This is a genomic window from Tardiphaga sp. (assembly GCF_028290785.1).
Taxonomy (GTDB): Bacteria; Pseudomonadota; Alphaproteobacteria; order Rhizobiales; family Xanthobacteraceae; genus Tardiphaga.
The window spans coordinates 1-57418 of sequence record NZ_JAQGJD010000303.1 but is presented as its reverse complement, the minus strand read 5'-3'; the positions used below and the strand labels follow the sequence as shown (position 1 = coordinate 57418).

The 57418-nt window shown below is 62.3% G+C and carries 53 protein-coding genes; 39 read left to right on the top strand and 14 right to left on the bottom strand.

All coding sequences use genetic code 11. From position 1 onward, the window contains the following. Positions 1-110: 110 nt before the first annotated feature. On the bottom strand, positions 111-812 hold the full coding sequence (gene ctrA, locus JWR89_RS18620) for a response regulator transcription factor CtrA (protein ID WP_143572476.1): 702 nt from the start codon (positions 810-812) through the stop codon (positions 111-113). A 367-nt stretch (positions 813-1179) separates the two neighbouring features. Between ctrA and fliI the strand changes: the two genes are divergently transcribed. From fliI to JWR89_RS18600, 4 genes are all read left to right on the top strand, one after another. Then, a complete protein-coding gene (gene fliI, locus JWR89_RS18615) occupies positions 1180-2505 on the top strand; it encodes a flagellar protein export ATPase FliI (RefSeq protein ID WP_299718812.1) in 1326 nt (441 codons plus the stop codon). 109 nt (positions 2506-2614) lie between these two features. After that, on the top strand, positions 2615-3034 hold the full coding sequence (gene fliJ, locus JWR89_RS18610) for a flagellar export protein FliJ (RefSeq protein WP_299718811.1): 420 nt from the start codon (positions 2615-2617) through the stop codon (positions 3032-3034). A gap of 200 nt (positions 3035-3234) precedes the next feature. Continuing rightward, positions 3235-3783 (top strand): sigma-70 family RNA polymerase sigma factor, encoded by a 549-nt coding sequence (locus tag JWR89_RS18605; protein WP_299718810.1) that lies wholly within the window; start codon positions 3235-3237, stop codon positions 3781-3783. Continuing rightward, positions 3783-4667: an anti-sigma factor gene (locus JWR89_RS18600; RefSeq protein ID WP_299718842.1), complete on the top strand. Its 885-nt coding sequence runs from the start codon at positions 3783-3785 to the stop codon at positions 4665-4667. The genes JWR89_RS18605 and JWR89_RS18600 overlap by 1 nt, the downstream gene beginning before the upstream one ends. 187 nt (positions 4668-4854) lie before the next feature. Here JWR89_RS18600 and JWR89_RS18595 read toward each other — a convergent pair whose 3' ends face one another. Both JWR89_RS18595 and flhA read right to left on the bottom strand, forming a co-directional pair. Next, positions 4855-5055 (bottom strand): hypothetical protein, encoded by a 201-nt coding sequence (locus tag JWR89_RS18595; protein WP_299718808.1) that lies wholly within the window; start codon positions 5053-5055, stop codon positions 4855-4857. A gap of 312 nt (positions 5056-5367) precedes the next feature. Then, positions 5368-7599 (bottom strand): flagellar biosynthesis protein FlhA, encoded by a 2232-nt coding sequence (flhA, locus tag JWR89_RS18590; RefSeq protein ID WP_299718806.1) that lies wholly within the window; start codon positions 7597-7599, stop codon positions 5368-5370. 302 nt (positions 7600-7901) lie between these two features. Here flhA and JWR89_RS18585 point away from each other — a divergent pair, with 302 nt between their 5' ends. Then, positions 7902-9095: an MFS transporter gene (locus JWR89_RS18585; protein ID WP_299718804.1), complete on the top strand. Its 1194-nt coding sequence runs from the start codon at positions 7902-7904 to the stop codon at positions 9093-9095. Positions 9096-9112: 17 nt separating this feature from the next. Here JWR89_RS18585 and JWR89_RS18580 read toward each other — a convergent pair whose 3' ends face one another. The 3 genes from JWR89_RS18580 to JWR89_RS18570 form a co-directional block, all read right to left on the bottom strand. Next, positions 9113-9556 carry a hypothetical protein gene (locus JWR89_RS18580; RefSeq protein ID WP_299718803.1) on the bottom strand — a complete coding sequence of 148 codons (444 nt, stop codon included), beginning with the start codon at positions 9554-9556 and terminating at the stop codon, positions 9113-9115. Positions 9557-9642: 86 nt separating this feature from the next. Next, positions 9643-10794 carry an NAD(P)/FAD-dependent oxidoreductase gene (locus JWR89_RS18575; RefSeq protein WP_299718802.1) on the bottom strand — a complete coding sequence of 384 codons (1152 nt, stop codon included), beginning with the start codon at positions 10792-10794 and terminating at the stop codon, positions 9643-9645. A 294-nt stretch (positions 10795-11088) separates the two neighbouring features. Continuing rightward, a complete protein-coding gene (locus JWR89_RS18570; protein WP_299718800.1) occupies positions 11089-11808 on the bottom strand; it encodes a GntR family transcriptional regulator in 720 nt (239 codons plus the stop codon). A 118-nt stretch (positions 11809-11926) separates the two neighbouring features. On the opposite strand from JWR89_RS18570, the gene JWR89_RS18565 reads away from it, so the two are divergent. From JWR89_RS18565 to JWR89_RS18475, 19 genes are all read left to right on the top strand, one after another. After that, on the top strand, positions 11927-12928 hold the full coding sequence (locus JWR89_RS18565) for an ABC transporter substrate-binding protein (RefSeq protein ID WP_299718840.1): 1002 nt from the start codon (positions 11927-11929) through the stop codon (positions 12926-12928). Next, positions 12928-13692, top strand: coding sequence for an ABC transporter ATP-binding protein (locus JWR89_RS18560; RefSeq protein WP_299718797.1), 765 nt, complete (start codon positions 12928-12930; stop codon positions 13690-13692). Before JWR89_RS18565 ends, JWR89_RS18560 begins: the two co-directional genes overlap by 1 nt. Positions 13693-13702: 10 nt before the next feature. After that, positions 13703-14566 (top strand): ABC transporter permease, encoded by an 864-nt coding sequence (locus JWR89_RS18555; protein WP_299718795.1) that lies wholly within the window; start codon positions 13703-13705, stop codon positions 14564-14566. 121 nt (positions 14567-14687) lie between these two features. Continuing rightward, positions 14688-16427: an L-arabinonate dehydratase gene (gene araD / locus JWR89_RS18550; protein WP_299718793.1), complete on the top strand. Its 1740-nt coding sequence runs from the start codon at positions 14688-14690 to the stop codon at positions 16425-16427. Between the two features lie 154 nt (positions 16428-16581). Continuing rightward, positions 16582-17301, top strand: coding sequence for a ribonuclease activity regulator RraA (locus JWR89_RS18545; RefSeq protein WP_299718791.1), 720 nt, complete (start codon positions 16582-16584; stop codon positions 17299-17301). Between the two features lie 63 nt (positions 17302-17364). Beyond that, positions 17365-18807, top strand: a complete 1443-nt coding sequence (locus JWR89_RS18540) for an aldehyde dehydrogenase family protein (protein ID WP_299718789.1) — start codon at positions 17365-17367, stop codon at positions 18805-18807. 119 nt (positions 18808-18926) lie between these two features. Next, on the top strand, positions 18927-20018 hold the full coding sequence (locus JWR89_RS18535) for an SMP-30/gluconolactonase/LRE family protein (protein WP_299718787.1): 1092 nt from the start codon (positions 18927-18929) through the stop codon (positions 20016-20018). 875 nt (positions 20019-20893) lie between these two features. Then, positions 20894-22093: an ABC transporter substrate-binding protein gene (locus JWR89_RS18530; RefSeq protein ID WP_299718785.1), complete on the top strand. Its 1200-nt coding sequence runs from the start codon at positions 20894-20896 to the stop codon at positions 22091-22093. Positions 22094-22147: 54 nt separating this feature from the next. Next, positions 22148-23014 carry an AraC family transcriptional regulator gene (locus JWR89_RS18525; protein ID WP_299718782.1) on the top strand — a complete coding sequence of 289 codons (867 nt, stop codon included), beginning with the start codon at positions 22148-22150 and terminating at the stop codon, positions 23012-23014. Positions 23015-23278: 264 nt separating this feature from the next. After that, a complete protein-coding gene (locus JWR89_RS18520) occupies positions 23279-24397 on the top strand; it encodes an ABC transporter substrate-binding protein (protein ID WP_299718780.1) in 1119 nt (372 codons plus the stop codon). Positions 24398-24594: 197 nt separating this feature from the next. Continuing rightward, the gene (locus tag JWR89_RS18515; protein WP_299718778.1) at positions 24595-25791 is read left to right on the top strand and encodes an ABC transporter substrate-binding protein; all 1197 of its coding nucleotides are present in this window, start codon (positions 24595-24597) and stop codon (positions 25789-25791) included. Positions 25792-25836: 45 nt separating this feature from the next. Then, a complete protein-coding gene (locus JWR89_RS18510) occupies positions 25837-26715 on the top strand; it encodes a branched-chain amino acid ABC transporter permease (RefSeq protein ID WP_299718776.1) in 879 nt (292 codons plus the stop codon). After that, positions 26712-27713 carry a branched-chain amino acid ABC transporter permease gene (locus tag JWR89_RS18505; RefSeq protein WP_299718774.1) on the top strand — a complete coding sequence of 334 codons (1002 nt, stop codon included), beginning with the start codon at positions 26712-26714 and terminating at the stop codon, positions 27711-27713. The genes JWR89_RS18510 and JWR89_RS18505 overlap by 4 nt, the downstream gene beginning before the upstream one ends. Then, on the top strand, positions 27710-28456 hold the full coding sequence (locus JWR89_RS18500; protein WP_299718772.1) for an ABC transporter ATP-binding protein: 747 nt from the start codon (positions 27710-27712) through the stop codon (positions 28454-28456). The genes JWR89_RS18505 and JWR89_RS18500 overlap by 4 nt, the downstream gene beginning before the upstream one ends. Next, positions 28449-29150: an ABC transporter ATP-binding protein gene (locus JWR89_RS18495; protein ID WP_299718769.1), complete on the top strand. Its 702-nt coding sequence runs from the start codon at positions 28449-28451 to the stop codon at positions 29148-29150. Before JWR89_RS18500 ends, JWR89_RS18495 begins: the two co-directional genes overlap by 8 nt. Positions 29151-29204: 54 nt before the next feature. Beyond that, a complete protein-coding gene (locus JWR89_RS18490; protein ID WP_299718766.1) occupies positions 29205-30404 on the top strand; it encodes a CoA transferase in 1200 nt (399 codons plus the stop codon). A 29-nt stretch (positions 30405-30433) separates the two neighbouring features. Further along, the gene (locus tag JWR89_RS18485) at positions 30434-31177 is read left to right on the top strand and encodes an SDR family NAD(P)-dependent oxidoreductase (protein WP_299718764.1); all 744 of its coding nucleotides are present in this window, start codon (positions 30434-30436) and stop codon (positions 31175-31177) included. Beyond that, a complete protein-coding gene (locus tag JWR89_RS18480) occupies positions 31177-31839 on the top strand; it encodes a glutathione S-transferase family protein (protein WP_299718763.1) in 663 nt (220 codons plus the stop codon). Before JWR89_RS18485 ends, JWR89_RS18480 begins: the two co-directional genes overlap by 1 nt. Before the next feature lie 109 nt (positions 31840-31948). After that, on the top strand, positions 31949-33154 hold the full coding sequence (locus tag JWR89_RS18475) for an ABC transporter substrate-binding protein (protein ID WP_299718761.1): 1206 nt from the start codon (positions 31949-31951) through the stop codon (positions 33152-33154). Positions 33155-33231: 77 nt separating this feature from the next. Here the strand turns inward: JWR89_RS18475 and JWR89_RS18470 are convergent, their stop codons facing one another. After that, a complete protein-coding gene (locus JWR89_RS18470) occupies positions 33232-33741 on the bottom strand; it encodes a helix-turn-helix domain-containing protein (RefSeq protein ID WP_299718759.1) in 510 nt (169 codons plus the stop codon). Positions 33742-33962: 221 nt separating this feature from the next. Here JWR89_RS18470 and JWR89_RS18465 point away from each other — a divergent pair, with 221 nt between their 5' ends. The 7 genes from JWR89_RS18465 to JWR89_RS18435 all read left to right on the top strand — a co-directional run bounded on the left by JWR89_RS18465 (position 33963) and on the right by JWR89_RS18435 (position 41640). After that, complete coding sequence (locus tag JWR89_RS18465; protein WP_299718757.1) at positions 33963-34601, top strand: 2-hydroxychromene-2-carboxylate isomerase; 639 nt, start codon at positions 33963-33965, stop codon at positions 34599-34601. A gap of 69 nt (positions 34602-34670) precedes the next feature. Beyond that, the gene (locus JWR89_RS18460) at positions 34671-36227 is read left to right on the top strand and encodes an AMP-binding protein (protein WP_299718755.1); all 1557 of its coding nucleotides are present in this window, start codon (positions 34671-34673) and stop codon (positions 36225-36227) included. 39 nt (positions 36228-36266) lie between these two features. Beyond that, a complete protein-coding gene (locus JWR89_RS18455) occupies positions 36267-37010 on the top strand; it encodes an SDR family NAD(P)-dependent oxidoreductase (RefSeq protein WP_299718753.1) in 744 nt (247 codons plus the stop codon). Positions 37011-37020: 10 nt separating this feature from the next. Beyond that, positions 37021-38202, top strand: coding sequence for an acyl-CoA dehydrogenase family protein (locus JWR89_RS18450; RefSeq protein ID WP_299718751.1), 1182 nt, complete (start codon positions 37021-37023; stop codon positions 38200-38202). Positions 38203-38221: 19 nt separating this feature from the next. Next, entirely contained in the window at positions 38222-39352 is a 1131-nt protein-coding gene (locus JWR89_RS18445; RefSeq protein ID WP_299718749.1) for an acyl-CoA dehydrogenase family protein, read from the top strand. Positions 39353-39405: 53 nt separating this feature from the next. Further along, positions 39406-40593: an acetyl-CoA C-acyltransferase gene (locus JWR89_RS18440; RefSeq protein WP_299718747.1), complete on the top strand. Its 1188-nt coding sequence runs from the start codon at positions 39406-39408 to the stop codon at positions 40591-40593. 39 nt (positions 40594-40632) lie between these two features. Continuing rightward, a complete protein-coding gene (locus JWR89_RS18435; protein ID WP_299718745.1) occupies positions 40633-41640 on the top strand; it encodes a nitronate monooxygenase family protein in 1008 nt (335 codons plus the stop codon). Between the two features lie 39 nt (positions 41641-41679). Here JWR89_RS18435 and JWR89_RS18430 read toward each other — a convergent pair whose 3' ends face one another. Next, the gene (locus tag JWR89_RS18430) at positions 41680-42507 is read right to left on the bottom strand and encodes an enoyl-CoA hydratase-related protein (protein ID WP_299718838.1); all 828 of its coding nucleotides are present in this window, start codon (positions 42505-42507) and stop codon (positions 41680-41682) included. 108 nt (positions 42508-42615) lie between these two features. On the opposite strand from JWR89_RS18430, the gene JWR89_RS18425 reads away from it, so the two are divergent. Next, positions 42616-43383, top strand: a complete 768-nt coding sequence (locus tag JWR89_RS18425; protein WP_299718744.1) for an enoyl-CoA hydratase-related protein — start codon at positions 42616-42618, stop codon at positions 43381-43383. 72 nt (positions 43384-43455) lie between these two features. On the opposite strand, the gene JWR89_RS18420 is transcribed toward JWR89_RS18425, so the two are convergent. From JWR89_RS18420 to JWR89_RS18410, 3 genes are all read right to left on the bottom strand, one after another. Continuing rightward, positions 43456-44697 (bottom strand): MFS transporter, encoded by a 1242-nt coding sequence (locus JWR89_RS18420; RefSeq protein ID WP_299718742.1) that lies wholly within the window; start codon positions 44695-44697, stop codon positions 43456-43458. 92 nt (positions 44698-44789) lie between these two features. Further along, positions 44790-46145: an FAD-dependent oxidoreductase gene (locus tag JWR89_RS18415; protein ID WP_299718740.1), complete on the bottom strand. Its 1356-nt coding sequence runs from the start codon at positions 46143-46145 to the stop codon at positions 44790-44792. A 33-nt stretch (positions 46146-46178) separates the two neighbouring features. After that, a complete protein-coding gene (locus tag JWR89_RS18410; RefSeq protein ID WP_299718738.1) occupies positions 46179-47618 on the bottom strand; it encodes an FAD-dependent oxidoreductase in 1440 nt (479 codons plus the stop codon). A 223-nt stretch (positions 47619-47841) separates the two neighbouring features. Between JWR89_RS18410 and JWR89_RS18405 the strand changes: the two genes are divergently transcribed. Further along, positions 47842-48618, top strand: coding sequence for an IclR family transcriptional regulator C-terminal domain-containing protein (locus JWR89_RS18405; protein ID WP_299718736.1), 777 nt, complete (start codon positions 47842-47844; stop codon positions 48616-48618). Between the two features lie 159 nt (positions 48619-48777). Here the strand turns inward: JWR89_RS18405 and JWR89_RS18400 are convergent, their stop codons facing one another. Both JWR89_RS18400 and JWR89_RS18395 read right to left on the bottom strand, forming a co-directional pair. Next, the gene (locus JWR89_RS18400; RefSeq protein ID WP_299718733.1) at positions 48778-49212 is read right to left on the bottom strand and encodes a zinc-binding dehydrogenase; all 435 of its coding nucleotides are present in this window, start codon (positions 49210-49212) and stop codon (positions 48778-48780) included. Between the two features lie 233 nt (positions 49213-49445). Further along, entirely contained in the window at positions 49446-49667 is a 222-nt protein-coding gene (locus JWR89_RS18395; protein WP_299718731.1) for a hypothetical protein, read from the bottom strand. 802 nt (positions 49668-50469) lie between these two features. Between JWR89_RS18395 and JWR89_RS18390 the strand changes: the two genes are divergently transcribed. After that, positions 50470-50643, top strand: coding sequence for a hypothetical protein (locus tag JWR89_RS18390; RefSeq protein WP_299718729.1), 174 nt, complete (start codon positions 50470-50472; stop codon positions 50641-50643). A 431-nt stretch (positions 50644-51074) separates the two neighbouring features. On the opposite strand, the gene JWR89_RS18385 is transcribed toward JWR89_RS18390, so the two are convergent. After that, the gene (locus tag JWR89_RS18385) at positions 51075-51833 is read right to left on the bottom strand and encodes a GntR family transcriptional regulator (RefSeq protein ID WP_299718727.1); all 759 of its coding nucleotides are present in this window, start codon (positions 51831-51833) and stop codon (positions 51075-51077) included. Between the two features lie 149 nt (positions 51834-51982). Between JWR89_RS18385 and JWR89_RS18380 the strand changes: the two genes are divergently transcribed. From JWR89_RS18380 to JWR89_RS18360, 5 genes are read left to right on the top strand one after another with little or no spacing between them, the layout of a single operon-like run. Beyond that, the gene (locus JWR89_RS18380) at positions 51983-53542 is read left to right on the top strand and encodes an ABC transporter substrate-binding protein (protein ID WP_299718725.1); all 1560 of its coding nucleotides are present in this window, start codon (positions 51983-51985) and stop codon (positions 53540-53542) included. Between the two features lie 28 nt (positions 53543-53570). After that, the gene (locus JWR89_RS18375) at positions 53571-54488 is read left to right on the top strand and encodes an ABC transporter permease (RefSeq protein ID WP_299718723.1); all 918 of its coding nucleotides are present in this window, start codon (positions 53571-53573) and stop codon (positions 54486-54488) included. Beyond that, positions 54481-55377 (top strand): ABC transporter permease, encoded by an 897-nt coding sequence (locus JWR89_RS18370; RefSeq protein ID WP_299718721.1) that lies wholly within the window; start codon positions 54481-54483, stop codon positions 55375-55377. The genes JWR89_RS18375 and JWR89_RS18370 overlap by 8 nt, the downstream gene beginning before the upstream one ends. 1 nt (position 55378) lies before the next feature. After that, positions 55379-56386, top strand: a complete 1008-nt coding sequence (locus JWR89_RS18365) for an ABC transporter ATP-binding protein (RefSeq protein ID WP_299718719.1) — start codon at positions 55379-55381, stop codon at positions 56384-56386. Continuing rightward, positions 56383-57411, top strand: a complete 1029-nt coding sequence (locus tag JWR89_RS18360) for an oligopeptide/dipeptide ABC transporter ATP-binding protein (RefSeq protein ID WP_299718717.1) — start codon at positions 56383-56385, stop codon at positions 57409-57411. Before JWR89_RS18365 ends, JWR89_RS18360 begins: the two co-directional genes overlap by 4 nt. Positions 57412-57418: the final 7 nt, after the last annotated feature.

Here is a 57418-nt window from a genome sequence, read left to right as displayed (position 1 = left end):
GCAAGCAGCGACGGGGTTCACGTCGCAAACAAAAACCCCGCCGTTTCCGGCGGGGTTCAGTCGGGAGGCGCGAGCAACGGCTCGCCGAAATGATCAGGCCGGCCTGACACTCAGGCCGGGATGCGGATCTCTTCTTCGTGCGGCTCGCGCAGCACGTAGCCGCGGCCCCACACGGTTTCGATGAAGTTGCGGCCGTCCGATGCATTCGCCAGCTTCTTGCGCAGCTTGCAGATGAACACGTCGATGATCTTCAGTTCGGGCTCGTCCATGCCGCCGTAGAGATGGTTGAGGAACATTTCCTTGGTGAGGGTGGTGCCCTTGCGGAGCGAGAGCAGCTCCAGCATCTGGTATTCTTTGCCGGTCAGATGCACGCGCTGGCCGCCGACTTCCACCGTCTTGGTGTCGAGGTTGACGACGAGATCGCCGGTCTGGATCACCGACTGGGCATGGCCTTTGGAGCGGCGCACGATCGCATGAATGCGGGCGACCAGTTCGTCCTTGTGGAAAGGCTTGGTCATGTAGTCGTCAGCGCCGACGCCGAGACCCTTGACCTTGTCCTCGATGCCGGCGAGGCCGGAGAGGATTAGAATGGGTGTCTTGATCTTCGACACCCGCAGCTGCTTGAGCACATCATAGCCGGACATGTCCGGGAGATTGAGATCGAGCAGGATAATGTCGTAATCGTAGAGTTTGCCGAGATCGACGCCCTCTTCGCCGAGATCCGTCGTATAGACGTTAAAACTCTCGGATTTGAGCATCAGCTCAATCGACTGCGCGACCGCGCTATCATCTTCTATTAGCAAAACGCGCATGCCAGTCCCCTTTAGTCGCCGCTCCGGGCGTCAGGTCGGCCGCACTTGCGGCACCAAAAAACGCCTTTGAACAACTGATTCGGATCCTGACGACATATGGTTAACAAAACCTGATTCCCCTGTGCAAGCTCAAACCGTGCAATTTTTGTCGAATCGCCATAAGATATTGCAGCAAAGACGTTTTTTGTTCCCGCAGTCGTTCAAGTTCCACATTAAGAGCCGGCGGTAACCGACTCCATCGACTCGCCCTTCGTTCTGAAGAGCAAGTGCTCTCAGTCGCCTCAGACAATGACGTAATGATTAACGATGCGGGTAAACACGGAGTTAAGGGCCGGCCGGCAATGTTCGGAAACTTAAGGGTTTCGCAATGAAAGCGCTCGCGGAGCAGATTACCGACATCGACGGCGTCAATATATATGGCCGTGTTGTCGGCGTGCGCGGGCTGATGGTGGAAATCGCCGGGCCCATCCACGCCATGTCGGTCGGCGCCCGAATTGTGATCGAGACCGGCACCAACCGTTTCATCCCGGCCGAGGTGATCGGCTTCAGCGGTAATAATGCCGTGGTGATGCCGTTCGCCGGCCTCGAAGGCGTTCGCCGCGGCTGCCGTGCGGTGATCGCCAATGCCGCCAGTCAGGTGCGGCCGTCGGTGGCGTGGCTCGGCCGGGTCGTCAATGCCATGGGCGAGCCGATCGACGGCAAGGGCCCGCTGGTCCAGGGCCCGGCGCCGATGCCGTACCGCAACTCGCCGCCGCCGGCGCATTCGCGCAACCGCGTCGGCGCGCCGCTCGATCTCGGGGTGCGCTCCCTCAATACCTTCCTGACCTGCTGCCGCGGCCAGCGCATGGGCATCTTCGCCGGTTCCGGCGTCGGCAAGTCGGTGCTGCTGTCGATGCTGGCGCGCAATGTCGATGCCGACGTGTCGGTGATCGGCCTGATCGGCGAACGCGGCCGCGAGGTCCAAGAGTTCCTGCAGGAGGATCTCGGCGACGAAGGCCTGGCGCGGGCGGTGGTGGTAGTCGCGACCTCCGACGAGCCCGCGCTGATGCGGCGCCAGGCGGCGTACCTCACCCTCGCGATTTCGGAATTCTTCCGCGACGAGGGCAAGGACGTCATGTGCATGATGGACTCCGTGACCCGCTTCGCCATGGCGCAGCGCGAGATCGGCCTGTCGGTCGGCGAGCCGCCGACGGCCAAGGGCTATACGCCGACGGTATTCACGGAGCTGCCGAAGCTGCTGGAGCGCGCGGGGCCGGGCATCAATGCCGGTTCCATCACCGGCATCTTCACGGTGCTGGTGGATGGCGACGACCACAACGAACCGGTGGCCGATGCGGTGCGCGGCATCCTCGACGGCCATATCGTGATGCAGCGCGCCATTGCCGAGCGCGGCCGTTACCCCGCCATCAATATCCTGAAGTCGGTGTCCCGGACCATGCCGAAATCGGCCGACCCGGCGTACCTGCCCACCATCACCCGGGCCCGTCAGATCATGGCGACCTATGCGGATATGGAGGAACTGATCCGGCTCGGCGCCTATCGGGCGGGCTCCAGTCCGGAGGTCGACGAAGCGATCCGGTTGCACGAGCCGCTGGAGACGTTCCTGCGCCAGCGCAAGGAAGAAGTATGCGGTTTGGCGGAGGGTTACAGGCAACTCGAACAAATCATTGGTAGTTTGGAAACGGAACGCTAACTTTGTCAGGCCATCATCAACCTCAGAGAAGAGATTCTGCCGGTAGGCCCCTCGCGGGAGACCGGTCTTGTCCCGCGTTCAGATTGGGACTTCTGGGGAGTACGAGTCGATGAAGTCACGTGACACGCTGATCCGTCTGAAGAAGTTTCAGGTCGATGAGAAGCGCCGAAGGGTCAATCAGATCGAAGGCATGATCGCGGATTTCCAGCGCATGTCGGTGGACCTCGAGCGCGAAATCCAGACCGAGCAGGACCGCGCCGGGATCAACGATCCCACGCACTTTGCCTATCCGACCTACGCCAAGGCCGCGATCCAGCGTCGTGAAAACCTGACGCGCTCGGCCGACGAGCTGCGCATCCAGCTCGAAGACGCCAAGAGCCTGCTCACCGAGGCGTTCGAGGACCTCAAGAAGGTCGAACTGCTCGACGAGCGTGACCAGGCCCGCGAACGCGCCGAGGAAAGCGCCCGCGAGCAGGCCGACCTCGACAGCATTGGCCTGATGCGCGCCCGTATTGGCGCGGTCGCCTGAGGTTACGAATTCCAGCGTGCTATCTTGTGCAAAGGTAGTCAAACCCGGGCCGCGAGGTCCGGGTTTTTGCTTTTTATATGGCCCTGTCCACAACTGCTGGTGCAGCATGGCCGGTACGGTAAGAAGTATGGTACGACACGTCCGAGGTCGGGCAGATCCAGTCAATTTGCGGTGGGATATCTTGTGGTTGAGGACACTGAATGCTGACGCCGGCTGAGCTGGTCTGGCTGATCGCCGCAGTTGCAAAAGGCGATGAGGCCGCTTTCGAGCGCCTTTACGCGGCGACGCGTGCGAAACTCTTTGGCGTCGTGCTCCGTATCTTGCGCAGACAGGATCTCGCGGAGGAAGTCATCCAGGAGGCTTACGTCAAGATCTGGAACAGTGCGGGGCAGTTCAATCCCGGCCTGGCTTCGCCCATCACGTGGATGGTATCGATCGCGCGCAACCGGGCCATCGATGTGGTCCGCAAGAAGAGCGAAGTATCAATCGAGGAAGAGCCGGCCGCCATGGAAGTGGCCGCCGATACGCCCGACCCGCTGGCGCGTCGGGAAATGACCGAGGAATTGAAGCGTCTGCTGGAGTGCGTGGGCCGGCTTGAGCCGGACCGCCAGAAACTGGTGCTGCTCGCTTACTACAATGGATGGAGCCGCGATCAACTTGCGGCGAAGTTTGAAGCGCCGGTGAATACCGTGAAGACTTGGCTGCGCCGCAGCATGATGGACATCCGGGAGTGTCTGGGACTGACATGATGGCCTATAGCGAAGACCATATCGCGCTCGCCGCGGAATATGCGCTCGGCACCCTCGATGCCGATGAACGCGCGCAGGTCGAAGCCATGATGTCCGCTGACCACGGTTTCGTCGCGGTGGTCGAGGCTTGGGAACGCGCGCTCGGCGTTCTCAACCAGATGGTCGGCCTGGTCGAGCCGCGTCCCGAAGTGTGGGAGAAGATCAAAGCTTCGATCGGACATGGCGGAGCCCAGGAAGCGCTAGTGACGCCGACCTCGCCGGTGCTGGCTGCGACCGTTGCCAATGATCATGCAGATGCGCCGGCTGCGGATGCGTCGGTCGCCGACAAGAACAATGTCATTGCGTTCTCGTTGCAGGCCAGGCGCTGGCGCAACATCGCCACGGGCATGACGGCGGTTGCTGCGGCGCTGGTCGCCATGATCGCCGTGCAGGCCTATCGCCCCGAACTGCTCCCGGAGCGATTGCGTCCGAAGGCGACGCAGCAGGTGGCGCAGGTTCAACCGCCGGCGCCGACGCCTGCCGCCGCGCAGGCGCAATACGTCGCGTTGCTTCAGACCGATGGTACCTCACCCGCTTTCATCCTGACGGTGGATGCCGCCACCAAGAATTTCACCGTGCGCAAGGTCGGCGCATCGCAGCAGCCCGGCAAGAGCTATGAGCTATGGATCGTGTCGGACAAGCTGCAACGCCCGCGTTCGCTGGGCGTGATTGGCAGCGACGACTTCACGACACGCGCGGCGCTGGCTGCCTATGATCCGGACACGGTGAACCAGGCGACCTATGCCGTGACCGTCGAACCGGAAGGCGGTTCGCCGACGGGGGCTGCCACCGGCCCGATCGTGTTCACGGGCAAGCTGATCGAAACCGTGCCGCCAGCCCGGTAAAGGGACGACCCGCAAAGGCAGGCACAGGGCTTAGAGATTGGTGCGCCACGTGTGAACGCACACCGCCAAAAGAAAAACGCCCGTGGGGAGCGGGCGTTTTCCATTTGAAGTCCACTCGGGGGAAGTGGGATCTTCTATACTCACATGACGACCTTGGGGGACATCGCCGTGTGAATTCCTGAATTGATTAGCGAACCATATTGGCGTTCGCATTGCCGATCGCGACAGGCTTGCCGGCTTTCACGACCCGCGCCGTCTGCGTGTAACCTTCGTCAGAATTGACCCTGGCCGAAATACCGAACCCGGCCACAAAAATACCAGCGACGAGTGCCACGATTACCACCTTCAGGTGGGTCATGCGATCCGCGCTGTAGATTGAGTGGTTCATGGAACGCTCCTGCCGTGTACTGCCTACATCCGGTCTGTGTCGTGTCCCCGGCGGCAGGTTCAACATCTCATGGCAAGAAACGTGGTGACTCGGCATTCCGTTCCAAAGAGCTCATCACAAGGCAGTGAAAAGACGTGAAGCGGCGCGACTGGATGGCGCCAGCTCGCGTGGAAAATAAGATATTTTCTATATTTTACAATGCTTTGTGAAATGCATGCGAGGCCGCAACCGTCGTTTTGCAAGCTGCGGCATTCTGGCAAAACGCTTGTCTGTGACGAATATGCATCAGTTTTGAGCAGGCCGCTGGCCTGATCAGACGCTGCCGACTGTTTTCAGCCGGGCGCGGGGATGGATTTCTGCCTGCGACAGCACGGTGGTCTGGGCGCGGAAGCGTTCGACCAGCGAGCGCACGAACGGTCGGATCGAGGCCGACGTGACCAGCACCGGCGACTCGCCTTCGCGCGCCGCCTGTTCGAAGCGGTCACGCACCGTGGTCATGAATTCCGACAGTCGCGACGGCTGCATGGCGAGGCTGCGTTCCTCGCCGGTGCCGATGATCGACTCCGCAAAGGCCTGTTCCCACTTCGCCGACAGTGCGATCAGCGGCAAGTAGCCGTTGTAAGAGGTATTCTGCGCGCAGATTTGGCGGGCGAGGCGGGCGCGGACATGCTCGACCACCGTGGCCGGATTGCGCGAGAACGCGAGCGCGTCGGCGATGCCTTCGAGAATGGTCGAGAGGTCGCGGATCGAGATCCGTTCGGTCAGCAATAGCTGCAGCACGCGCTGGATGCCGGACACGGTGATCAGGCTCGGTACGATGTCCTTGACCAGTTCGCCCTGTTCCTTCGGCAGGTCCTTCAGCAGTTTCTGCACCTCGCCATAGGACAGCAGGTCCGACATGTTGCCCTTCAGCAGCTCGGTCAGATGGGTCGACAGCACCGTCGCGGCATCGACGACCGTGTAGCCCTTCATGGTGGCCTCTTCCTTCAGCGCGGCATCGACCCAGGTGGCCGGCAGTCCGAAGGTCGGCTCGGTGGTGTGGATACCGGGCACGTTCACCTGGGCGCCGCCGGGATCCATGACCATGTACTGCGCCGGCCAGATCCGGCCGGTGCCGGCGTCCACTTCCTTGATCTTGATGATGTAGGTGTTGGCCTCGAGCTGCACGTTGTCGAGGATGCGCACCGACGGCATCACGAAGCCCATTTCCACCGCCAGCGACTTGCGCAGCGCCTTGATCTGTTCGGTGAGGCGATCGGTGCCGTCCGGGCCGTTGACCAGCGGCAGCAGCGCGTAGCCGAGTTCGATCTTCAGGTCATCGATCCTGAGCGATGCCGAGATCGGCTCTTCGGCGGCTGCGGCTGCAGCGGCCGCCACGGCGGGTGCGGCGGCCTCCTTGGCCTCGGCTGCCTTGACGACCTTGTTGTTCTTGCTGGCCTTCCAGGCCAGCCAGCCGGCGCCGCCACCCAGCGCCAAGAACGGCAGCATCGGGATGCCGGGCAACATGGCCAGCATGAGCATGACGCCGGAGGACATGCCGAGTGCCTGCGGATAAAACGATAGCTGCTTCATCAGCGCCTTGTCGGCCGCGCCCGAAATGCCGGCCTTAGACACCAGCAGGCCGGCTGCGGTCGATACGATCAGTGCCGGGATCTGGGTGACCAGACCGTCGCCGACTGTCAGCAGCGTGTAGGTACGGCCGGCTTCGCCGAACGAGAGGCCCTGCTGGGCGACGCCGATGATGATGCCGCCGATGATGTTGATAAAGACGATCAGCAGGCCGGCGATGGCGTCACCGCGCACGAACTTGCTGGCGCCGTCCATGGCGCCGAAAAAGCCGCTTTCGTCCTCGAGGTCCTTGCGGCGCTTCTTGGCGGTGGCCTCGTCGATCAGGCCGGCGGACAGGTCGGCGTCGATCGCCATCTGCTTGCCGGGCATCGCGTCAAGGGTGAAACGTGCCGCGACTTCGGCGATGCGGCCCGAACCCTTGGTGATGACGACGAAGTTCACGATCACCAGGATCGCGAACACGATGATGCCGATGACGAAGTTGCCGCCCATCACGAAGTTGCCGAACGCCTCGATGACGTGGCCGGCGGCGGCGGTACCCTCGTGGCCATGCGACAGGATCAGTCGGGTCGAAGCCATGTTCAGCGACAGCCGCATCATGGTCGAGATCAGCAGCACGGTCGGGAAGGACGAGAATTCCAGCGGCGTCTGGATAAACAACGCGGTCATCAGGATCAGAATCGACATGGTGATCGAGATCGCCAGGAACAGGTCGAGCACGATCGACGGCAGCGGCATGATCAAAACGACGAGGATGATCAAAACGGCGAACGCCAGCGCCAGATCGCCCCGCAGCACCATCGTCCGCAGATCGGTGAAGGTGAAGCCCGCCTTGGGCGCTCCCAGACCTGAACCCGCTACCAAATCCGTCATCGTTGCCGCTTCCTCCCGCCAAGACCGCCTGCGGGCGCCGAACGTCTGCGCAGCGGCCGAAGGGCCGCCGGTTCGCAAGTGAGGCACCGCACTGGCATCCACGGGCATTCCCCCGATCGGCTGACGAGACGCGACTCCACTCGGCAATTTTTGCCGTGTGTATGGTTATCAAACGGTTAATTTTTGAGGTTTCGGGCTGCGACATATGTCTCGTGTCGGGGCACCGTAGTTATCCCGGCCGCAACGCAGTTCGCCCGCGCCACAGCTGGTGCACTGTCCGACAGGTCACGGTTGCAGTGCTTCTGCATGCCTAACCTTTCAGCAGCTCACTTGACCCCGCACCGGCTGCCGAGGATGTTGCCGCCGTGAAAACCCTGAACCCCCGACCAGATTCGCCATTCTTCATGCCTGACTCGCGTCAGGCATGGATCCGGCTTGGCCTTGCCTTGATCATTGGCGCGGTCGGCAGCGTCGGGATGTGGTCGGTAGTGGTGGCAATTCCGGCGGTGCAGGCCGAATTTGCCGCGAGCCGCGGCGCGGCGTCGCTGGCCTTTACCCTGGCGATGGCCGGTTTCGGGCTGGGCGGCGTCGTGATCGGCCGGTTCACGGACCGGTTCGGGATCGTCGCGGCGATCAGCCTTGCTGCCGTTGTGATGGGCGCGGGCTATCTGGCGGCGTCCCAGGCGGTTGCGATGTGGCAATACATCCTGGTGCACTTCTTCATCGGCGCAGGATCGTCGGCTACGTTCGGGCCGCTGATGGCCGAGGCCTCGCACTGGTTCGAGAAACGGCGCGGCATCGCGGTGAGCATCGCCGCCACCGGCAATTATCTCGGTGGCGTAATCTGGCCGCCGCTGGTTAGCTGGGGCATCAGCGCGTTCGGTTGGCAGACCGCGCATGCCTTGATCGGTGTGACCACCATATCGGCGATGCTGGTCATGCTGACGCTGCTGCGCCTGCAGATCGGCGCCGGAAGCAGGCGCAGCCATGTCGACGCGCCGCCGCCGAAGATCGACCTGCGAATGAGCAGCAACATGCTGACGACGGTGCTTTGCGTTGCCGGCATCGCCTGCTGTGTGGCGATGGCGATGCCACAGGTGCATATCGTGGCCTATTGCGGCGATCTCGGTTACGGCGTGGCGCGCGGTGCCGAAATGCTGTCGCTGATGCTGGCCTTCGGCATTGTCAGCCGGGTCGGTTCGGGGTTTCTCGCCGACCGCATCGGTGGCATTCGAACGCTACTGCTCGGCGCCATCGCGCAAGGTACGGCGCTGCTGTTCTATCTGTTCTTCGACAGCTTGATCTCGCTCTACGTGATCTCGGCGATGTTCGGCCTGTTCCAGGGCGGCATTGTGCCGAGCTACGCGATCATCGTCCGCGAAGCGATGCCGGCCTCCGAGGCTGCCACCCGCGTCGGCACCGTGATCTTCGGCACCATCGTCGGCATGTCGCTGGGCGGCTGGATCTCCGGCGTGATCTTCGACGCTACAGGCTCCTACGCCGCGGCCTTCATTAACGGGCTAGGCTGGAACGCGCTCAACATCACCATCGTGACCGCGCTGCTGCTCCGCGCTCGACAGCGGCTGGCGCTGGCGTAAAATCGGTCGGTTGTGTCCTACGGCGCGAAATCCTGCGTCGGCAGCATGCTGGGCAGGCCATCGACCGGAATCTTTTCGGTGGCCTTTTTGGCCTGGCCGTTTCCGAACATACATTCGATGGTCGGTTCGGCGATCGCTGTCATGGTGCGGCCGATCAAGGGCCTTTTTTCCGGCGGCAGCCAGGTGCGGTCGATCATCGGCACGCCGCGTTCGGTGACGCCGAACAGGAGAGCGTCGAGCACCTCACGGTCGCCGATCTCGCCGATCAGGGAGTTGCGGATGCAGTCGCAGGTCGCCTCGGGGTGGGCATAGCGCGACACCATGAACGGCGCGCAAAGACGGATGAACTCGCCGCGCGGATCCGGCATCTGCGACAACTGTCGTGGGTTGGACGCCGCGGGGCCGGCGGCCAGCCATCCGGCCAGCAGTAGTCCGATAGGAAAACTCCGGATCGGGCGCAACGGGTCACCTCAGCGGTCGATCGGCAATAGCGGTCACGAAAGCTGGATGATCGTACCTGACAAAACGGCATCTTGTTGTCAGCCAATCAGGCCGCGCGGTCCTGCCCGCTAAGCCGCCGCAAAACCCCTTGGCCGCGCCGGCCGAGGAAGCGCGCCCAGCGCCGCGCTTGCCAGGGCAGGCCGTCGTCGATGGAGACCGAGCGGAAGTGATAGGCCGTGGCGTCCGACCAGGCGTCGCAGGCCTGTTTGAGCGGATCGTCATAGAACGCCGCAATCTTGTCGGCGGCCATGCCCGGGGTAGCCAGCCAGTCCGGAATGTAGGCGTTGCACAGCCGCTCGACGTCGGTGAACACCTTGTTGGTGCCGGTGCCTGCCGCCGGGCAGGACGTCGCGAAGGCGTCGCCGACCAGTACCGCGCCGGCCTGGCGATGCCCGGCGCTCACATATAGGTCCGCCGGCCGGATTCGCATCTGCCCGGACACGTCAAACTCCCCGGTGAAGCTGCGCAGCTTGGGAAACAGCGCGTGTAGCGCCTCGGCAGGCGATGCGCGCATCTGGCGCAGCCACGGGTCGTCCATGTCGCGATAGACGAACAGGTTGGCGCGCATGGTGTCGCCGACCGGAAACAGCGTCAGATAGGCCGCACGGTCGCTGGGACGTTCCGAAAAATAGGTTAGCGCTGGAAAATCGAACGCCGCGCGTCCGACCGGGGTCGCGTCGAAGGCGATGGTGATACAGTGGCACTTGCTGGTGACCCGGCGTTCGATGCCAAGCTTGTGCAACAGTCCGATGTTCAGCCCGCTCGACAGCACCACCAGCCGCGCGGAAATTTCCTCGCCGGTAGACAGGGTAACGATCTGCCGGTCCGTGCTGGTGGCGATCGCCGTTGCCTTGGCGTGGATCTGCGGCACGCCGGCCGGAATTTCGTCGCGGATCGAATTGACCAGGGAGTGGTAGAGGATGCCGAACTGGTGGCTGGGTTTCTTGTCGATCAGATAGCCGAACCGCGCGGTCCAGATCTGGCGATCCCGGGTGCCGGCGCGGAACGTGGTGGCGGCGAGCCCGGTCTTGCGCAGCAACTCGATCTGGCTGGTGCTGATCTTTTCACAGCGCAGGTCGGGCGGGTATTTTTCGTGCGGGTCGATCAGGACCGCGGACACGCCGGCGCGCCCCAGCATCGCCGCCGCCGTCGAGCCGGCCAGCCCTCCCCCGACGACTGCAATGTCCGTGTGCCGCATGATCCCTGCCTTGCCCGAATGCGGCATGATGTACCGGGAATGGCAAAGAAAGATTGAACGGGGCGAAGGGCGAAATTGGCCAATTTTCGGCTCGCGGCCCGGTGGGGGACGGACCAGACGGCCCCGCCGTCGCCATGAGATGATTTGCTCGAACTGCGCCGCAACATGCCTGCGCATCTCTCGTCGGATGTGTCAGGCGCGGCCCGCTACTGCATTCGGGGCAACTGAGAGGTCTGACGGATGTATGCAGCTAATCGCGGCTACACGGTGCGAGACCGCCTCGCCTGACGTGTCTTAAGAGGTGAGGTATTCAGGATAACCAGTCCGGATCTGGTCGATATCCCTCAGCGTTCCGGACAGGTGGAGGCGGAGGCAATCCTGGGCTTCGCCCGGCCGGCCAGCCGCGATCGCCTTCGCTATCGCCTTGTGGTCGCGTATGATCGCCTGGGCCTTGCCGCCCGAAGGCAAATGCAGGCGGCGTAGCCGATCGATGTGTCCGCTTTGGCTGCGCACCAGCGTCCACAAGCCGACCTTGTTCGCGGCGGCATAAAGCGTCCGGTGGAACTCGGTGTCCGCCGTCATGAACTTTTCGAAATCGGCATCCCTCGCGAACCGCTGCTGACGCCCAATGATCAGGTTCAATTCCCGCGCCAGCGGCTCTGAACGGTCTTGCGCAAGGCCGCGGACAATCTCGAGCTCCAGGGCCTGCCGAAGGAAGTGAGCTTCCTGGGCCAGACCCACATCGATCTTGCTCACGACGGTAGCGAACTGCGGGAAGATCTGCACCAGCCCTTCCTTGTCCAGCCGCATCAAGGCGTCGCGGATGGGCGTCGAACTTACACCGAACTGCTGCGCTAACGCCGCTCGCGACAGCCCGGAGCCGGGCGGCAACGCCAGCGACAGGATCATTTCGCGCAAACGATCGAAAACCTGAGGCGCAGCCTGCCGATCGCGGTCGAGACGCTCGGTCGCGGGTTGCCGTGGACGGCGGATGGTGGCTGTGAGGGCAGGCATGTCATTCCCACTGTGTGTCTCAAACAATATCACGTCTTGACGGGCGATGCACTAATGTATTAGTGCCTTAGCCGAACGGCGCACGATAGGGCCATTATCAGGAGGAGCGATCATGGGCATGCAAAGCTGGGCGGTTGCTTTCGCGTTGATCAATGCGGTGACGGTGCTGCCGGCAGCCGCGCAGCAGAAGACCGAGATTTCGCTGTCGCGGCAGCCGGGCATTTTCTATATGCCGAGCCACATCATCGAAAAGCAGAAGCTGATCGAGAAGCACGCGGCGGCGCTGGGCTTGCCCGGCGTCACCACCAAATGGGTGACGTTCTCGGGCGGCGGCGCCCAGACCGATGCGCTGCTCGCCGGCGGCGTCGATATCCTCAACACCGGCACCGGCAATCTTCTGTTGCTGTGGGATCGCACCAAGGGCGGCGTCAAGGGCATCGTCGCCACCTCGGCGCAGCCGATGGCGTTGATCAGCCGCGACCCGCATATCAAGTCGATCAAGGACTTTACCGCGAACGACAAGATCGCGGTGCCCACTGTCAAGATTTCGACCCAAGCCATCGTGCTGCAGATCGCGGCAGCGGAGGCGTTTGGCGCCGACCAGTGGTCTAAGCTCGATTCCAACACCGTCCAGCTCGGCCATCCCGACGCCTATGCGGCGCTGTCGAATTCGCAGCATGAGGTGCGCAGCCACTTCTCGATCCCGCCCTTCACCTTCCTGGAGATGAAGAACGTGCCCGGTGCCCATGTGGTGCTGAATTCGCCCGACGTGATGGGCGGACCGCTGAGTCAGGCGCAGTTCTTCACCACCACCAAATTCGCCGATGCCAATCCGAAGATCATCCAGGCGGTGCGCGCCGCAACCAAGGAGGCGCAGGATCTGATCCGCTCCGATACCAAGACCTCGGTGGAGATTTACAAGGAGATCACCGGCGACAAGACCAGCGTCGAGGATCTGCTGGCGTGGCTCAAGGAGCCCGGCATGATGGAGTGGAACCTGGAGCCGCAAGGCACCATGAAATTCGCCGCCCATCTGTTCAAGACCGGCACCTTGAAGACCCAGCCGAAGGCCTGGACCGACTATTACCTGCCGTCCTCGGCCGATCTTAAGGGTAACTGATGTCCGCTTTGCTCGATGTTAGCGGCGTAACGCTGCGCTACAAGACCTCCAGCGTCGTCGTCACGGCGACGGAGAAAGTCAGCTTCAGCGTCGATCGCTCCGATCGCTTCGTGCTGCTGGGGCCGTCGGGCTGCGGCAAGTCCACGCTGCTCAAGGCGGTCGGCGGCTACATGACGCCCAGCGAAGGAAAGATGCGGATCAACGGCCGCGAGATCACCGAGCCCGGTGCCGACCGGATGATGATCTTCCAGGAGTTCGACCAGCTGCTGCCGTGGAAGACGGTGCTGGAAAACGTGATGTTCCCGCTGCTGATGACGCGGAAGCTCAACAAGAAGGACGCCGAGGTGCGCGCGCGTGCCTATATCGAGAAGGTCAGCCTGACACGCGTCGTCGATTCCTATCCGCACACGCTGTCCGGCGGCATGAAGCAGCGCGTCGCCATTGCCCGCGGCATGGCGATGGAGCCGGACATCTTGCTGATGGACGAGCCCTTCGCCGCGCTGGACGCGCTGACGCGGCGCACCTGCCAGGACGAGCTGCTGCAGCTCTGGGAAGAAACAAAATTCACCGTGATGTTCGTCACCCATTCGATTGCCGAGGCGATCAAGATCGGAAACCGCATCCTGCTGCTGTCGCCGCATCCCGGCCGGGTCAAGGCCGAGGTGATCGACGTCGATCGGGTCTCTGCCGAGGATGGCAGTGCAGCAAAACTGGAAAAGCAGATCCACGACCTGCTGTTCGCCGACACCGCAACTGCGCACTGAGGATCAAGCCATGGGCGAAGCCAGAATCTTGATGCGCAGCGACGCCGTCGCGGGCGCAGTCGATCCGTCCGAGGTCGAGCGCAAGCTTGGCGTCGTTGAGCTGCTGTGGAACGACGGCTTTGTCCGCAAGGCCGCAATTATCGTCTTCCTCGCCGCGGTGTGGGAGATCTACGGCACGCTGCTCGACAATTCGCTGCTGTTCCCGACTTTCCACGACACCGTCATCACCATGTTCGACAAGGTGAGGGACGGCACCATCCCGCTGCGGGCGTGGGCGTCGCTCAAGGTCCTGTTCATGGGCTACAGCGCCGGAATCGTGCTCGCCGCTTTGTTTACCGTGCTGGCGATCAGTACACGGATCGGCACCGACTTCTTGGAGACGATGACCGCGATGTTCAATCCGCTGCCGGCGATCGCGTTGCTACCGCTGGCGCTGATCTGGTTCGGCCTCGGCAATGGCAGCCTGGTCTTCGTGCTGATCCATTCGGTGCTGTGGCCGGTGGCCTTGAACACGCATTCGGGCTTCAAGAGCGTGTCCAACACGCTGCGCATGGTCGGCCGCAACTACGGCCTGCGCGGACTGCCTTATGTCGCGCGCATCCTGATCCCCGCCGCGTTCGGCTCGATCCTCACCGGCCTGAAGATCGGCTGGGCTTTCGCCTGGCGCACGCTGATCGCCGCCGAATTGGTGTTCGGCGTGTCGTCGGGGCAGGGCGGGCTCGGCTGGTTTATCTTTGAGAACCGCAACCTGCTCGATATCCCCGCCGTGTTCGCCGGACTGTTGACCGTTATCGTGATCGGCCTGATCGTGGAAAACCTGATTTTTCGAACCATCGAGCGCAACACTGTACAAAAATGGGGCCTGCAGACGTAAGGGTAGTAATCTGTAGGATGGGTTGAGCCCTTGCGAAACCCATCGTCACTTCACACGGCACTGATGGGTTTCGCTGCGCTCTACCCATCCTACGAATGCTAGCGCTTCGGCAGGTATAGACATGACCGACCACAAGAAGACTCCCGACCAGCTCCGCAGCGCACGCTGGTTCGCGCCGGACGACTTGCGCGCATTCGGCCATCGCTCCCGTGCGATGCAGCAGGGCTACGCACCCGAGGAGTGGCAAGGCCGGCCGGTCATTGCCATCCTCAACACCTGGTCGGATGCGCAGCCCTGCCACATGCACTTCAAGACCCGGGTCGATGACGTCAAGCGCGGCATCCTGATGGCCGGCGGTTTTCCGATGGAATTGCCGGCGCTGTCGCTATCGGAATCATTCCTGAAGCCGACCACCATGCTCTACCGCAACATGCTGGCGATGGACGCCGAGGAATTGCTGCGCGGCCATCCGGTCGATGGCGTGGTGCTGATGGGCGGCTGCGACAAGACCACGCCGGGCCTGCTGCTCGGCGCCACCAGCGCCGGCTATCCGGCGATCTATCTGCCGGCCGGTCCGATGCTGCGCGGCAACTGGAAGGGCAAGACGCTGGGCTCCGGCTCCGACGCCTGGAAATACTGGGACGAGCGTCGGGCCGGAAAGATCTCCGACAAGGAATGGGTCGAGGTCGAAGGCGGCATCGCGCGCAGCTACGGCACCTGCATGACCATGGGTACGGCTTCGACGATGACGGCGATCGCCGAGTCGATCGGCATGACGCTGCCCGGCGCGTCGTCGATCCCCGCTGCCGATGCCGGCCATATCCGCATGGCCAGTGAATGCGGCCGCCGCATCGTCGAGATGGTGTGGGAGGATCTCACCCCGGCGAAAATCCAGACGCGAAAAGCGTTCGAGAACGCGATCACCGTGGCGATGGCGATGGGCTGCTCGACCAATGCGATCATCCACCTGATCGCGCAGGCGCGCCGCGCCGGGCAGGACATCGGCCTCGACGATTTCGAGACCGCCAGCCGCAAGGTGCCGGTGATCGCCAACGTCCGGCCGTCCGGCGACAAATATCTGATGGAAGACTTCTTCTATGCCGGTGGCCTGCCGGGCCTGATGAGCCGCATCAAGCAGCACCTGCATCTCGACGTCATGACCGTCACGGGCAAGACGCTCGGCGAAAACATCGCCGATGCTGAAGTCTACAACGACGACGTGATCCGCACCGTCGATACCGCGATCTATGCCGAGGGTGCACTCGCCGTCCTGAAAGGCAACCTCGCGCCCGATGGCTGCGTCATCAAGCCTAGCGCTTGCGAGCCGCGCTTCCTCAAACACTCCGGCCCGGCGCTGGTGTTCGACGACTATCCCAGCATGAAGAAGGCGATCGACGACGAGAATCTCGACGTCACCGCCGACCACGTGCTGATCCTGCGCAATGCCGGGCCGCAGGGCGGCCCGGGCATGCCGGAATGGGGCATGCTGCCGATCCCCAAGAAACTGGTGAAGCAGGGCGTCCGCGACATGGTGCGGCTCTCCGACTCCCGCATGAGCGGCACCAGCTACGGCGCCTGCATCCTGCACGTTGCGCCGGAATCTTACATCGGCGGGCCACTGGCGCTGGTCGAGAATGGCGACATGATCTCGTTGGACGTCGATGCCCGCACCATTAACCTCGACATCTCAGATGAAGAGATGGCGAAGCGCCGAGCCGCCTGGAAAGCGCCGGAGCGCAACTACGAGCGCGGCTATGGCTGGATGTTCACGAAACATATCCAGCAAGCCAACGAAGGCTGCGATTTCGACTTCCTGAAGACGGACTTTGGCGCCCCGGTGAAGGAGCCGGTGATTTACTGACGCAAACTGTCATTCCGGGGCGCGAGCGGCGTCAGCCGCGCGTGAACCCGGAATCTCGAAATGGTTGAACACGTCTGGATTCAGGGTCCGCGCAAGGGCGTGTCCCGGAATGACGAGTGTGAACTCACGAATTCGGAATTGAAGGATAGACCCCATGACCAAACTCTCCGACGCCACCCGCGCCAAGCTCAAGACCATCTCCACCGCCACGGTGGCCACCGCATTGTTCAAGCGCGGCTTCCGCAGCCAGTGCATCCAGGATGTGCATCCGCTCGGTCCGGACCAGCCGACTTTGGTCGGCGAGGCCTTTACATTGCGCTACATGCCGGCGCGTGAGGACCTCAACAAGCTCGACGTGTTTCGCGACCGCGCCCATCCGCAGCGCAAGGCGGTCGAGGACTGCCCGCCCGATGCCGTGCTGGTGATGGACAGCCGCAAGGATGCCCGCGCCGCTTCCGCCGGCGCGATCCTGATCACGCGGCTGATGAAGCGCGGCGTCGCCGGCGTCATCACCGATGGCGGCTTTCGCGATTCAGCGGAGATCGCCAAGCTCGGCTTTCCCGCCTATCACCACCGCCCGAGCGCGCCGACCAACCTGACGCTGCATCAGGCCATCGAGATCAACGGGCCGATCGGCTGCGGCGATGCGCCGGTGTTTCCCGGCGACGTCATCCTTGGCGATAGCGACGGCGTCATCGTCATCCCCGCGCACCTCGCCGACGAAATTGCCAACGAGGCCTTCGAGATGACGGCCTTCGAGGATTTTGTTACCGACCAGGTGAATGCCGGAAAATCCATTCTCGGCCTCTATCCCGCCACGGACGACCAGACCCTGGTCGATTTCGCGGCGTGGCGGAAAACGAATAACCGCTAATCGGCCTTTCGCATTCGACCCCGTCCGCGCCAGCGCGCGACCTAACGACAGAGAGATCACCTCATGCTGATGTTCAACAATCTGATCGACGGCGAATGGCTGTCTGACGGCGCGCGTTCGCCCAATGTCAATCCGTCCGACACCAAGGACATCGTCGGCGAGGCTGTGCGCGGCACCCGAGCGCAGGCCGATGCCGCCGTCGCCGCGGCCAAGGCCGCCTTTCCGTCGTGGTCGCGCTCGACGCCGCAGGTTCGCTACGACATCCTCAAGAAGGCGTCCGATGAAATCCTTGCTCGCAAGGACGAGCTCGGCCGCCTGCTGTCGCGTGAGGAAGGCAAGACCCTGCCGGAGGGCGTCGGCGAAGCCGCGCGCGCCGGTCAGATATTTGCATTCTTTGCCGGCGAATGCCTGCGCATGGCCGGCGAGAAGCTGGCGTCGGTGCGGCCCGGCATCGACATCGAAGTGACCCGCGAGGCGGTCGGCGTGGTCGGCCTGATCACGCCGTGGAATTTCCCGATCGCGATTCCGGCCTGGAAGATCGCGCCGGCACTGGCCTATGGCAATACCGTGGTAATCAAGCCCGCCGATCTGGTGCCGGGCTCGACCTGGGCGCTGGTCGATATCCTGCATCGCGCCGGCCTGCCCAAGGGCGTGCTGAATCTGGTGATCGGCCGCGGCTCCGAAGTCGGTGCCGCGCTACTCGAACATCCCGATGTCGCCGCGATCAGCTTTACCGGTTCGGTGGCCACCGGCCAGAAGGTCGCCGCCGCCTGCATCGCCTCGCGGCCGATGAAGAAATTCCAGCTCGAAATGGGCGGCAAAAATCCGCTGGTGGTGCTCGACGACGCCGACCTCAAGGTCGCGGTCGAAGCCGCCGTCAACAGCGCGTTCTTTTCCACCGGCCAGCGCTGCACCGCGGCCTCGCGCCTGATCGTCACCAAAGGCATCCATGACAGGTTCGTCGCCGCGCTGACCGAACGGCTGGGCGGCCTCACAATAGACGATGCCGTGAAGGCGGGCACCGATATCGGCCCGGTGGTCGATCAAAGCCAGCTCGATCAGGACATGAAGTATGTCGCCATCGGTAAGGACGAGGGTGCAAAACTCGCTTTCGGTGGCGAGCTGCTGAAGCGCGATGCGCCCGGCTTCTATCTGCAGCCGGCACTGTTCACCGAGGTCACCAACACCATGCGCATCGCGCGCGAGGAAATCTTCGGGCCGGTCGCGGCGGTGATCCGCGTCAACGATTATGCCGAGGCGCTGGCGACCGCCAACGACACCGAATTCGGCCTCTCTGCCGGCATCTGCACCACCAGCCTGAAATACGCCAGCGACTTCAAGCGCAATTCGGAAGCCGGGATGGTGATGGTCAATCTGCCGATCGCCGGTGTCGACTATCACGTGCCGTTCGGCGGCCGCAAGGGTTCCAGCTTCGGCCCGCGCGAACAGGGCCGCTATGCCGCCGAGTTCTATACTGTCGTCAAAACCGCCTACACGCTGCCGTAACAACGGGGGCATCAATGTTGCGTCGGCGGTACGCCGCCGGCGCCTGACTGCACGACACCACAGACGAAGCAACTAGCAAAAGCTGGTGCTACATCAAAATGTTCAAGGGAGGACGATCGATGAGCTTTACACGACGCCATCTGCTGGGCGCTGCCGGCGCCACCGCCGCTTCGGCACTGTTCGCCCGTGCCGCCGGCGCGCAGTCATTCTCGTTTGCGCCGAACCAGCGCTACCCGGACCCTGCCGTGCAGATCTTGGATCCGAGCTTCGCAAAGTACCGGCTTTATTCCAGCACCATCGAGCAGGTTGCGACAGGCATGCGTTGGGCCGAGGGTCCGGCCTATTTTCCGGATGGCGGTTATCTGCTGTTCAGCGACATCCCCAACAACCGGATCATGAAGTTCGACGAGAAGACCGGCCAGACATCCGTGTTCCGCAGCAACGCCAACTATGCCAATGGCAACGCGCGCGATCGCCAGGGCCGCCTGGTCACGTGCGAACATTCGGTGACACGCCGCGTCACGCGTACCGAAAAGGACGGCAAGGTCACGGTGCTGGCGGACAAGTTCGAGGGCAAGCGTCTCAACGCGCCGAACGACATCGTGGTGAAGTCCGACGACAGCATCTGGTTCACCGATCCCTTGTTCGGCATCAACGGCGAATGGGAAGGCAAGAAGGAGAAGCCGGAACAGGCCACCACCAACGTCTACCGCATTGCCAAGGACGGCAAGCTGACTGCCGTCATCACCGATCTGGTCAATCCCAACGGCCTGGCGTTCTCGCCCGATGAAAAGAAGCTCTATGTCGTCGAGTGGAAGGGCACGCCCAACCGCAGCATCTGGAGCTATGCGGTCAATGCCGATGGCACGCTCGGCGGCAAGATCAGGATCGTTGACGCCGCGGACCAGGGCTCGCTGGACGGCTTCAGGGTGGATCGCGACGGCAACCTGTGGTGCGGCTGGGGCAGCAATGGCGCGCTGCAGTCAGAGGCGACCGACGTTGGTGGCCGCAAGGTGTTCCAGCTCAAGGCAAAGTCGGAAGATCTGGATGGCGTGATGGTGTTCAATCCGGAGGGCAAGGCCATCGGCTTCATCAGGCTGCCGGAGCGCTGCGCCAACCTGACGTTCGGCGGGCCGAAGAACAATCGGCTTTACATGGCAAGTAGCCACTCCGTTTATGCATTGTATGTGGAGGCCCATGGAGCCGTCTGATCCTGCCGCGCTGATCCGTCTCGCTAGAGCACGATCGGGGACGGATAGCGCACCTTGGCTATCTTGGTCGATCCTAACTTGGACCAAATAGTCATTGAAATCATTGGTGGGCCCGGGAGGAGTCGAATCTGCAACTAGACCGTTATGAGCGGCAGAATATTGATCATCTCGGTTGATTTTGCCGCGTTTTTAGAGATAGCCCCTTTGGATTCAAGGGAATGACGTCATCCGTCTCTGCACCAAGCGAATTCATCGAATTCGGAGGATTCCATGAGTTTGGATTATTGGCCCATGGCGTGCCTTCAGCCCAGGGAAACTGACCTGCCGCGAGACCGCTTAACCGATAGTTTTGCGTTTGAAGATAGTTGATGCAGGCTTGTAGAAAACTGGGGCGCCCGGGCCAAAGCGCACTGAAATTCTCGAGGCGGACGTCCCACTCTATCGCGTCCGCTAAAGTTTCCATCGGTAAGTGAGAGCTGGGATCTGTAAGGAATTTTGGTTGCTTGCTCGGAGGAGAGCCGCTCGGCCGCCTTCTGCTGTTGCGGGGTTGGCACTCCTGCCGCCGCGGGGCCGCTTGGGTCGTAAAACAGCGGCAGCTTCTGGTACAGAACCGGCTAGTTGCCGTCGGACGCAGTCACGTGTGCCTGCACCTTGCCTCCCGTGGTCCGGCCCTGTCGACCTGATCGGACAGAACCGAGCCGTATCCACAGGGCGTATCGACCGGCGGTGAACCGCGTGGCTTGCGCCAAATCAACTCACCCTTGACTAGTTCGAAAAAAGAACTGATAGCTTTAGGCTATGGACAGCGTTCGATCGCCTCAGCGCGGACGACTGTCGATAAGAGCGGACAAAGATCCGCTGCGCGGGAGAGGAACATGTTGCTACGCCATCTCACAGTGGCGCTTGGCCTGGTTGGCCTGTGCGCAACGCCAACGCTAGCCGCGGAAACGCCCGGCGTCACGGCCACGGAAATCAAGATCGGTTCGATCTTTCCTTTCAGCGGACCGGCGTCGTCGCTGGGCAACACGGGAAAAGGCCTGATCGCCTATGTAAAGTCGATCAACGATCGCGGCGGCATCAGCGGCCGCAAGATCGACTTTATCACGTACGACGATGCCTATAGCCCGCCGAAGGCCGTCGAACAGGCACGCAAGCTGGCCGAAAGCGACGAAGTTGCCTTCATGTTCGGCCAGCTCGGCACCCCTAGCAATGCGGCCACCATTAAATACCTGAATGGCAAGAAAATCCCCGACGCTTTCATTATGACCGGAGCCAACAAGTTCGCGAATTTCCAAGAGTATCCCTACACCACAACCGGGCTCCCCAGTTACGATACCGAAGCGCGGGTCTACGCAAGGTTCGCTGGCAAATCCTACCCGAACGGCAAGATTGCGATACTTTTCCAGAACGACGACTTGGGGAAGGATTTTGTGAATGCCTTCAAGGATGTTCTCAAAGACAAAGCCGCCGCGCAGCTCACCGCCATAGGCTATGAGATTACGGACCCCACGGTGGATTCCCAGATTGTAAATCTCAAAGCTTCTGGCGCGCAGTCTCTTCTCATCGCCGCAACGCCGAAATTCGCGGCGCAGGCGCTTCGCAAGCTGAACGACATCGGCTGGAAGCCGCTGACCATGATCAATATGGTCTCGAGCTCGGTCTCGGCGACGCTGCAGCCTGTCGGCCTCGACAAGGTAGAAGGCGTCGTGTCGGCAGCGTTCTTCAAAGATCCGAACGATCCCAAATGGGCCGACGACGCTGGCATGAAGGAATACCGTGCGTTTTTCGACAAGTACCTCGCGGGATCGGATTTCGCCGACCTGAACTACCTCACAGGTTTTCAGCAGGGGAAAATCTTGGAGCAATTGTTGAATCAGTGCGGCAACGATCTGACGCGCGACAATGTGGTCAAGCAGTCCAGAAGCATCAGGGGCCTGCAGCTTCCCACTGCGCTTCCAGGAATCGTGGTGAATACCGACTCCGGCAACAGCAAGGCCTGGACGCAACTGCAATTGCAGCGATGGAACGGCACGGTCTGGGAAGCATTCGGCGACGTATTGAGTGGCGCCGAGTAACACCAAGTTCAGTCGATCTGTGTGTAGAGACAGATAAAGAATCGGGAGCGATCTGTGGGCCAATCAAGCGGCTTTGTTCGATCCGTCGGCGGGGACCTCGTTTCGTCGACCGTCACCACGACGAGCAGCATCCGGATCGAAGTTCTTCGCCGGACGACTTCGGGCCGCATGCACTGGCATTTTCGCCAGCCCGAGCTTTCGCTGTTCATGTTTTCCAAAGGCGTGGTCAGTCTCGATGCGACCATTGATGGCCGGCAAACGAATCGTCCTTTCAACGGCAAGACCAGACTCGCCGTGTTTCCCGCTACGATGGAGATCGAAGGCGCGTGGAACGTCGGTCCCACGCTGGACTACACCGTGGTTTTTCTGAATCCGTCCCTGGTGGACGAGCGGTTGCGGGAGGCGATCTCGGCGCCGACCATCGGGTTCGAACATGACAGTCTCGCCCGCGGGCTGTCCGAGCTGTGCAGGGAAGCAACCGCACCGGACAATATGTTCGAGATGATGGCGGAAGGCTGGGCCATTCAGGCGTTGGCCCATATCAGCCGGATCAGCCGGTGCGAAGACATGCTGCGGATAACGGCGCGCGGGGGCCTGCCGGGTTGTTGCCTGCGGCGGCTGGAGGATTTCGTGCGCGCCAATCTGGCGGAAGCGGTCGGTCTCGACGAACTCGCTGGCATTGCGGGCTTGAGCAAGCGGCATTTCCTCCGCGCGTTTCAGGAAAGCGTCGGCGTGTCGCCGTACCAGTATGTGCTTGCGCTCCGCATCGAAGAGGCGAAGCACCGGCTGGCGCGGTCCGCCGAGAGCATGACCGAGATCGCACTCGCTACCGGTTTCGGGCATGCCCAACATTTCTCGACCAGCTTTCGAAAGGCGACCGGCGAGACACCGTCGTCGTTCCGCCAGCGCGCGCTGTCCTGAGCGGCGAGCGGATGGAGCGCGCAACGCGGTTTGCGTCGGGATTGCGTAGACGGCGGCGCTTTATTGCAAGCGCCGTCGGCCATGCCGGCGCTACGGTCGGCTCCGGACAATGCGTGCAGGTCATTTCAACGGCCGAGCACGCTTCGAGCGAAAAATCGTTCGGTCATCGGGGGGATGCATATGGCGCGGCTTTCAGTCTGGCGATGCCTGGTTCTGTGTGCCGGCACCTTTATCGCAGTCGTTCGGCCGGCAGCGGCGAACGACGTGTCTCCCGTCAAGATCGGCCTTCTGCTGCCGTACAAGGGCGTCTACGCGCCATTGTCCGACAGCATAGACCGCGGCTTTCAGGTCGCGCTGGCTGAGTATGGCGGCAAGATCGCCGGCCGGCCCGTCGAGATCATTCGCGCGGACGACGAGCTGACGCCGAGCGTCGGCGTGCAGAAGTTCAACAAGTTCGTGCAGCTCGACAAGGTCGACCTGGTCGCCGGGGTGGTGAGCTCCAGCGTGGCCATCGCGGTTTCCGAATTGGCGGACCGCGGCAAGGTGCCGATGATTTTCGCCAATGCCTTCGCCGACGAAATCACCGGGAAATTCTGCAGCCCTTATGTCGCGCGAACCTCGTTCAGTGCGAACGGCTTCCAGTACAATTCGGGTAAATACTGGGCGAGCAAGGGCATCAAGACGGCAGTCACGATGGGTCCTGACTATTCGGCGGGACGCGCCTTTCTCGGTGCGTTCCGGCGCGGCTTCGAGGAGGGCGGCGGCAAGGTGGTCCAGGAAATCTGGACGTCGTTCCAGAAGACCCGGGACTGGGGCGCCGCGCTCAGCCAGGCGAGCAATTCGGGCGCCCAGATCATCTACGCGTTCTATGGCGGCAGCGAAGCGGTCCAGGTGGTCAAGCAGCACGCCGACTTCGGTTTGCGAGAAAAGATGCCGCTGATCGGCGACCAATGGGTCTATGACGAGGCGCTGTGGCCGGCGCTGGGAGATCTGGCCGTGGGCGCCAAGCATATCACGGTGCACTATCCCGACATCGACAGCGATGCGAACCGCAAGTTCGTGGCGGCGTACCGGGAAATGTTCAAGGAAGAGCCCGATGTCAGCGCCGCGCTCGGCTACGACAACGGCAAGGCCATCCTGCTGACATTCGACAAGCTCGGCGGAAAAATGCCGGAAGACCGCAGCCGGTTCATTTCGACCATGCGCGGACTGAACTTCGACGCGCCGCGCGGCAAGATCCGCTTCAATGCGCAGAGCAGCGCGCTGCTCGAAAAGGTCTATCTGGTCGAGATCGTCAGGGGAGCCGACGGCAAGCTGAAGCGGAAATTCATCGACGAATTCGCCGGAGCCGACGATCTGCCCGGCTGCACCAAATCGTTCTGAACCGGCCCGGGTGCGATCTTGCACCGCACCGTACGGCCGGAAGCACAATGTGACGTTTTTCCGGAAGGCGCGGCGATTTCGCGGAAGCGATGCTGCGAGCGATTGCTTACTCAGAACACAATGACTGGCAGATCGCACTTGCGATCCGACCGGTCCGGCCGCCCGGATAACCGGCGCGGCGATGTCGGGAGGGTTTCATGACAAAAGCGGCAATCCGCGTCGTTCTCATCGCCTGTATATCCGCCGCGGCGCTTGCGCCGGTCCGCGCCCAGGACGTGACGCCGCTCAAGATCGGGCTCATCCTTCCCTACAAGGGCGTGTGGGCCGCCCCGGTAGAAAACATCGACCGCGGTTTTCGCGTCGCGCTCGCGGAGTTCGGCAACAAGACCGCCGGCCGGCCCGTCGAAGTGGTGCGGGCCGATGACGAACTGACGCCGAACGTCGCCGTGCAGAAATTCAACAAGCTGGTGCAGTTCGACAAGGTCGACGTGATCGGCGGGGGCGTCAGCTCTAACGTGGCGATCGCGCTTTCCGAACTGGCCGACCGCGCGAAGAAGCCGGTGGTGATGACCAACGCCCATGCGGACGAGATCACCGGAAAGCTTTGCAGTCCCTACGTGGCGAGAACCTCGTTCAGCGCCAACGCGTTCCAGTACGGCGCCGGCAAATACTGGGCGCAGAAGGGCGTAAAGAAGGTCGTCACCATGACGGCGGACTATTCCGCTGGCCACTCCTTCATGGATGCGTTCAAGCGCGGCTTCGAGGACGGCGGCGGTCAGGTCGTGCAGCAGATCTGGACGCCGTTCCAGAAGACGCGCGACTGGAGCGCGGCGCTCGGGCAGGCGGGGGCGTCGGGCGCCGAGTTCATCTACGCCTTCTATTCCGGCAGCGAGGCCGTGCAGGTCGTCAAGCAGCACGCCGATTTCGGCATGCGCGAGAAGGTGCCGCTGATCGGGGACCAATGGCTGTTCGACGAGGTCGGCTGGCCGGCGCTCGGCGACCTGGTGATCGGCGGAAAGTTCGTCGCGTCCTATCTGCCCGGCGCGCAGAACGAGGCCAACAGGAAATTCGTCGCGGCCTATCGCCAGATGTTCAACGAGGACCCCGACGTCAACGCCGCCCTCGGCTACGACAACGGCAAGACGATCATGCTGACGCTGGAAAAGCTTGGCGGCAAGATGCCAGACGACACCGCGGGCTTCATGACGGCGCTGCGCACCGTGAACTTCGACGCGCCGCGGGGGAAGATCCGCTTCAACGCCCAGAACAGCGCGCAGCTCGAGAAGGAATACCTCGTCGAGATCGTCAAGGGCGCCGACGGCAAGCCGGACCGCCGGCAGCTCGACGAGTTTTCCGGTGCGGAAGACCTGCCCGGCTGCACCAAGAGTTTTTGATCCGGAATTTTCCGACAACCTGTGACTCCCAGGCGGACCGCCTCCATGCAGATGTTTTTTCTCCAGTTTTTGAACGGTCTGCAGCTCAGCATGCTGATCTTCCTGCTGGCGGCCGGCCTGACGCTGATTTTCGGCCTGATGGATATCCTCAACCTCGCGCACGGCGCCTTCTTCACCATGGGCGCCTACGCGGGATGGCTGGTATCCAGGATGACAGGCTCCTATTGGGCGGCGCTGCTGATCGGCCCGCTGGTGCCGTTCGCCCTCGGCGCGCTGCTGCAGAGCGCGGTACTGCAGCCGCTCGTCAAGCGTGGGCGATCGACTCATCTCGATCTCGCGTTGCTGACCTTCGGGTTGCTGTTCGCCACCGCCGGCACGGTGGAATACTTCTTCGGCTCCAGCTTCTACAGCATCCCGACGCCCGCCATCCTGTCGGGCCGGATCGCCATGCTCGGTATCGATTATCCGGTCTACCGGCTGTTCGTGATCGGCGTCGGCCTCGGCGTCGCCCTGCTGTTGTCGCTGGTCATCGACCGCACCCTGATCGGCGCGACCCTGCGCGCCGGCGTGGACAACCGCGAGATGGTGACGGCGCTGGGGATCAACATCAACGTGGTGTTCGTCATCGTGTTCGGATGCGGCGCGGCGCTCGCCGGCTTTGCGGGCGTCATCGCCGCGCCGATCATGAGCGTCTATTCGCAGATGGGCATCGGCATCGTCGTCACCACCTTCGTGGTGGTGGTGGTTGGCGGGCTGGGTAACCTAAAGGGCTCGTTCTACGGCGCGCTGTTCGTCGGCATGACCGACACCATGGCGCAGGCCTACCTCCCTGAAGCCGAGCTGTTCGCCATCTACGTGCTGCTGGTCGGCATGATGATCTTCCGTCCCCAAGGACTGTTCGGTTCGACGGGACGGGTGGCATGACCCGGCACGTCACGATTGAGCCCGTTGCGGAGCAGGCCTGCGACAGCGAGCCGGCGCGCGGCATGGATGTTCAGCGCGTCCTGGTGCTCGCCACCTGCGCCCTCGCGCTGCTCCTGCTGCCCTTCATCTCCAGCGAATACGTGCTGACCCTGGCGGTCGAAGTCATGATTGCCGGCGTCTTCGCCTCCGGGCTGAACGTCTTGATCGGCTATACCGGCCTCGCATCGGCCGGGCATGCGATGTTCTTCGGCCTCGGCGGCTACGGTATCGGCATCGGCACGGCGATCTATGGTTGGCCGCTGTGGGCGTCGGTCCCGGTGACGCTGGTCTGCGTGGCGGCGATTTCGGCAGTGGTCGGCGCGATCTGCACGCGAACGCGCGGCGTCGAATTCCTGCTCATCACGCTGGCCTTCTGCCAGATGTTCTACGGGGCGGCGGTGAAACTGCGGCTGACCAACGGGACCGACGGCATGGCAGGCATTCCGCGGCCGGACCTGTCCTGGCTCGGACTCAGCGCCGACGGCTCCATCGTGTTCTATGGCTACGTCGCGCTGGTGGCCGTCGCTGCCTTGCTGCTCGTCGCGCGCATCGTGCATTCGCCGTTCGGCAGCGTGCTGATCGCCATTCGCGAAAACGAGCGCCGGGCGATGGCCATGGGCTACGCGGTTGGCGCCTACAAGATCGGCGCCTTCACCCTCTCCGGCGTGGTCTGCGCCTTGGCCGGCATCCTGCAGGCGCAATACACCTACTTCATCAACCCGGATTCCATGAGCTGGCAATCGAGCGGCGAGGGCATCCTAATGGTGATCATCGGCGGCGCGGACGCCGTGATGGGTCCGTTCATCGGCGCGGCCGTCTTCGTCCTGGTGAAGCAGGGCCTCAGCCTGATCACCGGCGAATACAACCTGTTCTTTGGCATCTTCTTCATGCTGGTCGTCGCGTTCTTTCGCGGCGGCGTGGTTGGTGCCTTCCGCACCCTGATCGGAAAATGGCGATGAGCGCGCTCGAGGTCCGCAATCTCAGGAAGGCGTTCGGCGGGCTCGAAGTCATCGCAAACCTGAACCTGTCCGTTCCCGCCGGCCAGCGCCGCGCCGTGATCGGCCCGAACGGCGCCGGCAAGACAACGCTGTTCAACCTGATCACCGGCTGGCAGCCCCCCACCAGCGGCGAGATCCTGCTGCACGGCGTGCCGCTGCGGTCGGGACGCCCCGACCTGGTGACGCGCGGCGGGCTGTCGCGCTCGTTCCAGAAGAACATGCTGCTGGACAGCGTGACCGTGCTGGAAAATTTGCGCGTCGCCTGCCAGGCCGCCGATCGTTCGCGGCACTCGTTCCTGCGCTCGCCCGCCAGCTTTCCCGACGTCCGGCGCAAGGCCCGCCGCGCCGCGGAAAAGATGCACCTGGACAATTGCCTCGACCGCACCGTGAACGAACTGTCCTACGGCCAGAAACGGCAATTGGAAGTCGCCGTCGCGCTGTGCGCTGAGCCGAAGATCCTGCTGATGGACGAACCCGCGGCCGGCACCTCGCCGGCCGAGCGCACCAATCTGATCCGGCTCATCAACGAATTGCCCGCGGATCTCACCATCGTGCTGGTCGAGCATGACATGGATGTCGTGTTCGCGATCTGCGACGTCGTCACTGTGCTGAGCTACGGCAAGGTGTTGGCGACCGGATCGAAGGACGAGATCCAGGGCAACCCCGAGGTCATCGAAGCCTATCTGGGGAAGCAGCATGCTTGAGGTCCAGGATCTCCATACGTTCTACGGCGAGAGCCATGTGCTGCAGGGCGTCAGCCTGTCGGTCGCGCCGTCCCAATGCGTGGCGCTGCTCGGCCGCAACGGCGCCGGCAAGACCACGACGCTGCGTTCCATCCTCGGCCTGACGCCAGCGCGACGCGGCGAGGTGACGTTCAAGGGCGAGGTCATCACGCGCAAGCCGACGCATCAGATCGTCCGGCTCGGCGTGTCCTATGTGCCTGAGGACCGCGGCATCTTTGCCACGGTCACGGTGGAGGAACATCTGGCGATGGCGCGGGGCGCCAGCCGTGGCCGGCCGGCCCGCAAGGACATCGGCTACGTCTTCGAGGTGTTTCCGCGGCTTGCCGAGCGACGCCATAGCCTCGGCGGACAGTTGTCGGGCGGCGAGCAGCAGATGCTGGCCATCGGCCGTGCACTGATCGCCGGGCCCGATCTGCTGGTGCTCGACGAGCCCAGCGAGGGCCTCGCGCCGGTGATCATCGAGAAGCTCGAGGAAGTCCTGCTGGCGGTGAAACGTATGGGCGTGCCGATCCTGATCGTCGAGCAGAACTATCACCTCGCCACGCGCCTCGCCGACTACGTCTACGTGCTGAGCCAGGGCTCGGTGAAATTTGCGGGGGCGACGGAAGCGCTCACCCGGGACGAGAACATTCGCCGCACCTATCTCAGCGTCTGAAGCCGAATTGAATCGGGGCGAAGCCCCACGACGACCAGGAAAAAGGATGATCAAATGTCAGGTCCACTCACAGGTGTCCGCGTGCTCGACCTCACGGCCGTGGTGTCGGGTCCGTTCGCAACCATGTTCCTGGCCGACCAGGGCGCCGACGTGATCAAGATCGAGCCGATCGGCGGAGACAGCGCCCGGCGCAGCCGCGCCGCGATCGACAAGGCTGGCGAATTCTCCGCGATGTTCATTTCCGCGAACCGCGGCAAGCGCTCGCTGTCGATCGACGTGAAGAGCGACGCCGGCCGCGAGGTGCTGGCCAAGCTGGTCGCGCAGTCCGATGTGCTGGTGCAGAATTTCCGGCCCGGCACCATGGAGCGGCTTGGGCTCGGCGCCGAGGAGCTGCGAAAGCGCCATCCGCGCCTGATCTACGTTTCGATCAGCGGCGTCGGCGATACCGGGCCTTACGTCAAGAAGCGCGTCTACGATCCCATCATCCAGGGACTGTCGGGCTTCGCCGACATCCAGTCGCAGCCGGTCACCAACCGCCCGCAGATGATCCGCACCATCGTCTGCGACAAGACCACCTCGGTCTACACCGCGCAGGCGGTCACCGCCGCGCTCTATGCGCGCGAGAAAACCGGGCAGGGCGATCACATCCAGGTGGCCATGCTCGACGTCATGATCTCCTATCTGTGGCCCGAGGGCATGATGCAGTACACGGTCGTCGGCGCCGAAGCCGCGGCGGCCGATCCGAATGATCGGCCCGATCTCGTGTTCAAGACCAGCGACGGCTACATCACCGCCGGCACCATCTCGGATTCCGAATGGCAGGGTTTCTGTCGCGCGTCCGGCGATCCCGAACTCGCCAAGGACACGCGCTTTGCGACGCCCGCGGCGCGTTCGGTGAACGCCACCGCGCGCATTCACAAGATGGCCGAGTACATCGTGCAGCACACCACAGCCGAGTGGCTGGAGCGGCTCGACGCGGCCGATGTGCCCTGTGCACCGATCCTGCGGCGCAGCGAGATCATCCACAACGAGCAGGTGGTCGCACGCGGCATCATTGCCGAATTCGATCAGCCGACGGTCGGGCGCGTGCGGCAGCCGAAGCCTGCCGCGCGTTTCGAGGTGAACGAGGCCTCCATCGGAGGACCCGCGCCGCGGGTCGGCCAGCACTCCAGGGATGTGCTCGCCGAGCTCGGTTATAGCGCCAGTGACATCGATAGCATGATCGGCAATCGCGCCGTCCGCGTCGCCGTTTGAATCAGGAAGATCGAGGAAAGGATCACTACATGACCGAAACAACCAAGGTAGCCCTGCTCGTCGGCGCCGGAGACGCGATCGGCGCCGCCGTGGCGCGACGTTTTGCGCAAGGCGGCTTCGCCGTCTGCATCGCGCGCCGCGACGCCGCAAAATCGCAAGCGCTGGTCGATGAGATCAACGCCGCCGGCGGCGTTGCGCGGGCGTTCTCTACCGATGCGCGCCAGGAGGACAGCGTGAGGGCACTGTTCGCCGAAGTCGAGAAGGACGTCGGGCCGATCGAGGTCTGCCTGTTCAACGCCGGATCGAATGTCAGCAAGCCGCTGCTGGAGACCAGCGAAAAGCTGTTCTTCAAGGCCTGGGAACTGGCTTGCTACGCCGGCTTCCTCGTGGGCCGCGAAGCGGCAAGCCACATGCTGAAGCGCGGCGGTGGCACCATGCTGTTCACCGGCGCCACCGCCAGCGTCAAGGGCCGCACCGGGTTCACCGCGTTCTCCTCCGCAAAATTCGCACTGCGCGCCGTGGCGCAGTCCATGGCCCGCGAACTCGGTCCGCGAAATATCCACGTCGTCCACCTGCTGATCGATGCCGGCGTGGACAGCGAGGCGATTCATCTGCGGATGAAGGCTGCCAAGGGCATCGATGCCAGCGAGATTCCGCCGGATAGCCTGACCAAGACCTCGTCGATCGCCGAGGCCTACTGGTTCGCGCACCATCAGAGCCGCGATGGCTGGACCCACGAACTCGATCTGCGGCCCTCAGTGGAGACATGGTGATGGACGAGCAACTTGTTCTCTGGGGTGTCGGCACCACGCGCACGATCCGCGCACACTGGGCGCTTCATGAGCTGGATCTGCCATACGAATGCCGGCCCATTCTCCCCCGCTCGGGGGAGACCAAGACGCCCGAATACACCGCGCTGAACGCGCGGCAGAAGGTCCCGCTGCTGGTCGATGGGGATTTCCGGATCGGCGAGAGCGCGGCGATTGTCGCCTATCTCTCGCAGACCTATTCGACGCCGGATCATGTCCTGATTCCCAGCGAGAAGTCGCTGCAGGCCAGGTGGCTGGAATGGTGCTTCTTCGTGGTCGCGGAACTGGACTCCACCAGCCTGTACGTGATGCGCCGTCACGGCACCAATAACGGCCTCGCCCATATCTATGGCGAGGCGCCTGTGGTCGTGACCAAGGCCGGCGAATATTTTCGCGATCAGTTGAAGCATGTGGACGTCGCGCTGTCCGACGGGCGGACCTTCCTGATGGGTGACCAGTTCACCACCGCCGACATTATCCTGACGACCTGCCTGACCTGGGCGATCGATTACGGCGTCGGGATCTGCGACAGCGCGATGCCCTATCTCGAACGCACCAAGGCGCGGCCGGCCTACCAGCGCGCGGCGCTGGCCAATAAGCCGGTGGTGGTATTGCCGACCTGTTGACAAGTTCTAAAAAAGAACTGAATAAATCATCGACGGCAAAAATGCCGCGATAACGACAATCAAGGATTGTCCGCGACTGCCTCCGGCAGTCGCCTCAGGGAGGATACCCATGCGCCCAGCATCCCGGTTGGTGTCTGCGATTTCGCTTTCCTGCCTGCTCGGGGGCCCCGCCATGGCGGCTGAAGCCCCCGGAGTGACCGCCACCGAGATCAAGATAGGCGGCATTTTTCCGTTCAGCGGGCCGGCCTCCTCGATCGGCCTCACCGGCCGCGGCATCGTGGCCTATATCCAGTCGATCAACGACCGCGGCGGCATCAACGGCCGCAAGATCGACTACATCGCCATGGACGACGCCTACAGCCCGCCCAAGGCGGTCGAGCAGGCGCGCAGGCTGGTGGAAAGCGACGAGGTCTCGTTCATCTTCGGCCAGCTCGGCACGCCGGGGAATACGGCCGTCGCCAAATACCTGAAGGCGAAGGGGGTGCCGAGCATCGCCATCGTCAGCGGCTCCAGCAAATTCACCGACGTGAAGGACTACCCGCTGACCACCACGGGTCTCGTCAGCTACGACACCGAGGGCAAGATCTACGCGAAATTCCTCAGCCGGGCGCTGCCGACGGCCAAGTACGCGATCCTCTACCAGAACGACGACCTCGGTAAGGACTACGTCAACGCGTTCCGGTCGTTTATGAAGGCCGACTTCGACAAACGGGTGGTCACGGCCGCCTACGAGGTTACCGAGCCGACCGTGGATTCACAGGTGGTCAGCCTGAAGAGCTCCGGTGCCGAAGCCCTGTTCATTGCTGGGACGCCGAAATGCGCTGCGCAGGCGATCCGGAAGGCCGCGGAAATCGGCTGGAAGCCGATCGTGGTCATCAACTTTCCATCCGGCTCAATCGGCGGGACGTTGCGGCCCGCCGGCCTCGACAAGTCCGTCGGCGTGGTGGTCGGTACCATCAACAAGGATCCGACCGATTCAAAATGGGAGAACGACGCCGGCATCAACGCATATCGGGCATTTTTCGAAAAATACCTGCCCGGCGCGGACTTCCAGAATACCAGTTACCTGACGGGCTACATGCACGGCATGATCCTTGAGCAGATCCTGAAGCAGTGCGGCGATGACCTATCGCGAAAGAACATCGTCGCGCAGTCGAAATCGCTCAAGGACCTGGTCCTTCCGGTTGCAGCCACCGGCATCAAGATCAATACAACCGATTCGAGCAACATGATCTGGACCCAACTGCAGTTGCAGCGCTGGAGCGGCACGAACTGGGAGCCGTTCGGCGACATCCTCGACGCGAACTCCGAGTGAGGCGCGGCATGGTCGTCCAGCAACAAGAAAAGGACGGCATCGCTGGCTCTCCGGTTCGGCCCGCCGCAAGCCGCGAATCAGACCGCGGTGCGGCTGGCTTTAGGCTTGGCAGGCGCCTTCGCCGGCAAGGTCTCCTGACGCGCGCCGGGGCCTGGATGCGTGTGCACCTGCTTGGCGTTCAGCGGCTCGCCGCATTCCGAGCAGATCATCAGCGGATCGAACATCTTGCCGCAGCTCTTGTGCTCATGGAGCAGCGGCTTGCCGCGGGAATCCACCATGTGCACGTTGCCCCAATGCACGATCGACATGATTATTGGATATAGGTCGAGGCCCTTCTGGGTCAGGATATATTCGTAGCGCTTCGGCGATTCCATATAGGGGATGCGGCGCAGCACCCCGAAACGCACGAGCTTCTTGAGCCGTTCCGCGAGCAGATGCCGCGTGATGCCGAGCGAGGACTGAAATGCCTCGAACCGCCGCTTGCGCAGGAAACACTCGCGCAGGATCATCAGGCTCCAGCGGTCGCCGATCACGGCCACCGTGCGGGCCAGCGAGCAGGGCTCTTCCTCGAGGGCATCCCATTTCATCGTGTCATTCCATCCGTTTGCGGCGTCCGTCGGGCGCCGCCGCTTGCCATTCTAATAAGGCACTGACGCGAGGACAATAACCTTGTGACCTTAGCAGTTCCATTTCACCTGAGCGGAGTCGTTTCCGCATTGACAGTTCTAAAATAGAACTTTATCGTCGCTGCAATGGCAGGCGTCGGCGGGCGACTGCTGGACCAATACGCAGGACGAGGAGAAGCGCCGTGACCGCTGCAGTGAAGGTCGAATTCCATTTCGATTTCGGAAGCCCCAACGCCTATCTGGCGGAGATCGCGCTTCCCGGCATCGAGAAGCGCACTGGCGCCACGTTCGAATACATTCCGGTCCTGCTCGGCGGCATCTACAAGGCCACCGGCAACATGTCCCCGGCGGAATCGCTGCGCGGCATCAAGAACAAGCCGGAATACCAACGGCTGGAGACCGAGCGCTTCCTGCGAAAGCACGGCGTCACCAAGTTCAACTACAATCCGTTTTTCCCCGTCAACACGCTGATGCTGATGCGCGGCGCGGTGGCGGCGCAGTTCGAGGGCGTGTTCGAGCCCTACTTCCGCGCGGCCTACCATCACATGTGGGAAGAGCCCAAGAAGATGGACGACCTCGAGGTATTCCGCGCCGCCTTCCAGGCATCGGGCATCAACATCGACAGGCTGATCGTCCGCGCGCAGCGGGACGACGTCAAGCAGAAGCTGATCAAGGACACCAACGCGGCGGTCGAGCGCGGCTCGTTCGGGTCGCCGACGTTCTTCGTGGGAGACGAGATGTTCTTTGGCAAGGACAGTTTGCGCGATGTCGAGGAACTGATCGTCGACCTGTCCTCGGTGCGGCAGGCGAAGCGGGTCTGAGCCCATTATTCGGCGCGCCGCATACTATCGAAGTCGCGTTCAAGCGGCTCGTTCTTCGGGAGAATAGCGATGTTGACGACGGCAGAAGCGGACAACTCCATAGAGGTGCTGGGCAGCTTGCCGCCGCGCCTTCATTTCGTGATCGACCGCCACGCCGCGGAGACGCCCGACCGCGTCGCCCTGGTCGAGGACGGCTATGCCTGGACCTATGCGCAACTGCACCGCTCGGTCGGCGAGATCGCAGACGGGCTGACGGCGCTCGGCATCCGGCCGGGCGATCGGCTCATGCTGGTCAGCGAGAACAGCATTGCGCTGGCCGGTTTGCTGCTGGCCGCCAGCCGCATCGACGCCTGGGCGATCGTGGTCAATCCGCGGCTGTCGGCGCGCGAAATCGACCAGATTCGTGATCACAGCGGCGCGCGTCGCGTGCTGCTGACGGTCAGCGTATCGAAGGAGGCGGAAGCCCACGCGTCGCGCTATGCGGCGCAGACGATCACGATCGGTCCGCTGCGGGATATCGCGGCAACAGCTTCCAACGAGCAGACCGCGCCGGAGCCGGTGCAATACAGCCCACGCGACCAGGTCGCCGTATTGATCTATACTTCCGGCACCACCGGTACGCCGAAGGGCGTGATGCTGACGCATGAAAACCTGCTGTTCAGCGCCAAGACCACGGCGGACATCCGCCGCATGACACCTGCCGACAAGCAGTACATCGTGCTGCCGATCTCCCACATCGTCGGAATCTCCTTGCTGGTGATGACGTTGATGACCGGTGCGACAGTGCGTCTGGTCAGCAAATACGATCCCGCGGCGCTCGCTAAAGCCATTTCGGAAGAAGGCATCACCATCCTCAACGGCGTACCCGCTACGTATCAGCGCCTGCTGGAATACAAGGCCGTTGCCGGCCTCGACAGGCTCGATCCCGGCTCGCTGCGGTTGATCGCGGTGGCCGGCGCGCCGCTCGATCTCGACCTGAAGGAGCGCGTGCAGCAGGAACTCGGCCTGCCGCTTCTGAACGGCTACGGCATTACCGAATGTTCGCCTGGATTGTCGGGCGTGCGCATCGATGCGCCGCGCGACGATCAGGCGGTGGGATCGCTGCTCCCGGGCATCGAGGCGAAGATCATCGGCCTCAATGGCGCGACGAAGCAGTCCGGCGAGGTGGGCGAGCTGCACGTCCGCGGTCGCAACGTGATGCGCGGCTACTACCGCGCTCCGGACCTGACCGCCAAGGCGATCGACCCGGATGGATGGTTCAACACAGGAGATCTCGCCCGCTTCGAGGGCGACTGCCTGTTCATCGTTGGTCGCACCAAGGAAATGATCATCCGCTCCGGCTTCAACGTCTACCCCGCGGAAATCGAGGCGGTGCTGAGTTCGCATCCCTCGGTGGTGCAGTGCGCCGTGGTCGGGCGTTCCGTGGAAGGCAATGAGGAGGTCGTGGCCTTCGTGCAGTTGCTGCAGGGCACCGACACCAGTGCGTCGGACCTGATGGCGCATGTGTCGCCGCAGCTAACCTCATACAAGCGGCCGTCCGAGATCATCGTACTGCCGGCGCTGCCGGCGACATCGACTGGCAAGATCCTCAAGCACAAACTCGCGGAATCGCTGCGCGGCCAGTGAATGCCGCGCGATCATTTTAGCCTTCGTCAGGAGAATTCAGTGGAACAGCGCAATGCAACGGTCGCCGTGGTCGGCGCCGGAGATTTTATCGGTGGCGAGATCGCCAAGAAATTTGCCGCCGAGGGGTTTACCGTGTTCGTCGGCCGCCGCCAGGGCGAGAAGCTGGAGCCGCTGATCAAGGAGATAGAAGCCGCCGGCGGCACCGTGTTCGGCCGCGCGCTGGATGCGCGGAAGGAAGAAGAGATTATCAGGTTCATGGCCGACGCCGATGCGCACGCGCCGCTGGAAGTCTGCGTGTTCAATATCGGCGCCAACGTCAATTTTCCGATCGTGGAGACCACCGAACGGGTGTTCCGGAAAGTCTGGGAAATGGCCTGCCTGTCCGGCTTCCTCGCCGGGCGCGAGGCGGCGCGCCACATGCTGGCGCGCGGCAAGGGTAACATCTTCTTCACCGGCGCCACCGCCAGCATGCGCGGCGGCAAGGGCTTTGCCGCCTTCGCCAGCGCGAAGTTCGGTCTGCGTGCCGTTGCGCAGTCGATGGCCCGCGAACTGGGACCGCAAAACATCCACGTCGCGCATCTCGTGATCGACTCCAGCGTCGATACCGAATGGGTGCGGCAGCTGATCGTCGGCCGGGAAGGGCCGCAGGCACTGGAGAATCTCGATCCCAACCGCCTGATGCGTCCCGCCGCCGTCGCGGAGTCCTACTGGGCGCTCTACCAGCAGCCGCGCGACGCCTGGACGTTCGAGGCCGAGATCCGGCCGTTCGGCGAGAAGTGGTAGAGGCGCGGCCATGGAACTGAACCTTTCCAGGGAAGACGCCGCCTTCCGCGACGAGGTTCGGTCCTTCATTGCCGCGAACTATCCGGCGGAAATGCGGGTGCCCAATCCCGAGACCGACCTCAGCAAGGAACAGTCGCTGCTGTGGCACCGCATTCTGCACAAGAAGGGCTGGATCGCGCCGCTGTGGCCGAAGGAGTTTGGCGGTCCCGGCTGGTCGCTGACGCAGCGCTTCATCTGGGAGCAGGAGACCTCTCGCGCCGGCACGTTGCCGCCGCTTGCCTTCAGCGTGACGATGGTCGGACCGGTTATCTACACTTATGGCAGCGAGGCGCAGAGGCAGAAATTTTTGCCGCGCATATTGTCGGGCGACGACTGGTGGTGCCAGGGCTATTCCGAGCCGGGCTCCGGCTCCGATCTCGCTTCGGTACGCACCAAGGCGGTGCGCGACGGTGATCACTACATCGTTAACGGCCACAAGACGTGGACGACACTGGCGCAGCATGCCGACTGGATCTTCTGCCTGGTGCGGACCGATCCGTCAGCAAAGCCGCAAGCCGGCATTTCCTTTCTGCTGATTGACATGAAGACGCCGGGCGTGACGGTCCGCCCCATCATCACCATCGACGGTTCGCACGAGGTCAACGATGTGTTCCTCGAAGACGTTCGGGTCCCCGTCGAGAACCTGATCGGCGACGAGAACAAGGGCTGGACCTATGCCAAGTTCCTGCTCGGCAATGAGCGCACCAGCATGGCTGGCATTGGACGTTCGACGCGGTATCTGCGGCGCCTCAAGGACATTGTTTCGGCGGAAGTCCCAGAGGATGATCCGGCGTTTGGCGAATTTGTGCGCGATATCGCCCGTATCGAACTCGATGTGCTTGCGCTTGAAGCCACCGAGTTGCGGGTTGTTGCGCAGATGTCGCGCGGCATTGATCCCGGTCCGGCGGCTTCGCTGTTCAAGATCAGGGGCACCGAGATCTTCCAGCGCATCACCGACCTGACGCATCGCGCCATGGGCAACTACGGCCTCGCTTTGCGCGAACATCCTGCCGGGGGCAACGTCTTCATGCCCGGCCCGGACTACGGCCACACCGCGGCCGAAAAGTACCTCAACTCGCGCAAGCTCAGCATCTACGGCGGCTCGAACGAGATCCAGCGCAACATCATCGCTAAGGCGGTGCTGGGTCTCTGATCCGGAACTGGAGAAAGCCATGGACATCCAATTCACCGAAGAACAAGAGCTTCTGCGCAACAGCGTTCAACGTCTGCTCAAGGATGAGTACGACTTCGACGCGCGCCGCCGCATTGTCGTGAGCGAGGACGGCTGGAGCCGGACGCATTGGAAGAAGTTTGCGGACATGGGTCTGCTCGCCGCGCCTTTCGCGGAGGAGTTCGGCGGATTCGGCGAGGGCGCGCTGGCGACCATGATCGTCATGCAGGAGTTCGGGCGCCGCCTGGTGGTCGAGCCGTTTTTCGAGACAGTGGTGCTGGCCGGCGGGCTGATCGAGGCCGAGGGGACCGATGCGCAGCGCCGCGAACATCTCACCGGCATTGCGGCGGGCGAGTCGATCTGGGCGCTGGCCTGGGCGGAGCCGGGAGCCCGCTACGACCTGAACAATGTTTCTACGACCGCGCGGCGCAGTGGCGATCATTACATCCTTTCCGGCGCCAAGGCGGCCGTCATCGGCGCGCCGTGGGCTGACCGTCTGATCGTTTCGGCGCGCACCTCCGGCGACCGCCGCGATCGCCAGGGCGTCAGCCTCTTCATTGTTGATCGACAGTCAGCCGGGCTGCATCTGCAGAGTTTCAAGACCATCGACGGCCGGCGGGCCGCGGAAATCACCATGAAGGACGTCCAGGTACCCGCGGCGGCCTTGCTTGGCGGCGAGGGCGAGGGCGCGGCGATTCTGGAGGCCTGCCGCGACAGGGCTATCGGCGCGCTGTGTGCCGAAGCGGTCGGTGCGATGTCGGAGTTAAATTCCGCGACCCTCGATTACGCCAAGACGCGCAAGCAGTTTGGCGTCGCGCTCGGCACGTTTCAGGTCCTGCAGCACCGGATGGTTGACATGTTCATCGCCCATCAGGAAGCCGTGTCGCTGACGCAGCACCTTACCCTGACCCTTGCGTCGAAGGACTCGGGGACCACAAAGCTGGCGTCCGGCGCCAAGACCAAGGTCGGCTATGCCGCTCGCTTTATCGGCGAGCAGGCTATCCAGCTGCATGGCGGCATGGGCATGAGCGACGAACTCGTTGTCGGTCACTACTTCAAACGGATCGGCGCGATCGATATCCAGTTCGGCGATTCCGCGTTCCATCTAATGCGCTTCGCGCACACCAACTAAAACAGCGATTTTCTCGGCTTGGTTCCGGGCCATACCAACATTTGAGGCACAAAATGACCGAAGCCGTTATCGTATCGACCGCCCGCACCCCGATCGGCAGAGCTTACAAAGGTGCGCTCAACAACACTGAAGGGGCAACGCTGATGGGCCACGCCATCTCGGCGGCCCTCCGCCGCGTCAATATCGCCGGCGCGGAGGTCGAGGATGTCGTGATGGGCTGCGCGATGCAGCAAGGCACGACCGGCAGCAATATTGCCCGCAAGGCTCTGCTGCGCGCCGGTCTGCCCGTAAGCGTCGCCGGCACCACGATCGACCGCCAATGCGCGTCCGGACTACAGGCCATCGCACTGGCGGCGCGTTCCGTGCTCTATGACGGCGTCGAGATCGCGGTTGGTGGCGGCGGGGAATCGATCAGTCTGGTTCAGAACGAACATCTCAACCAGTGGCATGCCGTCGATCCCGAACTGTTGGCGATCAAGGGCGACGCCTACATCGCCATGCTGGACACAGCCGAGAATGTCGCGAAGCGCTACAACATCTCGCGCGAGCGGCAGGACGAATACAGCCTGGAAAGCCAGCGCCGCACCGCCGCGGCGCAGCAGGCCGGGCGTTTCAACGACGAGCTGGCGCCGATCACGACGACGATGTCGGTGACGAACAAAGAGACCGGCGTGGTATCCTACAATGCTGTCACGCTTTCCACCGACGAAGGCCCGCGTCCGGACACCACCGCGGAAGGTCTCGCCAACGTGAAACCGGCCAAGGGCCCCGGCTTCACGATCACCGGCGGCAATGCCAGCCAGCTCTCTGACGGCGCCAGCGCCACCGTGATCATGAGCGATGCGCTGGCCGCCCAGAAGAACCTGAAGCCACTCGGCATCTTCCGTGGCTTCGTCTCCGCGGGCTGCGAGCCCGACGAAATGGGCGTCGGCCCGGTCTATGCCGTGCCACGCCTGCTAAAGCGCCATGGCTTGACCGTCGATGACATCGACCTCTGGGAACTCAACGAGGCGTTCGCGGTGCAGGTGATCTATTGCCGCGACAAACTCGGCATCGATCCGGAAAAGCTCAACGTCAACGGTGGATCGATCGCGGTCGGGCATCCTTATGGCATGACCGGCGCGCGCCTCACCGGTCACGCGCTGATCGAAGGCCGTCGCCGCAAGGCGAAATATGCGGTTGTCACCATGTGCGTGGGCGGCGGCATGGGGGCCGCTGGCCTGCTCGAAATCATCCACTGATCGCAACAAAAACCCGTACGCGGAAACCTGGAGACTCTCATGAGAACAGCCATCACGGACTTGTTCGGCATCGAACATCCGATCGTTCAGGGCGGCATGCACTATGTCGGCTTCGCCGAACTCGCCGCCGCGGTTTCCAATGCAGGCGGTCTCGGTATCATCACGGGTTTGACGCAACGCACTCCGGAAAATCTGGCCAAGGAGGTCGCGCGCTGCCACGACATGACCGACAAGCCGTTTGGCGTGAATCTCACCTTCCTGCCGACGTTCGACGCGCCGCCCTATCCGGAATACATCGCCGCGATCCGCGAAGGCGGCATCAAGATCGTCGAAACCGCCGGCCGCAGCCCCGAGCAATACATGCCGGCGCTGAAGGCGGCAGGCATCAAGGTGATCCACAAGTGCACCTCGGTCCGCCACTCGCTGAAGGCCGAGCAGATCGGTTGCGATGCCGTCAGCGTCGATGGCTTCGAATGTGGTGGTCATCCGGGCGAAGACGACATGCCGAACATGATCCTGTTGCCGCGGGCGGCAGAGGAACTCAAGATTCCGTTCGTCGCCTCCGGCGGCATGGCCGACGCGCGCAGCCTGGTCGCGGCGCTCGCGCTTGGAGCGTCGGGCATCAACATGGGCACCCGCTTCATCGCGACGAAGGAGGCGCCGGTGCACGACAACGTCAAGAAAGCGCTGGTCGCCGCCAGCGAACTCGACACCCGCATCGTGATGCGGGCGCTTCGCAACACCGAACGCGTGCTGAAGAACGCCGGCGTCGAACGGTTGATGGAGATCGAGCGCGAGAAGGGACCGAAGCTGGTCATCGCCGATATTCTCGACGAGGTCGCGGGCGTCTATCCCAAGGTCATGATCAACGGCGACATGGATGCGGGCGCCTGGAGCTGTGGCATGGTGGTCGGGCTGATCAACGACGTGCCGACGGTGAAGGAGCTCATCGACCGGATCATGACCGATGCCGAGAGCATCATCCGCCAGCGCCTGACCGGCTTCCTCGACGCCCCGCAGCAAGAACCGCTGCGCGCCGCTAGCTAGTTCGGCCGGAGTTTCAGCGCGACTGACATTCTGCTGTCGTTACGCGCCGCCGAACGACGGCTTGCGCTTCTCGATGAAGGCACGAACGGCTTCTTTGTGGTCGTTCGTGCGCGCGGCGCGGACCAGGGTTTCAGCTTCCTGATCGAGCGAGGTCAGGAAATCCGAGGTTATGGCGTGGTCCAGATTATTTTTCATCCCCGCGAAAGCCAGAGCAGGGCCCTCGGCGAGGCCCTTGGCGAATGTGAAGGCGGTGGCGCGCAGCTCCATGTCGGGCACCACGCGGTTGACAAGGCCGAGCGCCTCGCAGCGCGCCGAGTTGATGCGCTCGGCGGTAAACATGAGTTCGCGCGCGCGCGACGTGCCGACGAGTTGCGTCAGCAGCCATGCGATGCCGTAGTCGCCGGTCAGTCCGATCCGAGCATACCCTGTCGCCATGATCGCCGATTCGGCCGCGATGCGAATGTCGCAGGCCAGCGCGATCGCCATGCCCGCGCCCGCCGCCGCTCCAGGCAGTGCGGCGATGGTGGGCTTGCGCACCGCGACCAGGGCGCCGGTCAGCGTTCGCTGGCGAATGCGCAGATCTGCCACCTTGTCGTCGAACGGCACCTCGGCCTTTGGCGCGTTGCCGGCCATGCCTTTTATGTCGCCGCCGGCGCAAAAGGCGTCGCCGGCGCCGGTAATCAGGAGTGCCCCGACATCGGGATCGTCGCCGCATTGCTTGATCATTCGGCGCAGAGCGGGCGAAAGGCGGTCGGACAGCGAATTTCGCGCCTGCGGCCGGTTCAATGTGATCGTTGCAACTCTCTCACTGATCTCGCACAACAGTTCGTTGGTGCCGGTATCGATCGTGCGCGCGGCGTCGCTCATGTGGTTCACTCCCGTTTTATATGGGATGATGGTAGTAATATAAAAATGCACGTCAAGCCGCGGCTGGAAGATACGCCCAGGCGGCGTTAAAATAAGGAAAGTGAATTCATGAGCGAACATCTGAAGACCGAACTGATCGACGGCATCCTGACGCTGACGATCTCGCGTCCCGAGAAGAAGAACGCGTTGACCGGCGCGATGTACAACGCGATGTCGGAAGGCCTGGAGCGCGCGGAGACCGACAGCGCCGTCAAGGTAGTGCTGTTTCAAGGCGACGGCGACAGTTTTACAGCGGGCAACGATCTGGCGGATTTCAGCGCGCAGTCCGTGGCGAACGACACCGGCGACAGCCCGGCGTTCCGCTTCATCGGCAATCTCGGCCGCGCGACCAAGCCGCTGATCGCCGCGGTACAGGGCAACGCCGTCGGCGTAGGCACGACGATGCTGCTGCACTGCGACCTGGTGTATCTCGCCGACAATGCGCGTCTCATTACGCCATTCGTCAATCTGGCGCTGGTTCCCGAGGCCGCATCGAGCTGGTTGCTGCCGGCGCGCATCGGGCATGTTCGGGCTTACGCGATGTTTGCTCTTGGGGAGCCAATGGATGCCGCCACAGCGCTGGCGTGCGGCCTGGCGAACGCCGTCGTGCCGGTGGCGGACGTTCGCAGCAGGGCGATGGCTGCGGCGGTTGCGCTGACGAAACGTCCAGCAGGATCGCTGATCCATACTAAGGCGCTGATGCGTGACCATCAGAAGATCGCTGCGCAAATCACGCAAGAGAGCTCGTTGTTCAAGGAGCGGTTGCAGACCGGAGAAGCGCGCGAGGCGTTTGCCGCCTTCGCGGAACGACGGGCGCCGGATTTTTCGAAAATTTAGACGCAACCCCTTCTCTGGAATTTTGGGTCGGACTGCGCAGGCAAGAGCTCGGCCAGTACGTGGCAATGCCTCTCAACCAGCACTCGTAGATGACCGTTCGGCCGGTTCGCGAACGAACACCATAAACAGCGCTCCTAATAGTGGACCCGCAGCCAAAGTGACAAAAGCCATATAGAACGAACTGGTAGCCTGAAATGCTATCCCAACAACAACCGGCACGATCACGCTTCCCAGTTGCCAGAAGGCGGCTGTTACACCTGTGGCAGACCCGGCACGCTGAATGCCGACGGTCTCTGCGACCATCGCTCCCATGAGTGGGCTGTAGACGAACGCGGCCACGCCGAGAAGTGGCGCGGCTATTCGAAACTGAAGTTCAGTCGTCAACACGCCGAACAACAACAGCATGGCCCCGAATGCGAGCAGGCAAATGATAATAGGTATCTTGCGAATGCCGCCGAACCAGTCGGACAGCAGGCCGACAATCGGCTTGCCGGCAATAGCGCCGGCGCCGACAAGGGCCACAATAAAACCAGCGCTGACGGGTGACAGTCCGTGACCGCGGATCATCAGTGCATTCGCCCAGAAGGCGAAACCCCAAGTACCCCAGAACGCGCCGAAGCCGGCCAGGGCGAGAAAGACAAGGTCGCGGTTCCTCAGGAGGATCGCCAGATCGGGCTTTGCCGTGATGGCGACCGGTTTATCGCTCGGCTTGTCGCGCAACAGAGCGTAACTCAATATCCCGATCAGGATCGTGACTGACCCTAAAATTTGATAAACGGCTTGCCATGAAACCGTCTGCAGGATCGTCGGCACGATTGCGTTGGTAACAAGGACGCCAAGCGACGAGGCCGTCAGGAACAGCCCCATGGCAAAGCCCCTGTTGCGCTTGTCGAACCACGCAGTAATGAGCTTGACGCACGCCGAATAGTCAGCGCCCGCAGCCAGACCCATTAAGGCCTGAATGATCAATCCCATCGTCACCGAGGCGGTGAAGCTGAACAGCAGCGTAAGGATTCCTAGCGGTATGATGGCGCCCGCGAGTACCACTCTGGGCCCGAGCCAGTCGCTACTGAACCCTCCGATGAAGTTCGCGACGACATATCCGATGTAGAAAGCAGTGACAAAAATTCCGAGAGCGGCAACCGGCATGCCGAGGGATTGGCCTACCGAGACCGCGACATTGCCCCAAGTGAGGCGATCGACGAAGCTAACGAGGAACGATAACCAAACGATGAACAGGATAACCCATCGATAGCTGACAAGGCTGGTGCCAACTTCCGCCGGATCAATCCTGCTGCTCTGTGAAACGTCCATCGAAATTCTTCCTTGATCATAAATTTCGCGGGCTTCTGCGAGCCCGTTTGATGAAATTATCGCTCGCGTAGGGAGAGGCAGCACTGACGCTGCTACATGTCGGTTCCCAGATAGACGCCATTGCGCGCCAGAGTCGCTTGCAGCGTGCTCACGTCAGTGTCCCGGCAAACGCCGTTGCTCTGGACGACCATGGCGGCAGCTGTCCCGGCCGCTTCACCCATCACGAAACAAGCCCCCGAAACGCGAGCTGCGGATTGCCCGCGGTGCGTCATGGAAGCGCAGCGACCGACAACAAACAAATTGTCGACCTGTTTAGGAAGAAGCATCCGAAACGGCAGATGATTGAACCCGCGGCTTCCTGGAATGTCGGGCCAGCGGAAGATAATGTCGCCGGCGACGTGGTCTTCGATGGGCCAACCATTCACGCCAATGGTGTCGGTAAAGCTCGCGCATTGAAGCACATCATCTTCGCTCAGTTGATATTCGCCAACGATCCGGCGTGTTTCGCGAATTCCCAGCTGTGGCGGCAAATCTACAATGTAGGCATTGGCAAACGCCGGGACGTTCTGCCGGAGAAATTCGAACGTATCCCTGACCTGGCGTCGTCCTTCGATCTCGCCATTGGTCAGTTGATCGGCATCGGTGCCATCGACCGCACTGCCATCCTTGTTGCCGACCTGGGTAATGTTGGCCCGCCACTCGATGCCGTGCTTCTGCGGGCGGATGATCGGTGTCTGGCGCGGAAATTGACGACCGGTATCGCGCGTCGCCGCCTGCATCATGCCGGCGATTGGCTCCCACGCCCTTGCTGCTTCGGCATCGCGGTCGACGTCGTTGATACGAAACATCGTCGATGGAAACATCATCGAACCGGCTCCATCGCCTAGTTCGTAAGGCGCGCCGGCCCAAGCTGCGAGATCGCCGTCGCCCGAGCCGTCGATGAAAATGCGGCCACGGACTCCGCGCCGGCCAGATTTGGTTTCGATAAAGAGCGTATCAATTTGCCGTTCCGTACTCATCAGCACACCGGCGCCGAGACTGTGAAACAGAATCTTCACACCGGCATCGAGCAACAACTGATCGGCCGCGAGCTTGTAAGCCGCGGTGTCATAGGCCTGAGCCTGGATCTTGCCAAAAACTGTGTGGGGCTCCTTGAGTCCATCCAGGCGTGCGATGCCGTTAAGCAGATCATCCGCGATCCCGTGCACAACCTGATCGATTTGGCCGAAACGATTGGCATGCAGGCCGCAGAAATTCGTCACGCCTGCGGCGGTCCCCATCCCGCCCAGGAAACCATAACGTTCGATCAAGAGGGTCGCGGCGCCCGCCCTCCCGGCAGCCACTGCGGCTGCGATGCCAGCAGGGCCACCGCCGAGAACAACGACATCGAACGTCCCGTAGAGTTCAGTCCGGCGAGCAGGCTCAGCGACAGTTTCGATCGTACTCATAGAGGTTCTCCGTAAGGCAAGGAAAGACGATAGCTAGACCGAAGGCATCGGCGTGGATTGCAAACCCATCGACTCGGGAGCCCGCGCTGCACGAGCGAGGCATGCGTCCCTGGTTGTGAGCGCCCCGTCAGCCTCAAGCAGACTTTTCACGATTGCCGCGGGAATACTGTGCACGGCATTGGCGTCACGACAGGCGACGACGGCCATTGAACCGGCTGCCTGACCGAGCGCCATCGCGGTCGCCATATGACGAGCGCCACCGTTCGCAGCCCGCGTGGCCGAGATCGTTCGGCCGGTAACGATCAGGCCCTCAACGCCGACAGGTATCAAGCAGCGCATCGGTATTTCAAAGGGCCCGGGCGGCACGAAGAGTTTGATCCCGGTTCCCTGCGCATCGTGAATGTCCATCGGACCGCAGCCCAATGCGATGCTGTCAGGAAACGTGACACCCGACAGGATGTCGTGTTCGGTCAGTGTATAGTCGCCGATAATCCGACGGGTTTCGCGCACGCCGATCCGCGGCGCGATAGATGCCAGCACAGCGTTTTCAAAGCCAGGCACTTCGCGCTTCAGGAATCCGATGATGCTTTTGACCTGCTGGCGTCCGATCCTCTCCGCGCTCGATGCTTGTCGCGGATCGAGTGGATCGATGTTCAGGATACGGCTCATGAGGCAGATTGCATCGACGCCGCCCGGCGTGCTCATGAACGACAGGCTCTCCCAGAATATTTCCCCGCGCCGCACGCCCTCAAGGGCGAGCGCGCGCTTCGTGTCCCGGGGGATCGCTCGGAACCGCGCCACATCGATATTGGAAAGCCGGAATACCAAGCTCTGCGGTTGCCTCCCACCGTGCTGGCCTTCGTCCTCCGGAGCTCTCATGGTTACACCGGCAAGATAAGACGGCGTGGCATCGCCGCTGGCATCGACAACAACGCGAGCCCGGTAAGCACGCCGACCGGCAACGTCCTCGACAATCACACCGCCGACGCGATCGCCATCCTTCAGAACGGCGGTGACGTTTGCGTGGAGAGCAACTTCAACACCGGCCTCCTCTGCCCATTCGTCCGCAACCCATTTCACGATCTCGGGATTGAACGGGAAATTGTGAATTGGAACGGGATTGGCCGAGGCTTCCGCGAGCATGTACTTGGTGAAGCCTTCGCTGCCGCCGGCCGCAACAATTCGCTGCGTAAACTCAAAGGGCAGGCCCCATACTGCCTGAATGCCGTGATTGAAGAATCCGATGTACTGGGCGACGTATCCCGTCGTCGCGGTCCCGCCGAGGCAGCCCTGCCGTTCGACTAAAAGGGTCCTTGCTCCATGCCGCGCGGCGGTGACTGCCGCCACAAGACCCGCGGCACCACCACCCGCGACGATCACGTCGTACTCCGCAGCAACTGTCGTGCTCAACTGCTCGACGACACTACCGTTCGCCACGCTGTCGAGCACCAACGCCCTGTCATAGCTCACCATCGGACAATTCCCTGAGGTTGCTTCCCTTGATTGTTTCTGTCGCGGCTGACCTCATCTGCCGCCCGGGGGCAGCAATAAAGGTCAGAATGCACTTGTCATTGTGTGCACTCTGTGCACATTTATGCACTAGGTGTACATTGACGCGAACGGGCTTGTCAAATGAAGATCGCCATCTCATTGGCCCTCCGGGACGGACAGGGGCGTCGTTTGCGACGCGATCAGGATGCTTAAAAAGATCGAAAAGCCTCGCAGCCAGTCATTCGTCACCGCGTTTGCGCGTGGGTTGACCGTTATCGAAGCGTTCGGTGACCGCGAGGAAGCGCTCAGCTTGGCCGAGATCGCAGAAAAAACCGGCGTCGATCGGGCGGTCGCGCGGCGGTCGCTGTTGACGCTGATCGAACTCGGCTATGCGGTAACCGACAAGAAAAACTATCGCCTGACGTCGCGGATTCTTCGGCTCGGCTATGCCTATCTGTCCCAGTCAGGGTTGGATGGCCGGCTACAGCCTTTTGTCGAAGCCGTCGCGAAGACAACGGGCGAGTCCTGCTCCATCAGCATCCTCGACGGCCTTGAAACCGTAGGCGTGGCCCATGCACCTTCAATCCATAAAATGGGTTTCTTACTGAAGCCTGGCACACGTATGCCTGCCTATGTCATGACCTCGGGCCGGGTTCTGCTCGCAGCTAAATCCGACGACGAAGCGCTCGCGTTGCTGCGGCAGATGGACCGTAAACCGCTGACGAAAGCGACGCAGACGTCGCTCGGCGCGTTGATGGAAGCGATTCGAAAAATCCGCGATGCGGGTTTTGCGACGATTGAAGAGGAACTTGAGATCGGCCTGCTGTCGATAGCGCTGCCTATCAAGAATCGCCGCGGCGAAACGGTTGCCTCGCTCAATGTCAGTTCCAGCGCGACGCGCACTACATTAGCTGAATTATGCAGCGTTGCTTTACCCGTAATGCGAAATACTGCGAAGGAAATCGGAGCGATCCTCCCCTGACAAAGACTGTTGGGATTTTAATCCGTGCGGACAGGCTTACAAGTGAGAGAGGCCAAACCAGCAAGGCGATCTTCCGGACGCTCAAGTAATGGGATGGACCGACTGCTCCCCCCGTGCGACAGACCTCCCATCGCTCAGTTGAGTACCGGCCTAGTTTACTCAATCGATCGCGACCACCGCCTTGCCGGGAAGCTTGCGACCTCGCTCCAGGGCCGTCAGCAGCGGGATCGCTTCAGTTAGATGGACAGATTCAGCGATTGGAAGCCGGAGCTTTTTACTGCCCGCAGCCTGCGCCAGACCGTCGAGTATTTCTGCGCGCGCCGTGCAGATGATCGGCTTCAACCGCCTGTTGAAGAGCGCGCGCAGGAACTTCGCGGGCGTTGGGTCAATGTCAAGGAAAACACCGCCTTTGCGCAGCAGGCCTATACCCAGGGTGACTGGCATCGTTCCGGCAGTGTCGTAGACCACGTCGAACCGGACGCCGATACCAGAGAGGTCAGCGGAGCCATAGTCATAGATGGATTCCATCCCCATCGCCTCGGCGCGCTGAAGCGATTGTTCACTGCAGCTGCCAGAAACCGTGGCGCCCAGCATCTTCGCCAGCTGAACGGTCGTTTCACTGCCTCATTTCCAAACTAGGCCACTGAGGTCGGAAAGAGGCCAGTACGTAGAAAAATCACGGGCTGGTTGGTCATGGCCTCAGCCTATCACCGAATCAGGCTTCGAGACAGCCGCTAGGGATGGCCCCAGATTGCCAGCGCGCCGGCATCGCTCGGTCAATGAAACTCGCACGCTGTCAGCGGTATCGCTGCAACGGGCGGTCTCGCTTATTTGTTCGGCCGGGTGGGGTAGATCAGCGACATGTCCTCAAAATCCTCTGCGGGCAATTTGCCGCGCCCGGCGGCGGCATGCAGTTCCTGCAGCGGCATGGAGGCCAAGGCGGCGCTGGGCAGCTCTGGCGAATATGTGTGCGAGCGCAAGACAGGGGTGGCAGCCGCAAGTACGGCAATCACCGCCGCGATATAGATTATCGGACGCATCATGGTCATCTCCAGTTGCCCCAGCGTCGCATAGGTCTGCGGGACGGCTGACGAGGTTCAATCATGACGCGCCAAGACTCCGCGACTGGTCGGCCCGACGCGGACTTGGAGGGGACCCGTCGGGCGTGACCGGTAGGAACATCAACCTGGACCGACGACGGGGTAGACCATCAAGTGGCCGTCTGCGTCACCCAAATGGGTAAAGCCGGCCGGGTAGCATTGCAGACGCGCCAAAGCGCCCCGGATGAGGCTAAATCCTACAGGTTCTGCTTCGACTATTTACATTGACCAGAGGCGCGGCGACCAGCGACCTCTTTGGTGCAATAAGCGGTGCAGTACGTCCCACCGGACTTCTGACATCGCGGCATGCACTCTTCTACAGTGCAAAACGACTTTTGTTTTGCTTCCTTGGCGTAAGCAGAAGATGCTGCGCAAAGCGCAATAGCGAGAAGGAAAATTCCGGAAATTTTCATAACTGCCACCTTTAGCTGCAACAGAGATATCGCCATTTCAACGCAGTTAATTTGCGGGCGCACGGATCGCCCACGAATGCGCGCCGTAGCCCCCGACGGGAAAGCGGCCGGAGCGTGCTCTCGAAAGAACTCGCCCGGGACCTCGCTGGCAGGTACAAGCTTGGGGGCCAATGCTGCCGGCTGTGGACAGTGATCCGCAGCGCGGAAGGCCGCAAGCGCCCCGAAGGGGTAGGTTCGTGCCAGGCAGAGGTCTCCCTTCGCATCCTCCGGGGGGCGTAACTACGGTCCGATGGTTACATTGTTAGACTCTAGCCTCGAATTGCGTCTAAGCCGACGACATGAACAAACCAAATGCCGTTTCGCAGGCCATGATCACTCGGGCCATGAAAGCAGCCCTGAAGGCCGGATTGATTGTCACTGGTGTCAAGCCGGACGGCACTGTCCTTACCGCGATGCCAGGCAGTGTGAGGGCCGCGCCCGGAGATTACGACGACATCGCTGACCACCTTTGACAGGCGCTCAAGGGAAGTAACGCCGTGACGCTTCGTTACGGTCTGGTGACGCCGGATAGGCGGTAGGCGATCCGGCCGCGGTCCCCTGACTGCGGCCAGGTCTGGCAGGCAGGCAGGGATACGATTCAACCTGGACCGGCTGGCGCTCTTGATGGGAGACCGCGGCGCCAGTAGGGAAAAGTGGGGCCGCCGGGCGCCGCACAATAGCCGAGGGCCCCTGCGCGTAACTGAAATCGTGGAAAAGGCAAAAAGCCCCAGACCCAACTGTAGCCGCCGGAAAATCATTTCACCTTTGCGCAGCGCTTACTGTTCACTGCCGTAGATATCTCCAAAGATTAGATGGTCGTTACACGTAAAGCGGACGGCTTTCTTTCTCGCCAAGCGAAACGGGCATGAGCCGGACAATTACGTGGCCTAACCGTCGCCCTAGATCAGTCTCGAATAAGTCCAGCGGGCCCGACCTTGTCGCTGCGGGTCTTTTGCAAGGTTTTGATAGCTGCGTCTCGGGCGTTAAAAAAGACTCGACGTAACAGCAGGTCAGCCTCGCTGTCGTCTGCAGCGGCGATCGCAGCTTCGAGCTTCTCCCATTCCCGCACGGCTGCCGCCTGGCGCTGGGGCGTGAAAAAATCCAGCGGTCGATCGCGCCAGATGATGCCCCACAACGTATGGTCGAGCTGGTCGCGCAGGAGTCGGGCTAAGTGCTTGTTCCCGCAGCGCGCCGCGACCATACCGCCGAGGTGGGCGATAGCCCGTGCGAAATCTAGCGGTGTGGTAGCCTTGGCTTTCGCCATAGCGCGCGCCTCGGCGATCCCTGTGTGCAGTTCGGCGACAAATTCCACATCCTTGCGCCGAGCCAGATCGCGCGCGGCGAGCCCCATTAGTACGGCGCGAACGTTGAAGATTTCGACGATGGTGTCGAGCGTGACATCTACTACGTAGGCGCCGCGTCGCGGAAAGAAGTTGACGAGGCCGCGCTCCTGCAAGGTGCGGATCGCCTCGCGCACCGGACCGCGGCTGACGCCGTAAAGCGTCGCTAGCTCCTGCTCGCGAATTCGCTCGCCGCCGCGATAGTCGCCGTTGACGATGGCACGACTGACGTCGTCGGCGATCTGCTCGGGGATCGTGCGTGTCCGCTGACCGCGCCTGCGTATCGCCGGTTTCGGTTTCAAATCCAGCAAATCCTGATTCATGGTGGCGCGGCCTTGTCGCGATGGACTTCTCGCTAGAATAGCCGTGCCGTCAACTTTGTCCAATTGTTGACAATTGACATTGGCAAATCGCTGTGGTCGGCTACGGGCAATGCACGCGTCAACAGCGGCAAATCGAGGGAGGACCTGCCATGAAAAGCAGGACGATGTTTATGGCGCTGTCTCTGGCGCTGAGTCCGGCTCCCGCGCTGGCGCAAGCCACCGGCAGTCTCACGGTGGCGTTCGGCGCCGAGGGTACCACGCTCGACCCCACCAAATATTCCGCCGGCGTCGATCACTACTTCATAGGCCAGATGTTCGAGCAACTGATCCGCTACGACACCGACCTGAAGCCGGTGAACTGGCTGGCGGAGAAGTGGGAGCTTCAGCAGCAGGACGGCAAGGCGGTCATCGACATCTACCTGCGCCCGGGCGTAAAATTTCACAACGGCGACCCGATGAGCTCGGCGGACTTCGAGTTCTGTTATGAACGCCTGAAAGATCCCAAGGTGTCGCGCTGGTCGCATCTTCAGGCCAATGTGGAAAAGTTCGAGGTTATCGACGACCTGCATTTCAAGATCCATTTCAAGTCGCCGGACGGCGACTATATCGCAGGTGCCCTGCAGCTATGGGCACTGCCGAAGAAGTACTTCGAGAAGGTCGGCGAGGACGGTTTCGCCAAAGCGCCGGTCGGCACCGGCCCGTGGAAGTTCGTGTCGCGTTCGGTGAAGGAAGAGCTCAAACTTGAAGCTTTCGACGGTTATTGGAACAAGGATGCACGCCCCGGCGTCAAGGATCTTACCATCAAGATCATTCCTGAGGACCTGACCCGCGTCGCGGCATTCAAGTCGGGCGCAGTGGACTGGATCGACAATGTGCCGCCGTCCATGGTGGCAGAATTCAAGAAACTGCCGGGCGTCAAGACATTCACGGCCATTTCCGGCAACAATCTCTACATCGATTTTCCGACTTACAATCCGGCGTCGCCATTCAACAAGCTTAAGGTGCGCCAGGCTGTGGCGCAGGCCGTCGATATGGACGCCATTATCAAGAGCGTATTGTTCGGGCAGGGCGAGCGTTACGCCGAAGTCGGCAAGGGCAGCACCGGCTACAATGCCGATCTGAAGCCCTACGCCTATAATCCGAAGGCTGCAAAGCAGTTGCTGGCCGAGGCCGGCTATCCCTCGGGTTTCGAGACGCCGTGCTACAATCTCACCACGCCGCGCGAGCCCAACGTCAAGGAAATGGGTGAAGCGGTATTCGCCTATCTCGGCCAGGTTGGCATTCGCTGCAAGGCGCAGGGTCTCGAATACGGCGCCTGGATCAATCTCGGTCGCCGCGGCCGGAGCGGTCCGCCGGAGATGGACGGTGTGCTGATGTGGATGTGGAGCCAGGGACTGCCAGGCGATCCCGCCACGCCATGGGGCGGTCATTTGCACAGCTTTGTCGCCGGCAAGGGGTGGGGCAGCTACTCCTACACCGACGATAAGCAGGCTGATTCCATGATTGAACAGCTAAAGGGCACGATGGAGCAGCCCAGGCGCGAAGAACTGATCCGCCAGATCGCTCAGTACAAGCACGAAAATGTGCTCGGCGGCATCACCACCTATCGCCCGGTGATCACACTGGCATGGCGCGACAAGGTCGAGTTCAAGCCGTGGCCTTTCCCTGGCGCATGGCGCGGATTTCAGGAAATTAGTCTCAAGAAGTAATCGATCCTGAACTAACAGAAGAACGCTCATGCTCTCTTACATCCTGCGGCGTGTCATGCATGGCGTCGTCAGCATCATCGGCGCATCGATGCTCATCTTTGTGATCTCCCGGATGTCGGGAGATCCGATTGTGCTGCTGTTGCCGGTCGATGCGCCGCAGTCGGCGATCGACGCCATGCGCGAGACCATGGGCCTCGATAGGCCGATCTGGATGCAATACCTGATCTTCGCCGGCAAGGCGCTGACCGGTGATTTCGGCAATTCCTATCGCTGGCAGATGCCGGCGCTGAACCTGGTGCTCGACCGCCTGCCGGCGACCATTGAGTTGGCGCTGTCGGCACTGCTGTTCTCGATCATGCTGGCGGTACCGCTCGGCGTGCTGTCGGCGGTGAACCGCGGCGGCTGGATCGATACCGTTGGCAAGGGCTTTGCTATGCTCGGCCAGGCGATGCCCGGCTTCTGGGTCGGCCTGCTGCTGATCCTGGTGTTCTCGGTGCACCTGAACTGGCTGCCGGCCTTTGGTGCCGGCGGCGTCTCCCATATCATTCTCCCGGCGATTGCGCTGGGTTGGTATCCGGTTGCGGCCCAGACCCGTATCATCCGTTCGGCGATGCTCGACGTGCTCGACAGCGACTATATCCGCATGGGCCGTGCGCTCGGTGCGCCGGAGCGGCTGCTGGTGTGGAAATATGCCTTTCGCAATGCCGCGGTACCACTGGTCACCGTGCTCGGCGTCTATTTCGCATCGATGCTCGGCGGCGCCTTCGTGGTGGAAGTGATCTTCGCCTGGCCGGGCCTTGGCCGCACGGTGGTCGAGGCTGTGTTCGCGCGCGATTTTCCGGTGGTACAGGCTGGGGTGCTGTTTACCTCGGTGCTGTTCGTGGTGTCGAACTTGCTGGTCGATCTCAGCTACGGTCTGATCGACCCGAGGATCCGTCATGGTTGACGTCGATGCCTCATACGCCGAGATCGCGCGCCGGCCGTCGCAGATCGTGATGCGTCGGCTGTTCGGCTCCGGCATTCCCTGGTGGTCGCTGCTGATTTTCAGTCTGGTTGTCGTCGCGGCCATCGGCGGCGACAACATCACGCCTCACGATCCCAACGGCCTCGATCTCGGCTCGGCCTTCAAGCCGCCGTCCTGGCTCGAAGGCGGCAGCATCGACTACCTGCTCGGCACAGATAATCTGGGCCGCGACATTTTCAGCCGCATCATGGCCGGTGCCAGCGTCACGCTCACCGTAGCGATCTATGCCATCGTGATCTCCGGAGGCATCGGCGCGCTGATCGGCATGGTCTCCGGCTATTTCGGCGGCGTTGTCGATACCATCATCATGCGGGTGGTGGACATTCAGATGTCGATCCCGTCGCTGGCCCTGGCGCTGGTGATCGCCACCGTCCTGTCGCCGAGCCTGACCACGGTGATCGTCGTCATCTCGATCACCTACTGGACCTGGTATGCCCGCATTATCCGCGGCGAAATCCTATCACTGAAGGAGCGCGACTATGTGGCGCTGGCCAAGGTCGCCGGCTGCTCCACTGCCACCATCTTCGTCCGCCACCTGCTGCCCAACATTCTCAACACGCTCCTGGTGCTGGCGTCGCTTCAGGTTGGACAGGTGATCATCTTCGAGGCGTCGCTGAGCTTCCTTGGCCTCGGCATCCAGAGCCCGGACGTGTCCTGGGGCCTGATGTTGGCTGACGCGCGCAACTACATCGGCAATGCGTGGTGGGCGATCACCTTGCCCGGCGTGGCGATCATGCTGACATGCCTGTCGGCCAACCTGATCGGCGACTGGCTGCGCGACACGCTCGATCCCAAGCGAAGGCAGCTTTGACATGACCGATGCTGCAACGCTGCCGGCGGTGAGGCCGCCTCTGCTCAAGGTCGAGAACCTCAAGACCTATCTCCATCTCAAGCGCGGCGTAGTGCGCGCGGTGGACGGCGTTGATCTCGAAGTTGCCGAGGGCGAGACCCTGGGCATCGTCGGCGAATCTGGCTCCGGCAAGACCATGACCAGCCTCTCCATGCTGCGACTGCTGCCCAAGCCCAGTGGCCGCATCGTCGAAGGCTCCATCACCCTCGACGGCACCGATTTGGTAAAGCTCAGCGAAGCTGAGATGGCGCGCGACTGGCGGGGCCAGCGCATCTCCATGGTGTCGCAGGATCCGCTGACCTCGCTCAATCCGGTGTACAGTATCGGCGACCAGGTCGGCGCCCCGTTCCGTTATCACAATCTGGCCAAAGGCCGCGGCGCCGTGCGCAAGGCCGTGGAGGCGGTGCTGGCTCGCGTCCGTATTCCGTCGCCGGCCAAGCGCATCGACGATTATCCGCACCAGTTCTCCGGCGGCATGCGCCAGCGCGTGGTCACCGCCATGGCCATCGCCTGTTCGCCGCGGCTGCTGATTGCCGACGAACCCACCAGCGCGCTCGATGTCACCATTCAAGTGCAGATGATGGAGTTGTTCCGCGAGTTGCAGCGCGACAGCGGCGTCGGCATCATCATGATTACCCATGATCTCGGTGTGGCCGCCGGCATCTGCCACCGCGTCGCGGTGATGTATGCGGGCAGGGTGGTGGAGAGCGGCGACGTTCGCGAGATATTTCGCCATCCGGTGCATCCTTATACGCGGGGGCTGCTGAATTCGATTCCGCATCTCGGCCGCAAGCGCCGCCGGCTCGAAGCCATTGCCGGACAGCCGCCGAGCCTTATCGATCCGCCGAAAGGCTGCCGCTTCGCGGCGCGCTGCCCGCAGAGGATGGCGCGCTGCGACGATTACCCACCGCAGTTCGAGGTCTCCACCGGCCACCAGGCCGCCTGCTGGCTGGCGGAGCCGCGGCCATGACCGATACGATGACCATGACCGCCCCATCAGTTTCGCCGCCGCTGCCGCTGCTCGAGATCCGCAACCTGACCAAGCGCTTTTCCGTCCATGGCGGCGGTGTGGTACGCGCGGTCGAGAATGTCAGCTTCACGGTCGGCCGCGGCGAGACCTTTGCGCTGGTCGGCGAATCCGGCTGCGGCAAGACCACCCTGACGAAGCTGGTGCTCGGGCTGGAAAAGCCGACCTCCGGCGAAATTCTGTTCCATGGCGCGGATCTGGCGAAAGCGTCGGCAAAATCCATGCACGCCTATCGTCGTCAGGCCCAGGCGGTGTTCCAGGATCCGTATTCGTCGCTCAATCCGCGGATGCGTGTGAACAAGATCATCGCCGAGCCACTGATGGCTCATGGCATCGGCGACAAGGCCAGCCAGCGCGCTCGGGTGCTGGAAATGCTCGACGTGGTCGGCCTGCCCAGGACCGCCGCAGATCTCTACCCGCACGAATTCTCCGGCGGCCAGCGGCAGCGTGTCGCCATTGCCCGCGCACTGGCGCTGAAACCGGCGTTCATGGTTCTGGACGAGCCAATCTCGGCGCTCGACGTCTCGGTGCGCGCGCAGATCCTCAACCTGCTGGCCGACATCCAGGACGAGTTCGGCCTGACCTACCTGATCGTGGCCCATGATCTGGCGCTGGTGGAGCATTTCAGCTCCAGCGTCGGTGTCATGTATCTCGGTAGCATGGCCGAACTCGGCCCCACCGAGACTGTGTTCTCGCAGCCGAAGCATCCTTACACGCAGGCGCTGCTGGCCTCGGTGCCGCGGCCGGATCCCGATCACCGCGCTCCCGTCGGCGTCATTCACGGCGAGATTGGCAGCGCCATGGCGCCGCCGCCCGGCTGCAAATTCCATCCGCGCTGTCCCTACGCCGTGGAGATCTGCAGGACCACGCCGCCGGTCGATCGCGAACTGGCGCCGCGCCAGCTTGTTGCCTGCCATCTCGCCGAAACTATCATTCCGCCTGTCCAGACGATCGTCGCTTCACATTGATGAGTAC

Coding starts and splice junctions, on each gene's coding strand:
- JWR89_RS18585 (WP_299718804.1), top strand. CDS start 7,902: ATGCCTGACTCGCGTCAGGCATGGATCCGGCTTGGCCTTGCCTTGATC.
- JWR89_RS18405 (WP_299718736.1), top strand. CDS start 47,842: ATGCTTAAAAAGATCGAAAAGCCTCGCAGCCAGTCATTCGTCACCGCG.
- JWR89_RS18470 (WP_299718759.1), bottom strand. CDS start 33,741: ATGAAATGGGATGCCCTCGAGGAAGAGCCCTGCTCGCTGGCCCGCACG.
- JWR89_RS18415 (WP_299718740.1), bottom strand. CDS start 46,145: ATGAGTACGATCGAAACTGTCGCTGAGCCTGCTCGCCGGACTGAACTC.
- JWR89_RS18600 (WP_299718842.1), top strand. CDS start 3,783: ATGGCCTATAGCGAAGACCATATCGCGCTCGCCGCGGAATATGCGCTC.
- JWR89_RS18450 (WP_299718751.1), top strand. CDS start 37,021: ATGGAACTGAACCTTTCCAGGGAAGACGCCGCCTTCCGCGACGAGGTT.
- JWR89_RS18565 (WP_299718840.1), top strand. CDS start 11,927: ATGCAAAGCTGGGCGGTTGCTTTCGCGTTGATCAATGCGGTGACGGTG.
- araD (WP_299718793.1), top strand. CDS start 14,688: ATGACCGACCACAAGAAGACTCCCGACCAGCTCCGCAGCGCACGCTGG.
- JWR89_RS18375 (WP_299718723.1), top strand. CDS start 53,571: ATGCTCTCTTACATCCTGCGGCGTGTCATGCATGGCGTCGTCAGCATC.
- fliI (WP_299718812.1), top strand. CDS start 1,180: ATGAAAGCGCTCGCGGAGCAGATTACCGACATCGACGGCGTCAATATA.
- JWR89_RS18390 (WP_299718729.1), top strand. CDS start 50,470: ATGAACAAACCAAATGCCGTTTCGCAGGCCATGATCACTCGGGCCATG.
- JWR89_RS18595 (WP_299718808.1), bottom strand. CDS start 5,055: ATGAACCACTCAATCTACAGCGCGGATCGCATGACCCACCTGAAGGTG.
- JWR89_RS18480 (WP_299718763.1), top strand. CDS start 31,177: ATGGACGAGCAACTTGTTCTCTGGGGTGTCGGCACCACGCGCACGATC.
- JWR89_RS18365 (WP_299718719.1), top strand. CDS start 55,379: ATGACCGATGCTGCAACGCTGCCGGCGGTGAGGCCGCCTCTGCTCAAG.
- JWR89_RS18605 (WP_299718810.1), top strand. CDS start 3,235: ATGCTGACGCCGGCTGAGCTGGTCTGGCTGATCGCCGCAGTTGCAAAA.
- JWR89_RS18370 (WP_299718721.1), top strand. CDS start 54,481: ATGGTTGACGTCGATGCCTCATACGCCGAGATCGCGCGCCGGCCGTCG.
- JWR89_RS18495 (WP_299718769.1), top strand. CDS start 28,449: ATGCTTGAGGTCCAGGATCTCCATACGTTCTACGGCGAGAGCCATGTG.
- JWR89_RS18535 (WP_299718787.1), top strand. CDS start 18,927: ATGAGCTTTACACGACGCCATCTGCTGGGCGCTGCCGGCGCCACCGCC.
- JWR89_RS18485 (WP_299718764.1), top strand. CDS start 30,434: ATGACCGAAACAACCAAGGTAGCCCTGCTCGTCGGCGCCGGAGACGCG.
- JWR89_RS18555 (WP_299718795.1), top strand. CDS start 13,703: ATGGGCGAAGCCAGAATCTTGATGCGCAGCGACGCCGTCGCGGGCGCA.
- JWR89_RS18460 (WP_299718755.1), top strand. CDS start 34,671: ATGTTGACGACGGCAGAAGCGGACAACTCCATAGAGGTGCTGGGCAGC.
- JWR89_RS18380 (WP_299718725.1), top strand. CDS start 51,983: ATGAAAAGCAGGACGATGTTTATGGCGCTGTCTCTGGCGCTGAGTCCG.
- JWR89_RS18570 (WP_299718800.1), bottom strand. CDS start 11,808: ATGCCTGCCCTCACAGCCACCATCCGCCGTCCACGGCAACCCGCGACC.
- JWR89_RS18560 (WP_299718797.1), top strand. CDS start 12,928: ATGTCCGCTTTGCTCGATGTTAGCGGCGTAACGCTGCGCTACAAGACC.
- JWR89_RS18395 (WP_299718731.1), bottom strand. CDS start 49,667: ATGACCATGATGCGTCCGATAATCTATATCGCGGCGGTGATTGCCGTA.
- JWR89_RS18435 (WP_299718745.1), top strand. CDS start 40,633: ATGAGAACAGCCATCACGGACTTGTTCGGCATCGAACATCCGATCGTT.
- JWR89_RS18575 (WP_299718802.1), bottom strand. CDS start 10,794: ATGCGGCACACGGACATTGCAGTCGTCGGGGGAGGGCTGGCCGGCTCG.
- JWR89_RS18445 (WP_299718749.1), top strand. CDS start 38,222: ATGGACATCCAATTCACCGAAGAACAAGAGCTTCTGCGCAACAGCGTT.
- JWR89_RS18425 (WP_299718744.1), top strand. CDS start 42,616: ATGAGCGAACATCTGAAGACCGAACTGATCGACGGCATCCTGACGCTG.
- JWR89_RS18540 (WP_299718789.1), top strand. CDS start 17,365: ATGCTGATGTTCAACAATCTGATCGACGGCGAATGGCTGTCTGACGGC.
- JWR89_RS18440 (WP_299718747.1), top strand. CDS start 39,406: ATGACCGAAGCCGTTATCGTATCGACCGCCCGCACCCCGATCGGCAGA.
- JWR89_RS18500 (WP_299718772.1), top strand. CDS start 27,710: ATGAGCGCGCTCGAGGTCCGCAATCTCAGGAAGGCGTTCGGCGGGCTC.
- JWR89_RS18505 (WP_299718774.1), top strand. CDS start 26,712: ATGACCCGGCACGTCACGATTGAGCCCGTTGCGGAGCAGGCCTGCGAC.
- JWR89_RS18510 (WP_299718776.1), top strand. CDS start 25,837: ATGCAGATGTTTTTTCTCCAGTTTTTGAACGGTCTGCAGCTCAGCATG.
- JWR89_RS18410 (WP_299718738.1), bottom strand. CDS start 47,618: ATGGTGAGCTATGACAGGGCGTTGGTGCTCGACAGCGTGGCGAACGGT.
- JWR89_RS18515 (WP_299718778.1), top strand. CDS start 24,595: ATGACAAAAGCGGCAATCCGCGTCGTTCTCATCGCCTGTATATCCGCC.
- fliJ (WP_299718811.1), top strand. CDS start 2,615: ATGAAGTCACGTGACACGCTGATCCGTCTGAAGAAGTTTCAGGTCGAT.
- JWR89_RS18545 (WP_299718791.1), top strand. CDS start 16,582: ATGACCAAACTCTCCGACGCCACCCGCGCCAAGCTCAAGACCATCTCC.
- JWR89_RS18360 (WP_299718717.1), top strand. CDS start 56,383: ATGACCGATACGATGACCATGACCGCCCCATCAGTTTCGCCGCCGCTG.
- JWR89_RS18430 (WP_299718838.1), bottom strand. CDS start 42,507: ATGAGCGACGCCGCGCGCACGATCGATACCGGCACCAACGAACTGTTG.
- JWR89_RS18385 (WP_299718727.1), bottom strand. CDS start 51,833: ATGAATCAGGATTTGCTGGATTTGAAACCGAAACCGGCGATACGCAGG.
- JWR89_RS18475 (WP_299718761.1), top strand. CDS start 31,949: ATGCGCCCAGCATCCCGGTTGGTGTCTGCGATTTCGCTTTCCTGCCTG.
- JWR89_RS18490 (WP_299718766.1), top strand. CDS start 29,205: ATGTCAGGTCCACTCACAGGTGTCCGCGTGCTCGACCTCACGGCCGTG.
- JWR89_RS18530 (WP_299718785.1), top strand. CDS start 20,894: ATGTTGCTACGCCATCTCACAGTGGCGCTTGGCCTGGTTGGCCTGTGC.
- ctrA (WP_143572476.1), bottom strand. CDS start 812: ATGCGCGTTTTGCTAATAGAAGATGATAGCGCGGTCGCGCAGTCGATT.
- JWR89_RS18420 (WP_299718742.1), bottom strand. CDS start 44,697: ATGGACGTTTCACAGAGCAGCAGGATTGATCCGGCGGAAGTTGGCACC.
- JWR89_RS18400 (WP_299718733.1), bottom strand. CDS start 49,212: ATGCTGGGCGCCACGGTTTCTGGCAGCTGCAGTGAACAATCGCTTCAG.